Annotated in this window: 57 protein-coding genes, 1 tRNA gene and 3 pseudogenes (1 of these 61 only partly in view); 33 read left to right on the top strand and 28 right to left on the bottom strand. The window is 67.9% G+C overall.

The genetic code is table 11. From position 1 onward, the window contains the following. Nucleotides 1–198, top strand: the 3' end of a protein-coding gene (locus MKL09_RS09665) for an ATP-binding protein (protein ID WP_244019792.1). 1,140 nt of this gene lie to the left of the window's left edge; only the last 198 of its 1,338 coding nucleotides appear in the window; its start codon lies off the left edge, out of view; it ends in the stop codon at nt 196–198. Between the two features lie 349 nt (nt 199–547). Here the strand turns inward: MKL09_RS09665 and MKL09_RS09660 are convergent, their stop codons facing one another. From MKL09_RS09660 to MKL09_RS09655, 3 genes are all read right to left on the bottom strand, one after another. Next, nucleotides 548–1,135 (bottom strand): hypothetical protein, encoded by a 588-nt coding sequence (locus tag MKL09_RS09660; protein ID WP_244019791.1) that lies wholly within the window; start codon nt 1,133–1,135, stop codon nt 548–550. Nucleotides 1,136–1,147: 12 nt separating this feature from the next. Next, nucleotides 1,148–1,273 (bottom strand): hypothetical protein, encoded by a 126-nt coding sequence (locus tag MKL09_RS31960; RefSeq protein ID WP_279605772.1) that lies wholly within the window; start codon nt 1,271–1,273, stop codon nt 1,148–1,150. A 242-nt stretch (nt 1,274–1,515) separates the two neighbouring features. Continuing rightward, nucleotides 1,516–1,737: a transcriptional regulator gene (locus MKL09_RS09655; protein ID WP_279605771.1), complete on the bottom strand. Its 222-nt coding sequence runs from the start codon at nt 1,735–1,737 to the stop codon at nt 1,516–1,518. A gap of 373 nt (nt 1,738–2,110) precedes the next feature. Here MKL09_RS09655 and MKL09_RS09650 point away from each other — a divergent pair, with 373 nt between their 5' ends. From MKL09_RS09650 to MKL09_RS09640, 3 genes are read left to right on the top strand one after another with little or no spacing between them, the layout of a single operon-like run. After that, nucleotides 2,111–2,446: a hypothetical protein gene (locus tag MKL09_RS09650; protein ID WP_244019790.1), complete on the top strand. Its 336-nt coding sequence runs from the start codon at nt 2,111–2,113 to the stop codon at nt 2,444–2,446. Beyond that, on the top strand, nt 2,433–2,585 hold the full coding sequence (locus MKL09_RS09645) for a hypothetical protein (protein WP_244019789.1): 153 nt from the start codon (nt 2,433–2,435) through the stop codon (nt 2,583–2,585). Before MKL09_RS09650 ends, MKL09_RS09645 begins: the two co-directional genes overlap by 14 nt. Nucleotides 2,586–2,635: 50 nt before the next feature. Then, nucleotides 2,636–2,893: a hypothetical protein gene (locus MKL09_RS09640; RefSeq protein WP_244019788.1), complete on the top strand. Its 258-nt coding sequence runs from the start codon at nt 2,636–2,638 to the stop codon at nt 2,891–2,893. 768 nt (nt 2,894–3,661) lie between these two features. On the opposite strand, the gene MKL09_RS09635 is transcribed toward MKL09_RS09640, so the two are convergent. The 5 genes and pseudogenes from MKL09_RS09635 to MKL09_RS09615 form a co-directional block, all read right to left on the bottom strand. Next, the gene (locus MKL09_RS09635; RefSeq protein ID WP_244019786.1) at nt 3,662–3,964 is read right to left on the bottom strand and encodes a hypothetical protein; all 303 of its coding nucleotides are present in this window, start codon (nt 3,962–3,964) and stop codon (nt 3,662–3,664) included. 93 nt (nt 3,965–4,057) lie between these two features. Beyond that, nucleotides 4,058–4,333 carry a YARHG domain-containing protein gene (locus tag MKL09_RS09630; RefSeq protein WP_244019909.1) on the bottom strand — a complete coding sequence of 92 codons (276 nt, stop codon included), beginning with the start codon at nt 4,331–4,333 and terminating at the stop codon, nt 4,058–4,060. Beyond that, nucleotides 4,328–4,657 (bottom strand): annotated as a pseudogene (locus MKL09_RS09625) (SH3 domain-containing protein); the annotation flags it as partial. The pseudogene MKL09_RS09625 and the gene MKL09_RS09630, both read right to left, overlap by 6 nt. Nucleotides 4,658–4,690: 33 nt before the next feature. Further along, nucleotides 4,691–4,767 (bottom strand) — tRNA-Arg (locus MKL09_RS09620). Next, the gene (locus MKL09_RS09615) at nt 4,767–5,186 is read right to left on the bottom strand and encodes a hypothetical protein (protein ID WP_244019784.1); all 420 of its coding nucleotides are present in this window, start codon (nt 5,184–5,186) and stop codon (nt 4,767–4,769) included. The genes MKL09_RS09620 and MKL09_RS09615 overlap by 1 nt, the downstream gene beginning before the upstream one ends. 519 nt (nt 5,187–5,705) lie before the next feature. Here MKL09_RS09615 and MKL09_RS09610 point away from each other — a divergent pair. Then, nucleotides 5,706–5,882 carry a hypothetical protein gene (locus MKL09_RS09610; protein ID WP_244019782.1) on the top strand — a complete coding sequence of 59 codons (177 nt, stop codon included), beginning with the start codon at nt 5,706–5,708 and terminating at the stop codon, nt 5,880–5,882. Here the strand turns inward: MKL09_RS09610 and wrbA are convergent. The 3 genes from wrbA to MKL09_RS09595 form a co-directional block, all read right to left on the bottom strand. Continuing rightward, a complete protein-coding gene (gene wrbA, locus MKL09_RS09605; RefSeq protein WP_244019781.1) occupies nt 5,879–6,532 on the bottom strand; it encodes an NAD(P)H:quinone oxidoreductase in 654 nt (217 codons plus the stop codon). The genes MKL09_RS09610 and wrbA overlap by 4 nt on opposite strands. A 9-nt stretch (nt 6,533–6,541) precedes the next feature. Next, nucleotides 6,542–6,739, bottom strand: a complete 198-nt coding sequence (locus MKL09_RS09600) for a hypothetical protein (RefSeq protein WP_244019780.1) — start codon at nt 6,737–6,739, stop codon at nt 6,542–6,544. 277 nt (nt 6,740–7,016) lie between these two features. Beyond that, nucleotides 7,017–7,427, bottom strand: coding sequence for a DUF1236 domain-containing protein (locus MKL09_RS09595; protein ID WP_244019907.1), 411 nt, complete (start codon nt 7,425–7,427; stop codon nt 7,017–7,019). A gap of 804 nt (nt 7,428–8,231) precedes the next feature. Here MKL09_RS09595 and MKL09_RS09590 point away from each other — a divergent pair. Next, a pseudogene (locus MKL09_RS09590) lies at nt 8,232–8,714 on the top strand (sigma-70 family RNA polymerase sigma factor); the annotation flags it as partial. 24 nt (nt 8,715–8,738) lie between these two features. On the opposite strand, the gene MKL09_RS09585 reads toward MKL09_RS09590, so the two are convergent. From MKL09_RS09585 to MKL09_RS09575, 3 genes are read right to left on the bottom strand one after another with little or no spacing between them, the layout of a single operon-like run. Beyond that, nucleotides 8,739–10,178: an MATE family efflux transporter gene (locus tag MKL09_RS09585; RefSeq protein WP_244019779.1), complete on the bottom strand. Its 1,440-nt coding sequence runs from the start codon at nt 10,176–10,178 to the stop codon at nt 8,739–8,741. Further along, the gene (locus MKL09_RS09580; protein WP_244019778.1) at nt 10,175–11,506 is read right to left on the bottom strand and encodes a lysine N(6)-hydroxylase/L-ornithine N(5)-oxygenase family protein; all 1,332 of its coding nucleotides are present in this window, start codon (nt 11,504–11,506) and stop codon (nt 10,175–10,177) included. Before MKL09_RS09580 ends, MKL09_RS09585 begins: the two co-directional genes overlap by 4 nt. Nucleotides 11,507–11,540: 34 nt before the next feature. Then, nucleotides 11,541–12,533 (bottom strand): GNAT family N-acetyltransferase, encoded by a 993-nt coding sequence (locus MKL09_RS09575; RefSeq protein ID WP_244019777.1) that lies wholly within the window; start codon nt 12,531–12,533, stop codon nt 11,541–11,543. 150 nt (nt 12,534–12,683) lie between these two features. On the opposite strand from MKL09_RS09575, the gene MKL09_RS09570 reads away from it, so the two are divergent. The 9 genes from MKL09_RS09570 to MKL09_RS09530 all read left to right on the top strand — a co-directional run bounded on the left by MKL09_RS09570 (nt 12,684) and on the right by MKL09_RS09530 (nt 23,337). Next, nucleotides 12,684–15,533: an amino acid adenylation domain-containing protein gene (locus tag MKL09_RS09570; protein ID WP_244019776.1), complete on the top strand. Its 2,850-nt coding sequence runs from the start codon at nt 12,684–12,686 to the stop codon at nt 15,531–15,533. A 2-nt stretch (nt 15,534–15,535) separates the two neighbouring features. Beyond that, nucleotides 15,536–16,303, top strand: coding sequence for a GNAT family N-acetyltransferase (locus MKL09_RS09565; RefSeq protein WP_244019775.1), 768 nt, complete (start codon nt 15,536–15,538; stop codon nt 16,301–16,303). Between the two features lie 499 nt (nt 16,304–16,802). Continuing rightward, nucleotides 16,803–17,495, top strand: coding sequence for a GntR family transcriptional regulator (locus MKL09_RS09560; RefSeq protein ID WP_244019773.1), 693 nt, complete (start codon nt 16,803–16,805; stop codon nt 17,493–17,495). 88 nt (nt 17,496–17,583) lie between these two features. Beyond that, nucleotides 17,584–18,336 carry an ABC transporter ATP-binding protein gene (locus MKL09_RS09555; protein ID WP_244019771.1) on the top strand — a complete coding sequence of 251 codons (753 nt, stop codon included), beginning with the start codon at nt 17,584–17,586 and terminating at the stop codon, nt 18,334–18,336. After that, a complete protein-coding gene (locus tag MKL09_RS09550; RefSeq protein WP_244019769.1) occupies nt 18,329–19,054 on the top strand; it encodes an ABC transporter ATP-binding protein in 726 nt (241 codons plus the stop codon). Before MKL09_RS09555 ends, MKL09_RS09550 begins: the two co-directional genes overlap by 8 nt. 44 nt (nt 19,055–19,098) lie before the next feature. Next, complete coding sequence (locus MKL09_RS09545) at nt 19,099–20,331, top strand: ABC transporter substrate-binding protein (RefSeq protein WP_244019767.1); 1,233 nt, start codon at nt 19,099–19,101, stop codon at nt 20,329–20,331. 68 nt (nt 20,332–20,399) lie between these two features. Next, nucleotides 20,400–21,302, top strand: a complete 903-nt coding sequence (locus tag MKL09_RS09540; protein ID WP_244019765.1) for a branched-chain amino acid ABC transporter permease — start codon at nt 20,400–20,402, stop codon at nt 21,300–21,302. Between the two features lie 9 nt (nt 21,303–21,311). Next, nucleotides 21,312–22,313, top strand: coding sequence for a branched-chain amino acid ABC transporter permease (locus MKL09_RS09535; RefSeq protein ID WP_244019763.1), 1,002 nt, complete (start codon nt 21,312–21,314; stop codon nt 22,311–22,313). Nucleotides 22,314–22,440: 127 nt separating this feature from the next. Further along, nucleotides 22,441–23,337: a dihydrodipicolinate synthase family protein gene (locus MKL09_RS09530; RefSeq protein ID WP_244019761.1), complete on the top strand. Its 897-nt coding sequence runs from the start codon at nt 22,441–22,443 to the stop codon at nt 23,335–23,337. Nucleotides 23,338–23,449: 112 nt separating this feature from the next. On the opposite strand, the gene MKL09_RS09525 is transcribed toward MKL09_RS09530, so the two are convergent. The 3 genes from MKL09_RS09525 to MKL09_RS09515 form a co-directional block, all read right to left on the bottom strand. After that, the gene (locus tag MKL09_RS09525) at nt 23,450–23,719 is read right to left on the bottom strand and encodes a hypothetical protein (RefSeq protein ID WP_244019759.1); all 270 of its coding nucleotides are present in this window, start codon (nt 23,717–23,719) and stop codon (nt 23,450–23,452) included. A gap of 162 nt (nt 23,720–23,881) precedes the next feature. Further along, the gene (locus MKL09_RS09520) at nt 23,882–24,151 is read right to left on the bottom strand and encodes a hypothetical protein (protein WP_244019757.1); all 270 of its coding nucleotides are present in this window, start codon (nt 24,149–24,151) and stop codon (nt 23,882–23,884) included. A 119-nt stretch (nt 24,152–24,270) separates the two neighbouring features. Then, complete coding sequence (locus MKL09_RS09515) at nt 24,271–24,852, bottom strand: hypothetical protein (RefSeq protein ID WP_244019755.1); 582 nt, start codon at nt 24,850–24,852, stop codon at nt 24,271–24,273. Between the two features lie 317 nt (nt 24,853–25,169). Here MKL09_RS09515 and MKL09_RS09510 point away from each other — a divergent pair, with 317 nt between their 5' ends. The 10 genes from MKL09_RS09510 (at nt 25,170) to tkt (ending at nt 36,032) form a co-directional block, all read left to right on the top strand. Continuing rightward, nucleotides 25,170–25,616 (top strand): hypothetical protein, encoded by a 447-nt coding sequence (locus tag MKL09_RS09510; RefSeq protein ID WP_244019753.1) that lies wholly within the window; start codon nt 25,170–25,172, stop codon nt 25,614–25,616. A 115-nt stretch (nt 25,617–25,731) separates the two neighbouring features. Then, nucleotides 25,732–26,022 carry a hypothetical protein gene (locus MKL09_RS09505; RefSeq protein WP_244019752.1) on the top strand — a complete coding sequence of 97 codons (291 nt, stop codon included), beginning with the start codon at nt 25,732–25,734 and terminating at the stop codon, nt 26,020–26,022. 80 nt (nt 26,023–26,102) lie between these two features. Next, complete coding sequence (locus MKL09_RS09500) at nt 26,103–26,999, top strand: LysR substrate-binding domain-containing protein (RefSeq protein WP_244019751.1); 897 nt, start codon at nt 26,103–26,105, stop codon at nt 26,997–26,999. Nucleotides 27,000–27,216: 217 nt separating this feature from the next. Continuing rightward, nucleotides 27,217–27,966 carry an SDR family NAD(P)-dependent oxidoreductase gene (locus tag MKL09_RS09495; RefSeq protein ID WP_244019749.1) on the top strand — a complete coding sequence of 250 codons (750 nt, stop codon included), beginning with the start codon at nt 27,217–27,219 and terminating at the stop codon, nt 27,964–27,966. Nucleotides 27,967–27,976: 10 nt separating this feature from the next. Further along, the gene (locus MKL09_RS09490) at nt 27,977–28,840 is read left to right on the top strand and encodes a transketolase (RefSeq protein WP_244019747.1); all 864 of its coding nucleotides are present in this window, start codon (nt 27,977–27,979) and stop codon (nt 28,838–28,840) included. After that, nucleotides 28,837–29,859, top strand: a complete 1,023-nt coding sequence (locus MKL09_RS09485) for a transketolase family protein (RefSeq protein ID WP_244019745.1) — start codon at nt 28,837–28,839, stop codon at nt 29,857–29,859. Before MKL09_RS09490 ends, MKL09_RS09485 begins: the two co-directional genes overlap by 4 nt. Then, complete coding sequence (locus MKL09_RS09480) at nt 29,850–30,731, top strand: NAD(P)-dependent oxidoreductase (protein WP_244019743.1); 882 nt, start codon at nt 29,850–29,852, stop codon at nt 30,729–30,731. Before MKL09_RS09485 ends, MKL09_RS09480 begins: the two co-directional genes overlap by 10 nt. A 216-nt stretch (nt 30,732–30,947) precedes the next feature. Next, nucleotides 30,948–31,964 (top strand): TRAP transporter substrate-binding protein, encoded by a 1,017-nt coding sequence (locus tag MKL09_RS09475; RefSeq protein ID WP_244019742.1) that lies wholly within the window; start codon nt 30,948–30,950, stop codon nt 31,962–31,964. A 27-nt stretch (nt 31,965–31,991) separates the two neighbouring features. Next, entirely contained in the window at nt 31,992–33,884 is a 1,893-nt protein-coding gene (locus MKL09_RS09470) for a TRAP transporter large permease subunit (protein WP_244019741.1), read from the top strand. Nucleotides 33,885–34,040: 156 nt separating this feature from the next. Further along, entirely contained in the window at nt 34,041–36,032 is a 1,992-nt protein-coding gene (tkt, locus tag MKL09_RS09465) for a transketolase (RefSeq protein ID WP_244019740.1), read from the top strand. Nucleotides 36,033–36,046: 14 nt separating this feature from the next. On the opposite strand, the gene MKL09_RS09460 is transcribed toward tkt, so the two are convergent. The 7 genes from MKL09_RS09460 to MKL09_RS09430 form a co-directional block, all read right to left on the bottom strand. Continuing rightward, complete coding sequence (locus tag MKL09_RS09460; RefSeq protein WP_244019739.1) at nt 36,047–36,205, bottom strand: hypothetical protein; 159 nt, start codon at nt 36,203–36,205, stop codon at nt 36,047–36,049. A 202-nt stretch (nt 36,206–36,407) separates the two neighbouring features. Continuing rightward, nucleotides 36,408–38,048 carry an acyl-CoA synthetase gene (locus tag MKL09_RS09455; RefSeq protein WP_244019738.1) on the bottom strand — a complete coding sequence of 547 codons (1,641 nt, stop codon included), beginning with the start codon at nt 38,046–38,048 and terminating at the stop codon, nt 36,408–36,410. Further along, a complete protein-coding gene (locus MKL09_RS09450; protein WP_244019737.1) occupies nt 38,045–39,076 on the bottom strand; it encodes a TRAP transporter substrate-binding protein in 1,032 nt (343 codons plus the stop codon). Before MKL09_RS09450 ends, MKL09_RS09455 begins: the two co-directional genes overlap by 4 nt. 188 nt (nt 39,077–39,264) lie before the next feature. Continuing rightward, nucleotides 39,265–39,585 (bottom strand): hypothetical protein, encoded by a 321-nt coding sequence (locus MKL09_RS09445; RefSeq protein ID WP_244019736.1) that lies wholly within the window; start codon nt 39,583–39,585, stop codon nt 39,265–39,267. Between the two features lie 14 nt (nt 39,586–39,599). Beyond that, nucleotides 39,600–40,352 carry an FkbM family methyltransferase gene (locus MKL09_RS09440; protein WP_244019735.1) on the bottom strand — a complete coding sequence of 251 codons (753 nt, stop codon included), beginning with the start codon at nt 40,350–40,352 and terminating at the stop codon, nt 39,600–39,602. 64 nt (nt 40,353–40,416) lie between these two features. Then, nucleotides 40,417–40,752: a hypothetical protein gene (locus MKL09_RS09435; RefSeq protein ID WP_244019734.1), complete on the bottom strand. Its 336-nt coding sequence runs from the start codon at nt 40,750–40,752 to the stop codon at nt 40,417–40,419. Between the two features lie 80 nt (nt 40,753–40,832). After that, entirely contained in the window at nt 40,833–42,260 is a 1,428-nt protein-coding gene (locus MKL09_RS09430) for a phosphomannomutase (protein ID WP_244019732.1), read from the bottom strand. A gap of 493 nt (nt 42,261–42,753) precedes the next feature. On the opposite strand from MKL09_RS09430, the gene MKL09_RS09425 reads away from it, so the two are divergent. The 3 genes from MKL09_RS09425 to terL all read left to right on the top strand — a co-directional run bounded on the left by MKL09_RS09425 (nt 42,754) and on the right by terL (nt 46,569). After that, nucleotides 42,754–44,286, top strand: a complete 1,533-nt coding sequence (locus MKL09_RS09425; protein WP_244019730.1) for a DNA modification methylase — start codon at nt 42,754–42,756, stop codon at nt 44,284–44,286. 386 nt (nt 44,287–44,672) lie between these two features. After that, complete coding sequence (locus MKL09_RS09420; RefSeq protein WP_244019728.1) at nt 44,673–45,128, top strand: DUF5681 domain-containing protein; 456 nt, start codon at nt 44,673–44,675, stop codon at nt 45,126–45,128. Next, nucleotides 45,109–46,569 carry a phage terminase large subunit gene (gene terL, locus MKL09_RS09415; protein WP_244019726.1) on the top strand — a complete coding sequence of 487 codons (1,461 nt, stop codon included), beginning with the start codon at nt 45,109–45,111 and terminating at the stop codon, nt 46,567–46,569. Before MKL09_RS09420 ends, terL begins: the two co-directional genes overlap by 20 nt. Before the next feature lie 154 nt (nt 46,570–46,723). Here the strand turns inward: terL and MKL09_RS09410 are convergent, their stop codons facing one another. Continuing rightward, on the bottom strand, nt 46,724–46,936 hold the full coding sequence (locus MKL09_RS09410) for a hypothetical protein (protein ID WP_244019724.1): 213 nt from the start codon (nt 46,934–46,936) through the stop codon (nt 46,724–46,726). Nucleotides 46,937–47,217: 281 nt separating this feature from the next. On the opposite strand from MKL09_RS09410, the gene MKL09_RS09405 reads away from it, so the two are divergent. The 3 genes from MKL09_RS09405 (at nt 47,218) to MKL09_RS09395 (ending at nt 50,365) form a co-directional block, all read left to right on the top strand. Then, the gene (locus MKL09_RS09405) at nt 47,218–47,535 is read left to right on the top strand and encodes a hypothetical protein (RefSeq protein ID WP_244019723.1); all 318 of its coding nucleotides are present in this window, start codon (nt 47,218–47,220) and stop codon (nt 47,533–47,535) included. A gap of 11 nt (nt 47,536–47,546) precedes the next feature. Beyond that, a complete protein-coding gene (locus MKL09_RS09400) occupies nt 47,547–47,807 on the top strand; it encodes a hypothetical protein (protein WP_244019722.1) in 261 nt (86 codons plus the stop codon). A 1,313-nt stretch (nt 47,808–49,120) separates the two neighbouring features. After that, complete coding sequence (locus MKL09_RS09395; protein ID WP_244019721.1) at nt 49,121–50,365, top strand: capsule biosynthesis protein; 1,245 nt, start codon at nt 49,121–49,123, stop codon at nt 50,363–50,365. Nucleotides 50,366–50,388: 23 nt separating this feature from the next. Here MKL09_RS09395 and MKL09_RS09390 read toward each other — a convergent pair whose 3' ends face one another. Continuing rightward, entirely contained in the window at nt 50,389–50,712 is a 324-nt protein-coding gene (locus MKL09_RS09390) for a polyhydroxyalkanoic acid system family protein (RefSeq protein WP_244019720.1), read from the bottom strand. 1,192 nt (nt 50,713–51,904) lie between these two features. Here MKL09_RS09390 and MKL09_RS09385 point away from each other — a divergent pair. Then, on the top strand, nt 51,905–52,348 hold the full coding sequence (locus MKL09_RS09385; RefSeq protein WP_244019719.1) for a hypothetical protein: 444 nt from the start codon (nt 51,905–51,907) through the stop codon (nt 52,346–52,348). After that, nucleotides 52,348–52,740, top strand: a complete 393-nt coding sequence (locus MKL09_RS09380) for an HNH endonuclease (RefSeq protein WP_244019718.1) — start codon at nt 52,348–52,350, stop codon at nt 52,738–52,740. The genes MKL09_RS09385 and MKL09_RS09380 overlap by 1 nt, the downstream gene beginning before the upstream one ends. Before the next feature lie 328 nt (nt 52,741–53,068). Here MKL09_RS09380 and MKL09_RS09375 read toward each other — a convergent pair whose 3' ends face one another. Together MKL09_RS09375 and MKL09_RS09370 are read right to left on the bottom strand one after the other, a co-directional pair. Continuing rightward, entirely contained in the window at nt 53,069–53,863 is a 795-nt protein-coding gene (locus tag MKL09_RS09375; RefSeq protein ID WP_244019716.1) for an ABC transporter permease, read from the bottom strand. Nucleotides 53,864–53,909: 46 nt separating this feature from the next. Next, nucleotides 53,910–55,104, bottom strand: a pseudogene (locus MKL09_RS09370) (glycosyl transferase); the annotation flags it as partial.

Raw genomic sequence — 55,104 nt, 5'->3', positions numbered from 1 at the left:
GTCGAAGATGACGGCCCCGGCATGAGCGAGGCCGCGATCGCCGGCATCGGCCGCGGCCAGCGCTGGGACGAGAGCCGCCCGGGCACAGGCTTCGGCATCGCCATAGCCCGGGATATCGCCGAGGCCGCTGGCGTGCGGATGCGCTTCGAGCGATCGGAGATGGGTGGCCTGCTGGTTGAGCTGAGATGGCCCGGTTGAGTCAGGACTTGGAGCCCAACCTCGTCAGACGTCGGTGCGAACGCGCGTTAGGAGGCCGTCCCTTGCTGCAAAGAGTAGCTCTATGAAGGCCCGGTCCTTCAATCGAGCGAGCGATACCGTCGGCTCGCCGTTGAAGGCACGCTCCGACGCAACCATCCCGGGAATGCCTCGAAGGGTCGCGACACCCTCGCGGCGGGCGCTCTCCTGATCGAACGCGAGTCGGTCCTTACCCCAGGCTTCCGAGCTCGGCGCCGGCCGATCATCCCGACAAGCGTGTCATCCATGGGGCTTCCTTCTTACGCGAGAGCGAGTGAGAGACCCGGCAAACCGTTGTGCTATGGCCGCTGGGCTAAGGGCGACGCCTTTTGAACGTTGCCGCAAAATACGCCCCAGCAGCCACGGCCTTCTGAGCGCCGAGATCCGCCTGCCGCATGATCGGCGTGCCGTAGATCTCTAACCACCCGTATTGCCGCATGTACGGGTGGGAGAGCTCCATCAGTTCGGCCTGTGTATGATAGGTCAGGCTCACAGCATCGCTGTGTGCCTTGGAGTGAGCCAAGACTGCCGCGGCATCGCCCCGTGGCGGTGTCGTGACGTTGGAAAGCGCATAGGCTTGGAGTGCAGCCTCGACGCGACCGCAGCAGGCATCAATCTCCGGCGGGAATAGGAGCGCCATCTGCCTGCGCAGGCGCCAGAACAAGCGCAGGGCTTCGCCGCCATCTCTGTCCTCTGGCATCTTGGGACGCATCTTCTGGCAGACATGTCGCCGTGCTTCGATCGCGTCATTGAGAGCCTCCCAGGTCTCGAACCGCTTGGCAAACAGATCCAATCGAAGCTTGCGTAATGCCACTACGGCCTGAAGAGCGGCGAAAACCACGGCGGCCACCGCGATGATGGCGGCCGCCCAAGCGGCCGAGAAACCGCCAGGATCCGACACGGAGGGAAGGATCTACCGTCCGCGCCGCATGGTCTCAGCACGGTCCTGCCGAGCTGTGAACCAGTAGACGAAACCGCCGGCCGCGAGCACCGCCAGGGGGGCCGCAAGCTGGAGCCAGAAAAAGCCGTCGCCGTTCATGGCGTGTCCCTCAGTCGGCCGAGGATGGCGCGCGCAAATAGATGTAGGCCCAGCCCGGCAAGGATCCAAGCCGGGACGAGAACCGCGGCCAACCCGAATCCCATGACGCCCGAGGCTGCGGCGATGGTTGGGCTGATACCTCCGACCGCCACGGCTGCCGCGGCGATGCTGTTGAGCCACGTCGCCGTCAGTTATCGTCCGCTCGTTATGGACCAGCCTGCGCAGCGCCTCCCCGCCGTCGCTCACGGCTGGTCATTGCGGCGCAGTTTTACGCCTGGCTCGCCGCTGTGGGTGAATTCAACGCCAGCTGCCTCAAGGGCGCGCTTGATCGCTTCGGCATTGGCCGCTGTGATCCCTAATGGGCCATCCTGCAGTTCGGCTCGGCGCACCGTCGCAACACCGATGCAGGCAGCGTCTGCGACCTTTTGAGCCGTCCAGCGTAGGAAGGCGCGGGCCGCTCGCAACTGGCCTCCTGTGATTGTCAAAATATCACCTGATTGCTATTTGACCACACATTGATCGAATGATATCCAAACTATCACACGGTCACTGAGCGATCAAAGCGATGCCTTACCGCACCGTCTCTTGGAGCACCCTCTCCCTCAGCCTGCACGACAGTTAGCTGCAGATCCCGGACCGGCCTGCTCAGCACCCGCGCCCTCTGCCAGGGCTTCGCCCGCTTCCAGTGCCGCCCCTCCGTCGTCGCCGGCAAGTTCGACCGCTCCGCGATCATGGGCGCCGGGAAGATCGGCGCAGATCGCGACATGTCGGCAGGCGACAAGAAGGCGATGCGATACGGCCGACAACGCGGCGCTCTCTGCTCAGGCGTCGATCGGCATGCTGGAACAGGCCAAGGATCTGTCGGCCAAAGCCTACGCCAGCCCTCTGGCGAGCGAACGCGGCAAGGCGATGAGCCTGATCCCCGGCAACGAGGCTGGGCAGGCCACGCTCGATCTCGACAACCTCGTCACGACGAACCTCAAGAGCATCTTTGGCGGCAATCCAACTGAGGGTGAGCGCAAGATCTTGCTCGACGTGGCAGGCTGCTCGAACCCGCCGCACGCCCTGCCGGTGAAGATCCACCAGCGGGCGATCGACGCGGTGCAGCTTCGGCAGCAGCAGAACGAAGCCAAGCGCTTCCAGAACGGAGGCGCGCACCATGACTCACGCTGACACCCCGATGCCGGGCGAGGATCCAGGCGCGTTAATCGAAGATCCGTCCCGGCTCGATGCGATCGAACCGCTGCCCAAGCCCACCGTGCCGGCAGAGGACGATCCCGAAGTGGAAGACACCGAGGTGCAGCCGGCCTGATCCAGGCCGCCCATCCGTTGTCCGAGGCCGATACAGAGAGCACTGCGATCATGATCGACCCGAAGCGCCCCGAGACCAATCCAGCCCAGACACCGCCGGGAGAGCGTGGCTACGAGGACCTGCCGGTCCGCGGGACATCACAGGGCCCACGCTCGCTCGGAGCGTCAGAGCCCGGTGACATCGAGGCGCAGCGAAACGATGAGGTCAAGCCGACGGCTGAGCACGGCGGCACAGACAGGCCGGTTGAAGGCGATACTGGGCACGAGGCCTTCGACAAAGCGCGAACGGAAACGCAGCAGCGAAAGTGACCGGTTGAGGTGCCAAATGCTCGGTGGCCAGGTTGCGATCACTGGCGACCGTGGAGCCGATCAGGTCGTCAGTACCGGACGTTGGAGAAGCCGCTTCCGCTTCGACCCACGACGCTCCGGATGACCTCCTTGGTCGAGGGGCTGATTCCGCCATCGCTGCGTAGGCGCCGCCCGTCCGCCCGCTCAACGCGATCGAACTCTGGACCGCACCGCTCCAGGGCGAAGCGGACTTTGGATGCCGGCGTCGCTCCTGGTTGCGGACCGGCCCCGTTCATCTCGAACCGTAGGCAGGAAGCCAGGTATCCCTTCACGTCGTCGAACGCTGCGGCTTGAACCCCCGAGGTCAGGGCTACGAGAAGCAAGGCGGATCGGATGAGCATCGGGCGCTCCGGTCAAAGCTGTACGATGCCGGCAACGCGCGAGCTGCGCTATGGTCACCCGTATGCGGGGAGAACGGCCGCGATCATCGCGGCTGCATCATCGTTCGAATTCGGCTGCGTGGGTCGCCGCGAGGTTGCGGAGCCGGGACAGATTGTTGGGCGCGAGCTTGTGCATCGCCCGTCAGTGTGCCGGCAGGCGGCTGCTGCGTCAGTTTTGGCCGTCGAAATCTGCCAGCCGTTCGGCCGCATGCGGTTCCCAAGCCCCTCGGCGGCATCGGGACCGAAGTCGACTTGGGCGGCTACGGTTCGCCCTTCCTCGACCGCCCCCGGACCCTCGCCGTTCGCCTCGATGACGATGACGCCTGCGGCTTCGAGGGCTGCAGCGCGCTCAGTTGCCAAGCTCCTCGCGTCGCTTAACAGCGCCGAGGAACTGCGTCAGGTGCGCTACGGCGTCGTCGCCCGTCGACGCGACCGAGGCAACGTCAGGAGCCGTCCCGGCCTGCTCGATGTGCCGGGCGACCTCCATCAGCACCTGCTCAACGGAAGGCGGCCAGGGTGCCCCATTGTCCAGAAGCATCCGGGCGGCCCGAACGAGCATGGTGAACTGCTCCGGCGGGATCGTTATACCGGCGGCGTTCTGCTCGAGGATGCGGTCTGCGATCGCTGTCGCGAGCCGGGCGACCTCGGCCACCTTGTCGGGCTCTGCGTGGGAGCCAGTCACTTCAGATCGCCCTTTCAGATCCCAGGTGGGGCCGAACGTAGCCTTGGCCAGCGGGCCAAGCTATCAGCGCGCGCAGCCCAGTTGGCGTTCCGTCGTCCGGATCTGGGCCACCTGCTCCCGCTGGCGCGCCGACAGCGGCACGTCCGCTTCGTCGTCGAACTGGCACCCGGTATTGCCGAACGCCTGAATGGCCTGCGGGGTGCGGAAGCAGTAGCCCGCGGCCTTGAAGATCGCGTTCCGCTCGGACCACAGCTCCTCGCACGATGACGCGACGGATCCGCCCGGCGCGCTGCGGCCGCTCGCGGCCGTGCGGCAGCAGCCGACGTAACGGGCGCTCACCCATCCGGTCTGGCCGGACGGCAGCTGGATGTTGACCCAGCCGCCCTGGCGGCCGAGCTCGGTGAACAAGGTGTCGGGCCCAAGTCGCGCGAGACGAACGCCTTGGGTGCCGCCCGGCAGACTGCGCAGCGCCAGGAAGTTGTCGCCGTAGGGATCGAGGCCGACCGGGTAGCTGAAGGCTTCCTGCTGGACCTGGGCAAGGGCCGGCGAACTCGCGACGGCGGCGAGGATCGCAGATGCGGACAGAAGCAGGCGAAGAGACGGGAAACAACTAGGCGGAAACCCAATGCGGTGACACTCTGGTGACACCGCCAGTCTCTGCATCAGGGTTGGTCCCTGCTCAGTCATTGAAAATATTGGCGCACCCGACACGATTCGAACGTGTGACCTTTGCCTTCGGAGGGCAACGCTCTATCCAGCTGAGCTACGGGTGCTAGCCGCGCCGATTTCCTAACCCAACCGCGCGGCCAGCGCAACGGCCTGGGTGTGCCTCTCTCAGGCGCGACATGGAAGTCGCGAGAGCTCCTGCAGGGCAATCGCTTGAAAGGGATTGAGCGGTCTGTGTGACGATGGCCCTGAGGTCGTCGTGTTTCCAGGCGGCAGCTTTTCTGCGGATCTTGAGGCTGTCCTCGTCGGACGCCCGGCGGATGAGGTTCATGACCATGGGCTTGATGGTGGCCATGTTTTGAGGCCCGTTATCCGTGCGCAAGCGCGTGAGATCCTCATGGAAGACGACATCGAGCGCCCATTGGAACCGATCAGGCGACCGGGATCCGAGGCTGGTGGTCGGCGACATCCGGCGGACGAAGACCTTTAGGGACATCGCGGCGGTCCTGCCGACAAGGCCGGTCAAGTCAGGTTCGAGCGCTGGGGCTCGGCGGGATACGATCCGGGTGATCGAGGCGGGTACGGCGCGAACCGTGTGGGATACCGTGGAGTTCGTGAGGCGGCCTTCCTCCCGGAATGCGATTGCCGGGTGAGCCGCGCGAATCGGCTGAGGCCGGCCAGAGTCGACGCGGGCGGCGGTCGGTCGAGGTGGACCCTCGGCATGATCGGCGCGTTGGGGGATATGCATACCCTGTCGTCAGCCCCGCCTGATCCCGCCCGTCTCGCTCTGACGGAGTCTGCCCTGGCCGCTGCGGACAGCCTGTGGCGCGCTGAGATGCGCCGGACCTATGGGCCCGACGGGGTACTGACCTATGCCTTCTCCCCGGAGGCACAGGGCGGCCTCGGGACACCGCTCCGCCGAACCTACGAGGCTCGGCGTGTCGCGGTCGCGCTGTGGCGCCGTGAGCGGCAGCAGGCAACGCGGCCACGCTGATCCCGCGGGCGGATCGCAGGGCCGCAGCTGGTGGAAACCCGAGAGGATGGAATGACCGAGACCGACACGCCGCGGGGCGAAAGCGCCGTGCCACCGACGGCTCCGATCCGGAACATCAAGGTCCCCGCCACGCCGGAGGGCCGCGAGCCGGAAGGCCAGGACCTGGTGAAGACGGCCGAACGCGCACCCGACGATCCGGACAAGGCTGCCGAGGACGGCTTGGCTTAGGTGCTCGTCTGCCGGTTCGGCATCTCTCCGGCCGCAATCAATGCGTTCGTGATCGCCACCATCCGCCGACCCTGATGGCGGGCGGCATCGAGATCCTCCGTCCGGGGCGGCCGGTTCTCCGAACCTACGATGGCGGACGCACCATAAGGCGAACCGGCCTCCAGCATGGCCCTGTCGGTGTAGCCGGTCGGCAGGATCACCATGCCCAGATGCGCCATCGGGGCGTACAGCGACAGCGTGACGACCTCGGATCCGCCATGCGGCCACGAGGCCGCCGCGAAGGCACCTCCGACCTTGCCGGCGAGCAGCCCGCGTTTCCACTGCGGACCGAGCAGGTCGAGATAGTTCTTCAGCTCGGTCGCCATGGCTCCGAAATAGCAGGGTGTGCCGAACAGGATCGCGTCGGCCCACTCGGCATCCGCGTGCGTGGGAGCTTCGTAGAGGGCATTCTGCCGGGCGGCGCTCTCGGTCCACCCGTCGACCTTCGCCATGATCGTCGCGTCGACGACTTCGCGCGGCCTCCGCAGGCGTATCTCGGCCCCTGCCTCACGCGCGGCCTGGGCCGCCGCGGTCGCAAGGGCTTCCACGCTGCCACTGCGCGAATAGTAGACGATCAGCAAACGAGTCGGGTCAGGGAGGCGATCCGTCACAGCACTCTCCTACGGGTTGGCGCCCAGGGCTGGCGGTTGCGGGTCGGATGAGGCGTCGTGCGCCCCCATGGGGCTGTCGGAGAGCGATGCCGGAGTGGCCGGACGGCCGATCGTGCGATGGGAACTGGCCATCTGGCCGGCCATCAGCACGGTCAGCGCTGCCAGCATGAGCCCGGTGCCCCCGATCACGCCGCAAAACATCGGCATGCCGGGACCGCCGTGCTGGCCGTTTTGACTGGAATGCCGTTCTGCCACTGGGAAACCTCGCTGATCCACAGGTGCGGATCCGAGGGAGCAACAGGTGCTCTGTCCAATAGGTCCGCCCCTGTGGCGCCATGGCTCGCCGATCGATTCAGGGGCGGGGAACCGGCCCGTTGACGCAGAAGCCGCCGGGCCGTCGCGGGCAGCCGCGTCCAGTGACGGCGGAACGCCCCTGCTGCGGATCGCCTCCAAGCGCGCAGAGGTCAAAGCGTCCGGAACCGGCCTACTCGATCACCTCGACGATCCGGCGCGTTCGCGGTTCGACGAGCACGGGGCGGTCGTTGACGATGGTGTAGTTGTAATTCGGCAATGCGAATTCGGGTGGCACGTCGTAGTACACGACGCCGTCCTCCGGGAGCACCGTTCCGACGCGCACCGGTCCCGCGTAGGCGAAGGAGGGCCGCCGCTCGCCGAGCGTGTAGATGCGGAAGCGCTCGCGCCGGTCGATGCCGAGCATGCTGTTGGCGGTCCCTACGGCTGCTCCGATGGCCCCGCCGACCACGGCGCCGAGCGGTCCCGCTATGGCCTCGCCACGCTCCCGACCATCCTGCGCGCCGCGCGCCAAGCCTTGTGCATGAGCGGGCATCACGGCACCGAGCATCAGCACGACCGGTAAAGCAATCCAGAGTCGCATGGCATCCTCATCAGGCAGCATGAAGGGTCTCGAAGGTCCGCGGCACCTCAGCGGCACCATGGGGCGGCGCCACACCATCGTATCGGCGCATGAGCAAGGGACCCGGTCGTCGCCGGATCGGTCGTTGTCCGATGCGCCAGCGTGTCCGCCTCCGGACGATTGGCCTTCGCCAGCATCACGGCCGAGAAGCAGCAGAGCGCGAGGGCGGCGACCCAGAGGACGCCTCTCGCGGTTCGGATCGTTCGCTTGGACATATCCACGACGTTGCCGGCCGTCGGTTAGCGAACCCTTGCACCGCGCGTCATGCGCCCGGCGGGGCCTCGTGGAGGGCACGCGCCTCGGCGGTCATCGAAGGCCGTGGGCCGGCACCAGCGGCATTCCGTATGTCCGTCGGACCGACCCTCGCGTGGCTTCACGCTGTGCGTCGGCATGCCTGTTCCGGCCTGCCTCATGGCCTGGAGCGGCATGGCCCCGGCCGGCCGCCGGCTAAGCCGCATACGACGCGTCGCCTATTCAGGGCTATGCATACAAACATTCCTATCCGGATGCTGCTGCAAGCTCGGCCGAGAATGCTGCGGCGTCAATGCAAATCAGTGTTCGATGCATTTCGTTGCGCGGCATCGTCGCAATGACTTGCAAAACAGAAAAATACCATTCGCGACCCGCGCGAGTGGCGCAATGATCGAGAGAAATAAAATAAAGACACGTAAATTTATTATATTATTCGAATTAAAACAATTATAAAGTTTCAAGAAAGCGTTATCAGCGATGCGATGACGTGTATATTGCCGCCCTCGGACCAGCATGAGTGCGGCTTCATTGAACCGACACGAGCATCAGGACAGGGCGGCGTTCGCGCCGCGCCGGAGCGACACGGCGGCTGAGACAGCGCCGGGGGCTTTGGCGGCATCCGAGCGGTATCGCGCGGCCTATGTCGCGATCGCCAATCGCATCCTCGCTTGCCGCGAGCAGGCGGAAGACGTGGTGCAGGACGTGATGCTGCGCCTCGCCGCAGCACCGCGTTCGAGCGAGCTTTATTCGGCCGCCTATGTCGGGCGCATGGTCCGCAACCTTGCCATCGATCAGGTGCGGCGGCGCAATCTCGAACGGCGGCTGTTCGCCCCTCTCGACGAGACAATCGACCCCGCTGACCCGACGACCGGGACGCCGGAGGACGCTGCGACCTGGCGCGAGGCCCTGCAGCGGGTCACCGTGGCCATGGCGCAGCTGCCGAAGCCGGTCAGCATCGCCTTCCGCCTGCATCGGATCGACGGCGTGCCGCAGAACGTGATCGCGGCGCGGATGGGCGTCTCACGCGCGCTGGTGTGCGGCCTCGTGCGCCGGGGGCATCTCCACTGCCTCGCCGCGCTGGACCGGCGCTGCGTCGCCTGCCCGGCCGGCCCGCGCGCCGGACAGCCACATCAGCATCAGCGCCAGGCCGAGGCCGTCGGCGAGGAACTCGGCCGCGATCCGGCTCGCCAGCACGCCGTCATACCCGAACAGCCGCGGCAGGATCAGGAGCGGCGGGATCAGCGCCAGACCCTGCGCCGCCAGTGAGACGGCCGCGGCCCGGCGCGGGGCGCCGATCGCCTGGAACAGGGTCGCGGCGGTGAGCTGTAGCCCCACGGGGGCGAACGCCGCCGCGAAGGCGGCCGTGGCGCGCGCGCCCTCCCGGACGGTCTCGGCATCCTGCGCGAACAGCGCCGCCAGCGGCCGGGCGAGGGCGAACATCAGCCCGCCCACCACCAATCCGTAGGCCAGCGAGGCGCCGGTCACGAAGCGGAAGGTCCGGTCCAGGCGGTCCGGGCGGCCGGCGCCCGCGGCATGGCCCAGGACGGCCTGGGCGCCCGCCATCATGCCGAGGAGCGGCAGGGCCGCCACCAGGACGAGGCGCAGGGCCAGCCCCTGGGCCGCCACCGCGGCGTCGCCGTAGGGGGCGGCCGCCTCGACGAACAGGGCCATCGCGAACGCCGCGAGCAGGCTGGATCCGGTGGCCGGCACCGCGAGCCGCAGCGCCTCGGGCAGCAGGCCCGGCCGGATCCGCCCGCCGCCGGGCCGGCGGAACCGGATCCGGTCCGGGCCCCGGGCGAAGTGCAGGCCGTAGGCGGCGGCCCCGGCGGCCTGCGCGCCGATTGCCGCCCAGCCGGCGCCGGCGGTACCGAGGCCGCAGAGCCGGATCAGGACCCAGTCGAGCAGGATGTTGAGGCCGAAGCTGCCGACCATGATCGCGCCGCTGAGGCGGGCATGCCCCTGGGCGCGGACCACGAAGCCGCCGACGATCATCACCAGCATCAGCGCGGTGCCGATGGTCGCCAGCGCCGTGTAGGGGGCTGCCGCCGCGGCGAGCGCGGCATCCGCGCCGAGCAGCCCGAGCCAGGCCGGCGTGTCGGCCAGGATCGCGGCCGTGACCGCCCCTCCCGCCGGCAGGCAGAGCCAGAAGCCCAGGGAGGCGGCCTCGTCGGCCCGGTCGCGGTCGCCGGCGCCGAGGGCCCGGGCGACCTGCGAGGCCGCCGCGATCCCGGCCCCGTAGCCCAGCGCCGCCACCAGGAGCGTCACCGGATACGTGATGGCGATGGTGGCGATCGCCGCCGCGCCGAGATCGGCCACGAACCAGGCGTTGACCAGCATCTGCAGCGCATGGGCCGAGATGCCGAGGATCGCCGGCCCCGACAGGCGCAGGACCAGGGTGACGACCCGGTCGCCGTCGAGATCCACCGGCCCGCGGCGGGATCGCGCCCGCGGGCGCCTCACGGCTTGGCCGCGGCGGTCCGGATCGCCGCCCGGGCCGCGCGCTCCTCCGCGAGGATCGTCTGCGCGATGGCGCCCGCCCGCACCGGCAGGATCGACAGCAGGGTCTCGGTCAGCCCGTGGGTCGGCTCGCTGAAGCCCTGGAGGTGCAGGCTCACCCGCGGCTCGGCGGGATCCAGCGGCAGGCGGTAGTGCCGGTCGACGGTCTCGCCGGCCAGGAACGGGCGCAGCGGGTCGAGGAGCGCCGGCACCGCGGCCCGCTCATAGCCGGTGGCGCAGATCACGGCCGCGTAGGTCTGGCGCTCCTCGGTCCCGGCGACGTCGTCGCGCATCAACGCGGACAGGCCCTCGGGACCGGCCTCCAGGGTCAGAACCTGGGTGCTGCGGCGCAGCCGGTGGCGGGTCACGCCGCTGACCTCCTGCTCGTACAGCAGGGCGTAGAAGGCCTGGATCAGGTCCGCGTCGACCACCGCGTAGTTGGTGGCGCGGTGGGCCGCGATCAGGTCCGCCCGCACCGGCGCCGGGGCGTCGTGGATGCGGTCGACCGCGGCCGGATCGAAGATCTCGTTGACGAACGGGCTGTCGTCGGCGGGCTTCAGGGCGGGCCCGCGGATGGCGAGGTCGATCAAGGCCCGGGGATAGCGCTCGCCCAGGTCGGTGGCGATCTCCACGGCGCTCTGGCCGCCGCCCACCACCAGGATGCGGGGTTGGGGCCCGTCGAGCTTGGGCTGCCCGAGGGCGCCCGCGATCCCCGGAAGGTACCAGGACGAATGGATCAGCCGCGCGTCGTTCGCCAGCGCCGAGAACGGCGGCGGGATCGCCGGGTCGCCGCCCGCCGCCACGACCAGATGGCGGCAGCGGCGCAGGCGGCGTCCGCCCGCCCGGTCGCGACCCTCGACCACGAAGGCGGCGAGCCGCCCCTCCCGGGTCTCCGGCCGGACGGCGTCCACCGTCTCGCCATATGCCACGACCTCGGCGAAGTGCTCGGCGGCCCAGGCGAGGTAGTCGTTGTACTCGACCCGCGACGGGTTGAACGTCTTGAGGTTGAGGAAGGTGTTCAGCCGGCCCTTCACGTGCAGGTAGTTGATGAAGCTGAACGGGCTCGTCGGGTCGCGCAGGGACACGAGGTCCTTGACGAAGCTGATCTGCATGTCGGCCCCGGGCAGCATCATGGCCCGGTGCCAGCCGAAGCGGTCCTGCCGCTCGAGGAAGCGGAAGCTCGGGCGCAGCGGGCTGCCCACCATCGCGTCCCGGAGCGCTATGGCGAGGGACAGGTTGGCCGGGCCGAAGCCGATGCCGATGATGTCGTCGGTCGCGGGGTGATCCGTCATCGCGCGCGTCTCTCGTGAGGTCGTTGGAGGGCGATCAGGCGGCCGGCACCGCCGGGGGGCGCGGCGCCGCGTCGGCGAAAGCGGCGCCCGGCACCCAGAGGCGGTCGCGGACGAAGTGCTCGCGCGACAGGCTGACCAGGGCGGCGCGCTTGTGCGGGAAGTCGATGGTGGCGATCGTGGCGAAGCCCGAGCCGTGCAGGTTGCGGATCTGCTGGGCGTGGTCGGCCCGGGGCTCGCCGACGATGCGCTGCGTGCGCGGCTCGTCGAGGAACAGGTAGTGCATCAGCGAGGGCAGCCAGGCCGAGAGGTACGGGCGCCCGCGGATCGCGGCATCGCCGATCGCCACGTGCCAGCCGCGGTCGTAGGGGCCGGCTTCGTAGAGGGCCCCGACGCGGCTCTCGCGGGCCCAGTACACTTCGAAATAGCCGAACGGCGCGCCGTCGAAGCAGCCGAGCAGCGGCAGGCTCGCCGGATCGGCCTGCAGCCGCGCGATGTAGGCCTGGTGCTCCGCCAGCGTGCCGCGCTCCTGCCAGACCTCGGCGACCCGGGGATCGTTCATCCAGGCCGAGAACAGCGCGGCATCCCCGGGCTCCGTCATCGTGCGGAAGCTCAGGCGGCGGCCGAGCCACGGGATGTCGCGGGCATAGACCGCTCCGGCCGGAATCCCCGGCCGCAGCGGATGCCGGCGCCCGTCCGTGACCGTGAACAGCTCGGGAAACGGCGGCCGGGGATCGGGCAGCCAGCGGGCGGCGCATTGCCAGAGCAGACCGGGCAGGATCTCGACCGCGGCTCCGATGCGCCGGGCGGCCCCGAGGGCGAGAAGCCGCGCGGCGGTGCCGGGATCGGCCTCGATGCCGATGCGCAGGACCTGGGTAGTCTCGGCGGTCAGCGCCTCGGCCCGGGCCAGGATCGCCTCCGCGGCGGTCTCCGGCGGGGCCGGGTCGATGAGCCGGATGATCGGCGCCTCCGGGCTCCCGTCCAGGCCGAGCCGCACCGCCCCCGCCTCATCCCTCACACGATCGCTCATCCGCCCTCCGCGTGTCGCCAGCACCTCCCTGACGGTTGGCCCCGGCCGCGGTTCAGACTTTTTTCGAGGTCGCGCCGTCGCTCCGTCGTGAACCGCGGACGGCGTCAACCGTCAGATGTGTCGAGGCCCGAGGGGCGCTGGAGCGAGCGGATGGACAAGCAGGCCGGCCAGGATGTGACCCGGGATCCGAGCACGGATTGGACCCACGACGCGGTCGTGGTCGCGTTCGACGCGGCCGGGCATGCCGCCTTCTGGCCGGGTGGACGCGCGCTGCCCGCGGGCTGGACCCGGACGCACGGTCCCTGCGGGATCGAGGCGGCGCGGCGCTGGATCGAGGATCCGGCCAACCTCCCCGAATCGGTATCGGCCCCCGCGCCCGACGCGGATCGCGAGAGCGTTCCGGCGCGCCTCGCCCGCCTGGCCCTGGAGGCCCCCGACAGGCCGGCCGTGCTGTTCGGCGGGGAGACGCTCACCCGCGGGGACCTCGATGCCCGTGCCGCCGCCATCGCGGCCGGGCTCGCCGCAGGCGGGATCGGCCGGGGGCAGCGCGTGGCGGTGGCGCTGGAGCGCGCCCCGGAGATCGTCGTCGTGCTGCTCGGGATCCTCCGGGCCGGCGCCGCCTTCCTGCCCCTCGATCCCGAATACCCGGCCGCCCGCATCCACATGATGCTGGAGGATGCCGGCATCACGCGGTGCATCACGACGCCGGAGATCGCTGCGCGGCTCGACCTGCCCCCGGGAATCGCGCGGCTCGATCCCGCCGCCCTGGCGGTGGCCGCACCGGGCGCGACCGCACCCCCGATGCCGGAGCCCGGCGATCCGGCCTACCTGATCTACACCTCGGGCTCGACCGGGCAGCCGAAGGGCGTCCTGGTCGAGCACGGCCCGCTCGCCATGCATTGCCGCACCACCGCGGACGCCTACGAGATGGACGCGGAGTCCCGCGAGCTGCACTTCCTGTCCTTCGCGTTCGACGGGGCGCACGAGCGTTGGATGACCCCGCTGGTCGCGGGCGGCTGCATCGTGCTGCGCGGCCCCGAGCTGTGGACCGCCGCCGAGACCCTGGCGCAGATCCGCCGCCACCGGGTCACGCATGCCGGCTTCCCGACGAGCTATGTCGGCCAGCTCGCCGACTGGGCCGAGCGCCTTGGCGAGGCGCCGGAGGTGCAGGTCTATTCCTTCGGCGGCGAGGCGATGGCCCGCGAGACCTTCGCGCGGCTCGGCCGCATCCTGAAGCCGCGGCTGCTGATCAACGGCTACGGGCCGACCGAATGCGTGATCTCGCCGCTGATCTGGAAGGTGGCGCCGGAAACGACCTTCGCGGAACCCTACGCGCCGATCGGCGGCCCGGTCGGGGCGCGGGCGGTCTACGTGCTGGGACCCGACCTGGAGCCGGTTGTCCCGGGCGAGACCGGCGAGCTCTATATCGGCGGCGGCCTCGCCCGGGGCTATTGGCGCCGGCCCGCCCTCACGGCGGAGCGCTTCCTGCCCGATCCGTTCGCCCCGCAGGGCGGCCGGATGTACCGCACCGGCGACCGGGTCCGGCATCGGCCCGACGGCAGCTTGGCCTTCGCCGGGCGGGCGGACGATCAGGTCAAGATCCGCGGCCACCGGGTCGAGATCGGCGAGGTCGAGGCCGCCCTGCGGGCGCTGCCCGACGTCGCCGACGCCGTGGTCTTGCGCCGGGAAGCCCCGGCAGGTGCGTATCTGGCGGGCTACGTCGTCCCCGCGGGCGTCCGCCGTCCGGAGGCGGGGCGCCTGCGCGCCGCCCTGGCCCGCCGGCTGCCGGAGCCGATGGTCCCGGCGAGCCTGACGCTGCTCGACCGGCTGCCGGTGCAGGCCAACGGCAAGATCGACCGCAACGCCCTGCCGGACCCGGCCGCCGACGACCGGCGTGGGCGCCCGCCCGGCAACGCCACGGAGCGGCGGCTCGCCGGGATCTGGTCCGAGGTGCTCGGCTTCCCGGTCCGGGTCGCGGACCGGCGCTTCTTCGCGCTCGGGGGCGATTCCCTGTCGGCCCTGCGGCTGGTGGCGCGCCTGCGCCTCATCGCCCCCCGGGGCGGGATCGGGGTGGCGGATCTCCTGCGCGACCCGACCATCGCGGATCTGGCGGCCCGGATCGACGCGGACGCGGAGGCCGCCGACGAGGGCCTGGCGCCGACGGTCCGGCTCTCGGCCGGCGGTGCCGGGTCCGGGCGGCCGCTCCTGGTGCTGTTCCCGGGCCTCCTGGTCAGCACCCGGGAATACGAGCCGCTGGTCGCCCATCTCGGGGCCGGGCAGGAGGCGCACGGCTTCCTGTGCGCGTCCCTGGTCGAGGCCGTGCGCCCGCTGCCGGAAGTCGCCGAGCTCGCCGCCGCCTATGCCGAGCGGGTGCGCGGCCTGATGCGCGGCCGGGCGGGGGGCTGCGCGTTCCTGGGCTGGTCCTGGGGCGGGGTGCTCGCCTACGAGACCGCCCGGCTGCTCGGGCCGGGCTTCCCCCTGGACTTCGTCGGCATGCTCGACGCCTGCGGGCTGGAGCCGAACTTCGCCCGCGGCGCCGGCCGGCCGATCGCGGCCGAGGAGTTGGCCGCGCACGAGGCGATGGTGGCCGGCTGGCTGGAGCGCTCGCCGATGCGCGCCGATTGGGACGGCCTGCGCGCCCGCATGGACCCGGAGGCGGCGGTGCAGTTCCTGCGCTTCCTGGCCGCCGAGCCGCAGCCGCTGCCCACCGACGGTCCCGAGGTCGGCAGCCGGGAGCGGATCCTGTGGACCCTGGTCGATCACGCGATCCAGTTCCGGGGGCTGCGTCTCGCCCCCGGCGCGGTGCCGATCCGCAGCTTCGTGGCCGCAGAGTCCCGCGCCCGCGGCCTGCCGGTGATCGACTGGCAGCCGCTCACGACCCGGCTCCTGTCCGTGGAGACCGTGCCGGAGACCGACCATCTCGACATCGTGCTGTCGCCGCACCTGCATGCGCGGATCGCCGCGCTGACGGCGCCGCGCCCGGCCTGGAGCGCGGCTTGAGCATGGGTGCGCCCACCTTCGAGGAGTTGCGGGATGCGCATCTGGCCGCGCTCACCGGTTCCCTGATCGACGGCGTCGAGCACGGTCCGGGCGGGGCCGGCTATGCCTGGGCGCGCGCGATCCCGGACCCGACCCTGAACTTCGCCTACGGGGTCCGCGGGCCCGACCCGTTCGCCTGGGCCGGGGCGGCGGCGCTCGGCCGCGCCAGGGCCCCCGCCTTTCTCGCCCGGGACGCGGCCGAGGCCGCCGCCCTGCGGACGCTGTTCGAGCCGGCCGCCGCCTATCCGGCGAGCTGGATGGTGGCGCGGCTGCCCCAGTCGCAGTCCGCATCGGACCGGGTCGTCCAGGTGCATGCCGCGCCCGCGCCGCCGCCGGATTTCGAGCAGGTCTTCGCCCATCTGTCGGATGACGCGGCCGTGAAGGCGCATCTGCGCCGGTTCTACCTGCCTGCTCTGCGGGCGGCGCGGGCTCGGCCGGGGCTGGTGCCGGTCCACCTCGTCCTGCACGACGCGAGCGGTCCGGCGGCCTGCGCCAGTCTCTACCTGCGCGGCGGCCTGGCGGGGCTGTACAATGTCAGCACCCGGGCCGACCGGCAGCGCCGCGGCCTGGGCCGTGCCGTGACGGCCGCCGCCCTGCGCGAGGCCCATGTGCGCGGGGCGCGCTGGGCTTTCCTGCAATGCCCGGCCGGTGGCGGCATCGAGGCGCTCTACGCCCAGGTCGGGTTCAGGGCGGCCTACGCACCGGAACTGCTCTGCATGACCGAGCGGTAATCTGTGCTGGCGTATATTCAGGATCCGCCAGAGATGCAGGCGGCAGGGTGGGCGGGCTACCAGCCGGGCGAAGGATCCTTGCCCTCCCCGCTCAGTCGGCAGGATTAGGCCAAGCAGGGAAGTGCTTGAGGCTGTCGAGGAACAGCAACACGCCCCAGCCGATCGGCCGGACCGGGGCGCCCGTCTTCGTGTCCTTGAGCCGTCGGCATGGCCCGGTCGATCTCGCGCGGTGGCGACTGGCGAGCGTCAGGAGCCGGCCGCCGGATCCCGTCGCCCCGCCCTGCCCGTCTTCCTGACCTCGACGGGCGCGCGGCCGAGCGTGTCTCAGGTTCCCGGCGTCAGGTGGTGCTTCCGTATCAGACGGTGCCTGGACGATCGCCACGCGGTCGTTGCGCCGTGCCGCTCTGCCTTTGGTGAGGACGCATCGGCCGCCCCCCGAGCCCCCGTTTGTCGCGGCGCGGCATTTCTGGATACAATCTACCCTCGCTTCGAGGTGTCCATGTCCGCTCCGGCCTCCCCGCCGCCCGCCACCGATCGCCTGCGCCACAAGACGGTCTCGGCGGCCGTCACCGAATCGCTCCGTCAGCGCATCCTGAACGGCGAGTTCGCGCCCGGGATCCAGCTGCGCCAGGACGCGCTGGCGGAGGAGTTCGGCATCAGCCGCATCCCGGTCCGGGAGGCTTTGCTGCAGCTGGAGGCCCAGGGGCTGGTCAGGATCGTGCCGCATCGCGGGGCCGTGGTCACCGGCCTGTCCGTCGAGGAGGTCGAGGACATCTTTCGCCTGCGCGAGCAGCTCGAGCCGCCGCTGCTGGCGCTCTCCGCCCGCCGCTTCTCCGAGGCGGATTACCGGCGGCTGCGCAGCCTGACCGACGGGTACGGCGCAGCGCTCGAGGCCGGTCAGGTCGATCGCTGGGGCGAGCTGAACCGCAGCTTCCACCTCGATCTCCTGCGCCACGCCGATCGCCCCCGCTCGCTCAGCATCGTCTCCGGCCTGCTCCAGGATTGCGACCGCCCGACCCGGCTTCAGCTGTCCGCCTCCGGGGACACGGAGCGCGCCGACCACGAGCATACGCAGATCGTGGCGCTCTGCGAGGCCGGCCGGATCAACGACGCGGCCGACCTCCTGCAGGCCCATATCGCGCATGCCGCCGTCTCGCTCGTGGCGATCTATCGGCAGGCCCATACCGGGTGAGGGGCTCCCCGCAGACTCCACGGAACGGGCGCCTTGACGTGCTTGCAGATTTTATACAATCTACAAAGACCGAATCGGCGAGGGCGTCGTGGCTGAGCACGCGTTGGTGACAGAGGGGCTGACCAAGGCGTTCGGGGGCTTCACGGCCGTGCGCGGGGTCGACTTCGCGGTCCGCCGCCATGCAATTCACGCGCTCATCGGCCCCAACGGGGCTGGCAAGACCACGTTCTTCAACCTGCTGACGAAGGTCCACACGCCGACCGGCGGGCGCATCCTCTACGAGGGCACCGACATCACGCATGAGAGCGCGGCGGCGATCGCCCGGCGGGGGATCGTGCGCTCGTTCCAGATCTCGGCGACCTTCCCGCACATGAGCGTGCGCGACAACGTCCGCGTCGCGCTGCAGCGGCGCCTCGGGACGCAGTATGCCTTCTGGCGCTCGATCCGGTCGCTGTCCGTGCTGGACGACGAGGCCATGGCGCTCCTGTCCGATGTAGGGCTGGCCGACTCCGCAGAGGCGAATGCCGCCGACCTGTCCTACGGGCGCAAGCGCACCCTGGAGATCGCCACGACGCTGGCGCTGGATCCGCCCCTGCTCCTGCTCGACGAGCCGACCCAGGGCATGGCCATCGACGATGTCGACCGGATCAAGCGCCTGATCCGGCGGATCGCCGTGGGCCGCACCATCCTGATGGTCGAGCACAACATGTCGGTGGTGGCCGACCTCTGCGATACCATCACCGTGCTTCAGCGCGGCGAGATCCTCGCCCAGGGCAGCTACGATGCGGTCTCCGCCGATCCCGGGGTGAAGGCGGCCTATCTCGGGGGCGGGCATGCCTGAGATGGAATTGCCTGAGGCCGCCCCCGCCCTGGAGATCCGCGGGCTCGAAGCCTGGTACGGCGAGAGCCACGTCCTGCACAAGATCGACCTCACGGTGCGCGAGGGCGAGTGCGTGACCCTGCTCGGCCGCAACGGCGCCGGGCGCAGCACGACGCTCAAGGCGATCCTCGGCCTGACCGACCGCCGCGCCGGCTCGGTGCGGGTACGCGGGCAGGAGACGATCCGCCTCAGCACGCACAGGATCGCCCGGCTCGGCCTGGGCTACTGCCCGGAGGAGCGCGGCATCTATCGCTCGCTCACCACGCAGGAGAACCTCACCCTCCTGCCCCGCCTCGGGCCCGACGGCATGTCGGTGGCCGAGGTGCTGGCGCTATTTCCGAACCTCGCCGAGCGCGCCGACAGCGGCGGCGGCCGCCTCTCCGGCGGCGAACAGCAGATGCTGGCGCTCGGCCGGATCCTGACCACCGGCGCCCGCATCCTGCTGCTCGACGAGATCACCGAGGGGCTCGCCCCGGTCATCGTCGAGGCGCTGGGCCGGGCGGTCGCCCTGCTCAAGAGCCGGGGCTTCACCATCGTACTGGTCGAGCAGAACTTCCACTTCGCCCGCCACCTCGCCGACCGCCACTACGTGATCGAGAACGGCCGCGTCGCCGCCGAGATCCCGGCGAACGAAGTGGCGGCCAGGGAGGCCGAGGTCGGGCGCCTGCTCGGCGTGTGAAGCCTGCAAGATTGAACAGTCGGGGCGAACAGGAGGCCAGGAACATGCGGTCACGGTTCATCGGTTACGTGCTCGGCGCGTCGCTCGCGTCGGCCCCCTTCCTGGGCCCCTTCCCGGCCCTCGCCGCCGAGCCGGTCAGCGACGGCGTCGTCAAGATCGGCATCCTCAACGACCTGTCGGGGATCTATTCCGACTTCACCGGGCGCGGCTCGGCCGTGGCGGCGCAGATCGCCATCGACGAGATGGGCGGCAAGGTGCTGGGTGCCCCCGTCGAGCTCATCGCCGCCGACCACCAGAACAAGCCGGACATCGCCGCCAACCTCGCCCGGGAATGGTTCGACCAGGGCAAGGTCGACATGATCGCCGACTTCCCGACCTCCTCGACGGCGCTCGCCGTGATGGAGATCGCCAAGCAGAAGAACCGGGTGACGATGCTCTCGGCCGGGGTCGCCATGGCGGCGATCAACGAGAAATGCTCGCCGCTCAACGCGCAGTGGATGGTCAACACCTACGCGCTCGCGGCCGGCACCGCCAAGGCGCTGCTGAAGACCGGCCGCAAGACCTGGTACTTCGTCACCGCCGACTACACCTTCGGCCATTCCCTGGAGAAGGACGCCTCCGCCATGGTGGAGGCCGAGGGCGGCAAGGTGCTCGGCGTCTCGCGCCACCCGTTCCCGGGCGGCGACTTCTCCTCCTTCATGCTGAAGGCGCAGGGGAGCGGCGCGCAGGTGATCGCGCTGGCCAATGCCGGCAGCGACACGATCAACGCCGTCAAGCAGGCCGCCGAGTACGGCATCGGCCGCAGCGACAAGCAGGTGATCGCCCCGCTGCTCACCTACATCACCGATGTGAAGAGCCTCGGGCTGGCCAAGGCCCAGGACATGTACCTCACGGAAGCGTTCTACTGGGATTACGACGACCGCTCGCGCGCCTTCGCGGAAAAATACTTCGCCAAGATGAAGCGCATGCCGAGCGCCTCGCAGGCGGCGGTCTACTCCGCGGCGCTCAGCTACCTCAAGGCGATCGAGGCGGCCGGCACCGACGAGGCCGGTGCCGTGATGGCCAAGCTGCGCGGCATGACCATCGACGACGCGGTGATCCGCAACGGCAGGCTGCGCGCCGACGGCGCCCTCGTCCACGACATGCTGCTCCTGCAGGTGAAGAAGCCGGCGGAATCGAAGCGCGACTGGGACTTCTACAACGTCCGGGCGGTCCTGAAGGGCGACGACGTGTTCCCGAAGCCGTCCGACAGCTGTCCGCTCAACGCCAAGGGCTAGGCGAGAACCCCTCCCCCGCAAAGGGGGGAGGGAGATCCAGATCCCTCCAATCCGCCGGTGACCCCGCGATGGACATCACCCTCCAGGCCTTCATGGCCCAGCTCACCATCGGCCTCATCGGCGGCTGCTTCTACGCCCTGCTGAGCATGGGTTTGGCGATCATCTTCGGGCTGCTCAACATCATCAACTTCACCCACGGGGCGCAGTTCATGATGGCCGCGTTCCTGGCCTGGATCGGGCTGACCCAGATCGGGCCCTGGCTCGGCTATCCCGACTTCCAGATCAACTTCTGGGTCGCGCTGGTGCTGGCGCCGCTCTGCGTCGCCCTGTTCGGCATGGTCATCGAGCGTACGCTGCTGCGCCGGCTCTACCATCTCGACCATCTCTACGGCCTGCTCTTGACCTTCGGGGTGGCGCTGGTGATGGAGGGGGCGTTCCGCTACGCGTTCGGCGTCTCCGGCCAGGGCTACGAGCCGCCGGAGATCCTGCAGGGGCCGGTCGATGTCGGCTTCATGCTGCTGCCAAAATACCGCGTCTTCGTGGTCGCGGCCTCGCTGCTGATCTGCTTCTTCACCTGGTACCTGTTCGAGCGGACCAAGCTCGGCGCCTACCTCCGGGCCGGCACCGAGAACCCGCGCCTGCTCCAGGCCTTCGGCATCAACGTGCCGGTGATGATCACCCTCACCTACGGCTTCGGCGTGGCCCTCGCCGGCATCGCCGGGGTGCTGGCCGCGCCAATCATGCAGGTGACGCCGCTGATGGGCGGCAACCTGCTCAACATCGTCTTCGCCGTGGTGGTGATCGGCGGCCTCGGCTCGATCCTCGGCGCGATGATGACCGGCCTCGCCCTCGGGCTGATCGAGGGGCTGACCAAGGTGGTCTACCCCGAGGCCTCCACCGTGGTGGTGTTCGTCATCATGGCGCTGGCCCTGCTGGTGCGCCCGGCCGGCCTGTTCGGCCGCGAAGCCTGAGGGGAGCCGATGTCGAACACCTTCAAGATCGTCCTCGTCCTGGTCGGACTGGCGCTGGTCGTGCCGTTCGTGCCGGGGCTGATCTACCCGGTCTTCGTGATGAAGGTGATGTGCTACGGGCTGTTCGCCTGCGCCTTCAACCTGCTCCTGGGCTTCACCGGGCTCGTCTCCTTCGCGCACGCCGCCTTCCTGGGCAGCGCCGGCTACGTCACCGGCGCCCTGATGATCCGCTTCGGCAACCACCCGCTCGGGATGCCGGCGGCGTTCGCGGCGGGCGTCGCCGCGGCGGCTTTGGTCGGCTTGGCCATCGGCGGCCTCGCGATCCGGCGGCGGGGCATCTACTTCGCGATGATCACTCTGGCGCTGTCGCAGATCGTCTACTTCCTGGCGGTGCAGTTCCGCTGGACCGGCGGCGAGGACGGCCTCCAGGGCATCCCGCGCGGCAGCCTGTTCGGGCTCGACCTCTCCTCCGACACGGTGATGTACTACGTGACGCTGGCGCTGTTTGCCGCCGGCTTCCTGTTCGTCGACCGCGTCGTCCACTCGCCCTTCGGCCAGATCCTGCAGGCGGTGCGGGACAACGAGGCCCGGGCGACCTCGCTCGGCTACGACACCGACCGGTTCAAGCGCCTCGCCTTCGTGATCTCGGCGGCGGTCGCCGGCTATGCCGGGGCGATGAAGGCGCTGGTGTTCCAGCTGGTCTCCCTCAACGACGTCTCGCTGCACACCTCGACCGAGGTGGTGCTGATGACCCTGCTCGGGGGCGTCGGCACGATCTTCGGTCCGCTGCTCGGGGCCGGGCTGGTGGTCGGGCTGCAGAACTACCTCGCGACCATCGGCGACCTCGTGACCGTGGTGATCGGCCTGATCTTCATCGTCTGCGTCTCGTTCTTCCGGCGCGGCATCGTGGGCGAGTTTCTGCACCTGCGCCGTCGCCGGGCCGAGCGTCACAAAAGACGCCCGGTCCGGAACGCCACCCGCGATCCCGCGCCGGCCGCCGAGGCGGCCTGAGCCACGCCCCCTGCCCCGGCGGGCAGACAGAGTTCGCCGCCGCGCCGCGTGAGGCGTGGGCGAAGCCATGGCCGCGCGGCACAGGCGCGGTGCCGTTCAACCCGTTGACCCAAAAGGACCATCGACCATGTGGACAGGTGTCATTCCCGCCGTCACGACCAAGTTCAAGCCCGACGGCAGCCTCGACCATGCCGAGATGGAGCGCTGCTTCGCCTTCCAGATGGAGGCGGGGTGCGACGGCATCATCGTGTGCGGCTCCCTCGGCGAGGGGCCGATGCTGTCCCATGACGAGCGCATCGCGGTGCTCCAGCGGGCCCAGTCGGTCACCAAGGGCAAACCGACCCTGCTGACCGTGGCCGAGGCGGGCACCCGCGAGGCCTGCGAGCTCGCCGCCAAGGCGGCCAAGGCCGGGGCCAGCGGCCTCATGGTGGTGCCGAGCCCGATCTACCACACCAACCCGGCCGAGACGGTCGAGACACTGCGGGCCGTCGCGGCCGCCGGCGACCTGCCGGTGATGATCTATTCCAACCGCGTCGCCTACCGGGTCGACGTCACGCCCGAGATCATGGCGGAGCTGGCCGCGGATCGGCGCTTCGTCGCCATCAAGGAATCCTCCGACGACATCCGCCGCACCACCGAGATCATCAACCGGCTCGGCGACCGCTATGCCGTCCTGACCGGCGTCGACAACCTCGCCCTGGAGGCCCTCGCGGTCGGCGCCTGCGGCTGGGTCGCCGGCCTCGTCTGCGCGTTCCCGGCCGAGACGGTCGCGATCTACCGGCTGATGCAGGCGGGCCGCCTCAAGGAGGCGCTGGCGATCTACCGCTGGTTCCGGCCGCTCCTCGACCTCGATGTCTCGACGTATCTCGTCCAGAACATCAAGCTCGCCGAAGCCCTGGCGATCAACTCGACCGAGCACGTGCGCGGCCCGCGCAAGCCCCTGTCCGGCGCCCGGCGCGCCGAGGTCGAGGCGATCGTGCGCAAGGCGATCGAGAGCCGCCCTGCCCTGCCCGCGGCGGCCTGAGGGCTATCGGCGGCCGGGACGCCGCCGACGCGATCCGCGACAGGTTCGCCGCGTCGACCTGCCTGGCCGGTGACCCTGGATCGCTTCGGGCCGTTCGGGACTGGCCGCCGGCTCAGCGGCCGACGCCGACGCCAGTGCCGCCGCCGATCGGGCCGATCGCGTTCGGCCCGGTATTGGGGGTGGGCGTCGCGGCCTGGTTCCGCTCCATGTTCATCTGGAGCGTGTTGCCCTGCGTCGTCTGCTCCTGCCGCAGCGAGCGCATCTGGCTGTTGTATTCCATGGATTGGTTCGCGGCGTTGGGATTGTCCTGCTGAACCTGCGCCAGGACGGAGGTCGCGGCGATCGGTGAGAGGCAGAGGCCGGCGAGAAGGATGGCGCGCATGGTCGGGCTCCAAACGATTGTGGGGGCACCGAGGCGACGCGTTCGGACTTGGCCCGGTTCCGCCCGGTGGCAGCGACCTGATGCATCAGGTCGGCGCCACCGAAATGTTGCGCGCACCTCCGGGTCTTGCGGCGAACCGGTACCGGCCTCGGCGGGGAGCGCTCAGCAGCCGATGCAGACCCGCGGATCCCATTTCGGCAGGGGCTTCAGCGGCGGTAGGATCTTCTGCACCGGGGCGGACGTCGTCACGCTCTGCTCGGGCAGCGTGACCGCGACGGTCCGCTCGTTGGCGGCGAGGGCCGTGGCATCCTGAACCGGCTCGGCTGCGGCGGGCCGGTCGATGCTGCCGGTCAGATCGCGATCGACCGCCCGCGCGTCGCCGAGGCTGAGCGAGACGGCGAGGCCGGCGACGATGAGGCGGATGACGGTCATGGGAAGCTCCGCCGGCACAACGTGATGCCGGAGGCGGGGTTCAATCGCCCTCCTCCGTCTGCCGCGCGGTGTAGCGGGTTCGGATCCCGGCGTCCGCTGTGACGCCGCTCCGCGACGTGTCAGGATCGTCGCGGGCGCATCGAGGCGGGCGGCAGGATCGTCGCATGCCAGCGGTTGTCGTTCCGGGGCACCCGCGGCTGCTCGACCGGGCGTTCGGGCAGCCGGTACGCGACCCGGATCGACCCGGCCGGCCACGCGACCGCCACCGTGTCGTGCCGCGCGAATTTGCGCGGATGCAGGCGTTTCGCCAGTCGGACGGGATGCGCCCGCAGCGCGAGCCTGCGGCGGTCGCGCCGCTGGAGCCGGGCGTAGCGCTTCCGGATGTGTGCAAGCCGCACCGTCGCCCGGGGTCGCCGCGACACCGTCCTCACGGGTTGGGACGGCTGCGCCAGCGCGACCAAGCTCGGCTTGTCGTAGCTGACTGGCGCGACGCGGTTGGCCGCGGTGATGCAGCCATTGCAGATCGAGCCCGAAAGTTGCTGCCACGTGCGTTGCTGCCGCTCCGCGATGAGCGCGCTGCGATCGCCGGCCGGTTCGGGGTGTTCCGGGTGCCGGCTCGCAGGAACGGCCGCGCTTAGGGTCGGCAACGCGATGGCGAATGCAGCAAGCGCCGCCATCAAGGAGTGTGCAACGCGCGTCATGACCCATCTCGGCGATCGTCCGGAACCGCCAAGCTTCTTGTTGCCGTGTGAGGGCGGTCGAGCAAACCGTTTTCTGAGCAGGTCGGTATTCAATACGGACGCCGAGGGCGCGGTTTCGGACGGGCCGTGCTGGAGATGCTTCGCACGCGCGGCACTGATCTTTCCGAAATCATCATGTCATTGGATGGGGCGCAGAAGTGTTTCGAAGTTGTTTCTTGTGCGTTTGGACCGGTGTTGATTGGACATATCGCTTAATTAGTGATTAATATGTGGGTTCGCGGCCGGCGATCAGGGCCGGGTATCGCATCAGGGCGATCATGAATTCTGTGAAGCGGATTGCGGCTCTAGGTCTGGTGCTGCTGGCGGGGGCCTGCTCGCGCCTGCCGAATGTCCCGACAGCCTATAGCGCGTTGCCGCGCACGTCGGCATCGGGCGTCGCAGCGGCGGTGGCGCCGGTGACGGCAGCCCCGGAGGCTCCGGCGGAAATGGCCGTCGACCTGCCGCGCATCGTCATCCCCGGGACCATGACGGTGCCGGTCGCGGCCGTCGAGCCGCGCGGCCTGAACCCGAGCGCGGCCCTGGACACGTCGCGGCGCAGCCGCATGACCTGGGAGGCGCTGCACCCCGGGGACCTCCTGAACCCGTCGGCGGGCCGGTCGGCCTCCTCGGGCGTCGCGCCCCGGACCTACGACCGCGAGGCGATGATGGATCGCCTGCTGAAGGGCGGTCGGAATGCCGCGAGCGGCATCTGCACAGGCTGCTGATCCCGGCCCCCCCGATGCGGCAGGGTCAGCCGACGGCTTGGCGATGTGCGCACGGTTTACGCGCCGTTAACGTGTCCGTCCCAGATTGCGGCGAGCGACCCGAGGGAGGCGTGGCATGGGTGCCTTGAAGGCGGAAGACGAGCAGGCTGCCGAGCGCCTGACGCTGCGGCTCCTCCAGGACGCCTATTGCGACCTCGCGGCCGTGCTCCGCGGTGCCCAGCCCGCGGCCGCCGCGGCCATCCTCACCGTCATGGAGCAGCGCGTCACGGACGTCCTCACCCGGATCTGCCAGCAGGGCTCCGAGGGCGCCGCCTCGGCGCGGATCGCGATCGCCGTCGGCGAACGGATCGGCGAGATCATGGATCAGGCGCACGGCCGGGACGCAAGCACGGCCCTCGCGGCCTGAGGCCGATCGGCCGCCTGGGGCGGCCGGATCTGCCCCGCAGGCATTGCCAGCACCGATGGCCCCGGCCCATCCTGCCGCGGATGCGTTCGCCCGTCCCCCTCTCCGCCGTCCGGATCTTCGAAGCCGCCGCGCGGCGCCGCTCGTTCAAGGCGGCAGCCGGCGAGTTGAACCTGTCGCCGAGCGCGGTCAGCCACGCCGTGCGCAAGATGGAGCAGGCGCTGGGCGTCGCCCTGTTCGAGCGGAACGGGCAAGGCATCACCCCGACTCCGGCCGGCGAGGCTCTGTGTGACCATGTCGGCCGGGCCTTCGCCGAATTGAACCGCGGCCTCGACCTCGTGGCGAACCGCGGGCCGCAATTGCTGCGGCTGCATTGCGCGCCGAGCTTCGCCGCCCAGTGGCTCGCGCCACGGCTGGCGCGCTTCCTGAGTGAGCATCCGGGCTTCGAGGTGCGGCTCGCCGCCGGCATGGACTACGCCCGCTTCATCACCGACGAGTTCGACGCCGACATCGTCTACGGGCCGCCCCGGGGCGAAGGCCTCGTGCGCATGCCGCTGGGGCTCGAGACGGTGACCCCGCTCTGCGACCCCGAGCGCGCCGCCCGGATCGCCAGCCCCGCCGACCTGTTCGCGCAGACGCTGATCCAGAGCGACAACAAGCAGGTGCGCTGGAGCCATTGGTTCGAGCGCAACCGCCTCGCCGCGCCGCCAACCGCCGCGATCCGGTTCGACCGGAGTTTTCTCGCCCTAGCGGCCGCGGCGGACGGGCTCGGCGTCGCCCTCGAATCGACCCGGCTCGCCGAGCGGGAGATCACCGCCGGCCGCCTGGTGGCGCCGCTCGCCGGGCGGGCGGAGGATATCAGCTACACCGGGCACCATTTCGTCTGCCCGGCCGATGCCCGCCGCCGGGCGCCGCTGCGGATCTTCGCCCGCTGGCTCGCCGGGGAACTCGCGATCGAGCTGGACGCCGAACTCGCCTGAAACGTGAGGGCAGGTGAATCCTATTCACCTGCAGGTGCAGTTTTCGCGTTTGTCGTGCCGGTCGCACCGGGCCAATGTCGCGCCAACGAACAAGACGCGAGGAAACGTCACCGCGAGGCCGCCGATCCCCGGATCGCGGTCGCCGGCCGGCCATAGCCTCCGTCGCGACGACAGGCTTCGATTCCGCACGAGCGCGGAACGCCGGGAGGGTTTTTCCATGCTTCTGAACGATCGGGTCTGCGTGATCACCGGGGCGGCCTCCGCCCGCGGCATCGGCAAGGCCACCGCGCGCCTGTTCGCGCAATACGGTGCCCGCATCGCCGTGCTCGACCTCGATGCCGGCCAGGCCGAGGAAGCCGCCCGCGACATCGGTGCCGGCCATATCGGCCTCGCCTGCAACGTCACCGACCGAGCCGCCTGCTCCCGCGCCGCCGAGGAGATCGTGGCGCGCCTCGGCCGCATCGACGTGCTGGTCAACAATGCCGGCATCACCCAGCCGCTCAAGATCATGGACATCGCGCCGGAGAACTACGACGCGGTCACCGACGTGAACCTGCGCGGCACCCTCTACATGAGCCAGGCCGTGATCCCGGGGATGCGCGGCCAGGGCTCGGGGGCGATCGTGTGCATGTCCTCGGTCTCCGCCCAGCGCGGCGGCGGCATCTTCGGCGGCCCGCATTACAGCGCGGCCAAGGGCGGTGTGCTCGGCCTCGCCAAGGCCATGGCCCGGGAACTCGGCCCCGACGGGATCCGGGTGAACTCGGTGACGCCCGGCCTGATCCAGACCGACATCACCGGCGGCAAGCTCACCCCCGAGCTCAAGGTCGAGATCGCCAAGGGCATCCCGCTCGGGCGCCTCGGGGTCGCCGACGACGTCGCCAACGCCTGCCTGTTCCTGGCTTCCGACCTGTCCACGTACATCACCGGCGCGGTGATCGACGTGAACGGCGGCATGCTGATCCATTGAGGGCAGCGCCATGACCGCGTCGTCACCGACCGAACGGCCCCGCGCGGGCTCCAACGTCTCGCTCAGCGAGCGCGCCTACCACATCCGCCGCCACGCCCTGCGCATGGGCGAGGTCCAGGGCCAGGGCTACATCGCCCAGGCGCTGGGCATCAGCGACGTGCTGGCGGTGAGCTACTTCCACGCCATGACCTACCGGCCCGAGGATCCCGAATGGGAGGGCCGCGACCGGTTCCTGCTGTCGATCGGCCACTACGCCATCGCCCTCTACGCCGCACTGATCGAGGCGGAGATCATCCCGGAGGACGAGCTGACCAGCTATGGCGGCGACGACAGCCGCCTGCCGATGTCGGGCATGGCGGCCTACACGCCCGGCATGGAGATCACCGGCGGCTCGCTCGGCCACGGTCTGGGGATCGCGGTCGGCATGTGCCTCGGGCTGAAGCGGAAACGTTCGAAAAACTTCGTCTACAACCTGTTCTCCGACGGCGAGCTCGACGAGGGCTCGACCTGGGAAGCCGCGATGTCGGCGGGCTCGTTCAAGCTCGACAACCTGATCGGCCTCGTCGACGTGAACGGCATGCAGGCCGACGGCGCGTCCACGGGGGTGCTCAACTTCGAGCCGCTGGCCCCGAAGTTCGAGGCGTTCAACTGGTTCGTGCAGCGGGTCGACGGCAACGACATCGACGCGCTGGTGGCGGCCTTCGACGCCGCCCGGAACCACCCGGGGCCGCAGCCCCGGATCATCATCTGCGACACGCGCATGGCCAAGGGCGTGCCGTTCCTGGAAGCGCGCGAGCGCAACCACTTCCTGCGCGTCGAGCCGGACGAGTGGCAGCGCGCGCTGGCGATCCTGGACGAAGGGAGGGTGCGGTGAGACGCTCGAAATACGAGAAGCCCGCTCCGCGGGAGGGCGGCAGCCTCAAGACCTCGGCGATGATCGCCTCGCTGGCCGCCCCCGGGCAGCGGACCAAGGCCGCGCCGTTCGGCCATGCCCTGGTCGAGCTCGCCAAGACGCGGCCCGACATCGTCGGCCTGTCGGCGGACCTGTCGAAATACACCGACCTGCACATCTTCGCGCAGGCCCACCCTGAGCGGTTCTACCAGATGGGGATGGCCGAGCAGCTGCTCATGAGCGCGGCGGCCGGTCTGGCCCGCGAAGGCTTCACGCCGTTCGCCACCACCTACGCGGTGTTCGCCGCCCGCCGGGCCTACGACTTCATCTGCCTGGCGATCGCGGAGGAGAATCTCGACGTCAAGATCGCCTGCGCCCTGCCCGGCCTGACCACCGGCTACGGCCCGAGCCACCAGGCGACGGAAGACCTCGCGATCTTCCGCGGCATGCCCAACCTCACGATCATCGACCCGTGCGACGCGCACGAGATCGAGCAGGTCGTGCCCGCCATGGCCGCCCATAAGGGGCCGGTCTACCTGCGGCTCCTGCGCGGCAACGTCCCGCTGGTGCTCGACGAATACGGCTACACGTTCGAGCTCGGCAAGGCCAAGACGATCCGCGACGGACGCGACGTTCTGATCGTCTCCTCCGGCCTGATGACCATGCGGGCGCTCGAAGTGGCCGACGCGCTGCGCGACGACCGGATCGACGTGGCGGTGCTGCACGTACCGACGATCAAGCCGCTGGACGAGGCGACGGTCCTGCAGGAGGCCCGGCGCGGCGGCCGCCTCGTGGTGGTGGCCGAGAACCACACGGTGATCGGCGGCCTCGGCGAGGCGGTGGCGGGCCTCTTGATGCGCAACGGCACGATGCCGGAGCGCGGCTTCCGCCAGATCGGCCTGCCGGACGAGTTCCTCGACGCCGGCGCCCTGCCGACGCTCCACGACCGCTACGGGATCTCGGCCGCCGCGATGGCGCGGAGCATCCGCGGATGGCTGTGAGCCGCCTCGCCTTCGTCGGCCTCGGCGCCATGGGCTTGCCGATGGCGGGCCACCTCGTCGCCGCGGGTTTTTCCGTGCACGGCTACGACATCCGGCCGGAGAGCCGCGCGGCTCTCGTGGCCCTGGGCGGTGCGCCGGCCGAGACCCTGGCGCAGGCGACGGACGGCGCCGACGCGCTCCTGCTGATGGTGGTGAACGCCGCCCAGGCCGAAGACGTGCTGTTCGCGCAAGGCGCCCTCGACGCCCTCTCCCCGGACGGGATCGTGGTGCTGATGGCGACCTGTCCGCCGGGCGCGGTGGAGGCCATCGCCGGGCGCGTTGCGGCCACCGGCCGTGCGTTCGTGGACGCCCCGGTCTCGGGGGGCGTCGTCGGGGCGAAGGCGGCCAAGCTGACGATCATGGCCGCGGCGCCGGCCGCGACGCTGGCGGCGATCCGCCCGATCCTCGACGCGCTGGGCGACCGGATCTTTTATGTCGGCGAGCGGCCGGGCCAGGGCGCCACCGTCAAGGCCGTGAACCAGCTCCTGTGCGGCGTCCACATCGCGGCCGCCGCCGAGGCGATGGCCCTGGCCGGGCGGGTCGGGGTCGATCTCGCGGTGGTGCTGGAGATCCTCTCGGGTTCCTCGGCGTCGAGCTGGATGCTGCGCGATCGCGGGCCCCGGATGCTGGATGCGGAGCCGGAGGTGACCAGCGCGGTCGACATCTTCGTCAAGGATCTCGGCATCGTGCTGGAGGCCGGCCGCAGCGCCGGCGCGGCCCTGCCGCTCGCGGCGCTGGCCCATCAGCTCTTCGTCTCGACCTCGGGTCGGGGCGACGGCGCCGCCGACGACAGCCAGGTGGTGCGCGCCTATCGCGCGCTCAACGGCAAGTAAATGTAGGGGCTTGAATGTAGGGGCTTGCGGGCCGGCGTGGCTTGTCCGCGCGCCGCGGAGCCCGGATGATCCGCGCCGGAGAAGAAGCGGCGCGTGAGACCCACGAAGAACGGTGCCGGGACCCGTATCCGGGGCCGGAGATCAAAAGACGCACGATCCACATGACCGGATAACGGCGGGGATCGGGCGGCTCGGAACGACCCAGGGAGTGAAACCATGCGCGACACGCGTTTCAGCCGCCGCAGCCTGCTCGCGGGCGCGACCGCCGTGCCGGTCTTCGGCATCCTGACCCGGCGCGGGCAGGCCGCGGAGTTCTCCTACAAGCTCGCCACCGGCCAGGACCCGACCCATCCGGTCAACGTCCGGGCGCAGGAGGCCCTCGACCGGATCCGCGAGGCGACCGGCGGCCGCCTGGAGATCAAGCTGTTCCCGGCCAACCAGCTCGGCTCCGACACCGACCTGCTGGCGCAGGTGCGCAACGGCAGCGTCGAGTTCTTCAACCTCGCGACCTCGATCCTCGCCACCTTCGTGCCGGCCGCGAGCCTGCCCAACACCGGCTTCGCGTTCAAGGATTACGACGCGGTCTGGTCGGCGATGGACGGCGGGCTCGGCACCTACGTCCGGGCCGAGATCGCCAAGACGCCGATCCTCACCGTCTCGAAGGTCTGGGACAACGGCTTCCGGCAGATCACCTCCTCGACCCGCGAGATCAGGACGCCGGAGGACCTGAAGGGCTTCAAGATCCGCGTGCCGCCGGCGCCGATGCTGACCTCGCTGTTCAAGGCGCTCGATGCCGGCGCGGCGCCGATCAATTTCAACGAGCTGTATTCCTCGCTCCAGACCAAGGTGGTCGAGGGCCAGGAGAACCCGCTCGCCATCACCGCCACGGCCCGGCTCTACGAGGTGCAGAAATCCTGCAGCCTGACCGGGCATGTCTGGGACGGCTACTGGATCTTGGGCAACAAACGCGCGTGGCAGCGCCTGCCGGAGGATCTGCGCCAGACCGTTTCGCGCGAATTCGACCGGTCTGGCACCGACCAACGCGCGGATGTCGCCAAGCTCAGCCTGTCCTTACGCGAGAGCCTGACCGCCAAGGGCATCACCTTCGTCGACGTCGACCGCGCGCGCTTCCGCGAGGCGCTCGGCCGGACGAGCTTCTACCGGGACTGGAAGGCCAAGTACGGCGATACGGCCTGGGCGCATCTCGAAGACGTTTCCGGCAAGCTGACCTGAGGCCCCGCGCACTGGAAGGATTCCGCCATGCAGATCGACATCGCGGCCGTCGAGAGCGCGGCCGGGCTTGAGCTGGCGGGGCCGCCGCTCCGTGCCCGGACTTGGCTGCGCAAGCTGGACGTGGCCCTGGGCTACCTCGTGGAGATCCCGGCGGCGCTGCTGGTGCTGGCCGAGATCGGCGTGCTGTTCGGCGGCGTGGTTAGCCGCTACGTCTTCCGCGAGCCGCTGGTCTGGTCGGACGAGCTAGCTGCGATCCTGTTCCTGTGGCTCGCCATGCTGGGCGCCGTGGTCGCGTTCCGCCGCGCCGAGCACATGCGCATGACCGCCATCGTGGCGATGTGCGGTCCGCGCCTGCGCGCCTTCCTGGAGACGGTCGCGCTGGTGGCCGGCCTGATCTTCGTGGCGCTGGTGCTGGAGCCGGCCTTCGAGTTCGCCAGCGAGGAGAGCTTCGTCCAGACCCCCGCGCTGGAGCTCAACAACGCCTGGCGCGCCGCCGCCCTGCCGATCGGCTTCGGCCTGATGCTCCTGGTCGCAGTGATCCGCCTGCTGGAGACCGCCGACTGGCGCCTCACCGTCGGGGCGCTCGCCCTGGGCGGCGGCATCGCGGCCGGGCTCGTCGCCCTCCAGCCCGTGTTCGCGGGCCTGGGCAACCTCAACCTGCTGCTGTTCTTCGTCCTCGGCGTCGGCGCCCTGGTCTTCTCCGGCGTGCCGATCGCCTTCGCGTTCGGGCTGTCGACCTACGCCTACATCACGCTGACCACCGGCGCGCCGTCGATGGTGGTGGTCGGGCGCATGGACGAGGGCATGAGCCACCTGATCCTGCTCGCCGTGCCGCTGTTCGTGTTCCTCGGCCTGCTGATCGAGATGACCGGCATGGCCCGCGCCATGGTCGGGTTCCTGGCCTCGCTCTTGGGCCACGTCCGCGGCGGCCTGCACTACGTTCTGGTCGGGGCGATGTACCTCGTCTCGGGCATCTCCGGCTCGAAGGCCGCCGACATGGCCGCGGTCGCGCCCGTACTGTTTCCCGAGATGAAGGCGCGGGGCGCCAAGGAGGGCGACCTCGTGGCCCTGCTGGCCACCACCGGCGCCCAGACCGAGACGATCCCGCCCTCGATCGTGCTGATCACCATCGGCTCGGTCACCGGCGTGTCGATCACGGCCCTGTTCACCGGCGGCCTGCTGCCGGGCCTGGTCCTGGCCGTGACCCTCTGCGCCCTGGTCTGGTGGCGCTACCGCCGGGAGGACCTGAGCCACGTCGCCCGGCCGTCGCGGAGCGTGATCGGCCGCGCCCTCGTGGTGGCGGTGCCGGCCCTGGCGCTGCCGTTCGTGATCCGCTTCGCGGTGGTCGAGGGTATCGCCACCGCCACCGAGGTCTCGACCATCGGCATCGTCTACGCGGTGCTGGCGGGGCTGCTGATCTACCGCCAGTTCGACTGGCGGCGGCTCTACCCGATGCTGGTGATGACTGCGACCCTGTCGGGGGCGATCCTGCTGATCATCGGCGCGGCCACCGGCATGGCCTGGGCGCTGACCCAGTCGGGCTTCTCGCAGACGCTCGCGGTGGCGATGAAGAGCCTGCCCGGCGGTGCCGTGGGCTTCCTGTTCGTGTCGGCGGGCGCGTTCATCGTCCTCGGCTCGGTGCTGGAAGGCATCCCGGCGATCGTGCTGTTCGGCCCGCTGCTGTTCCCGATCGCCCGGCAGGTCGGCGTGCACGAGGTCCACTACGCCATGGTGGTGATCCTGGCGATGGGCATCGGGCTGTTCGCCCCGCCCTTCGGAGTCGGCTACTACGCCGCCTGCGCGATCAGCCGGATCCATCCGGACGCGGGCATGCGCCCGATCGTCGGCTACATCCTGGCCCTGCTCATCGGCCTCGTCGTCATCATCCTGGTCCCCTGGTTCTCGATCGGGTTCCTCTGACATCGCGGACCCGAAAGGTCCGAGACCTTTCGTGGGTGCAGGGCAAAGCCCTGCTGCACGGCGACGACCGCTCCATCAGGGCTCCGCCCCGATACCCCGCCAAAGGGCTGCGCCCTTTGGAAACCCCGACGCACGCCTGAACCCCGAGCCACCGCCATGCCAGAGACCCAAGACGCCCTCACCGCCCGGATGGCCGACGCGATCCGCTTCCTGTCCCTCGACGCCATCGAGCGGGCGGGCGACGGGCATCCCGGCGCGCCCCTCGGCTGCGCCGAGATCGCGGTGGCCCTGTTCACCCGCCACCTGACGTGCAACCCGGCCGATCCGGAATGGCCGGACCGCGACCGCTTCGTGCTCTCGAACGGGCACGGCTCGATGCTGCTCTATTCGGTGCTCCATCTCGCGGGCTATGCCGGCCTGCCGATGGAGCAGATCCGGCGCTTCCGCGAGCTCGGCTCGCACACCCACGGCCACCCGGAGTTCGCCCCCGAACTCGGCATCGAGGCGACCACCGGGCCCCTCGGGCAGGGCATCGCCAACGCGGTCGGCATGGCGGTGGCCGAGGCCAAGCTCGCCGCGGAGTTCGGTCCCGGCCTGGTGGATCACCGCACCTACGCGCTAGTCGGCGACGGCTGCCTGCAGGAGGGCCTCGCCCACGAGGTGATCTCGCTCGCCGGCCACCTGCGCCTGGCGAAGCTGACCTTCCTGTGGGACGACAACCGCATCACCGACGACGGCGCCACCGACCTGTCGATCTCGGAGGACGTGCGCGCCCGCTTCCGCGCCGCCGACTGGCAGGTGATCGACGCGGACGGCCACGACGTCGAGGCGGTCTCGGCCGCGATCCGGCTCGCCCAGGGCGATCCGCGTCCGAGCCTGATCGCCTGCCGCACCGTGATCGGCCGCGGCCTGCCCCGGCTGGAGGGCCAGCGCGGCGCCCATGGCGGGCGGGTGTTCGAGACCGACCTCGCCGAGGCCCGGGCTGCGAAGGGCTGGGACCATCCGGCCTTCACGGTGCCGGACGACGTGGCCGCGGCGTGGCGCAGGGGCGTCGCCGAGCGCAACCGTGCGGCCTATGCGGCTTGGCAGGCCCGGCGTGAGGCCCTGCCCGCCCCGATCCGGACGGAGTTCGACCGCGTGAGCGCCGGCCGCCTGCCGGAGACCTGGCGCGACGCGCTCCGGACCCAGCGCGACCGCTTCGCCGCCGCCGGCGCGGCGCGCCCGAGCATCGAGGTCTCCGCCGAGATCGTCGGCGCCCTGTCGGAGGCGATCCCGGAGCTGTTCTCCGGCGCGCCGGATCTCGAAGGCCCGACCCGGCACAAGGGTGAGCTCCACGCCTTCACGGCGCAGGACCGCTCCGGGCGCTACCTGCATTACGGCATCCGCGAGCACGCCATGGGCTCGATGATGAACGGCATCGCGGCCCATCGCGGGCTGGTGCCGGTGGGCGCCACCTACCTGGTCTTCTCGGATTACATGCGCCCGTCGCTGCGGATGGCGGCGCTGATGAACCTGCCGGTCATCACGGTCTACAGCCACGATTCGATCGCCATCGGCCGCAACGGCCCGACCCACCAGCCGGTGGAGTACCTCGCCTCCCTGCGGGCGATCCCGAACATGCTGGTCTTACGCCCCGCGGACGCGGTCGAGACGGCGGAATGCTGGGAGATGGCGCTGGCCAACCGGCACGGGCCGAGTTCGCTGATCTGCTCGCGGCAGCCGCTCCCCGCCTTACGCCGGCCGGGCGGGCCTGAGAATCGCTGCGCCCGGGGCGCCTATGTGCTGGCGGAGGCCGAGGGGACGCGGCGGGTCACGCTGATCGGTACCGGCTCGGAGGTGGCGCTGGCGCTCGCGGCCCGCGACCTGCTCCAGGCGGAGGGCGTGCCGACCGCGGTGGTCTCGATGCCGTCCTGGGAGGCGTTCGCGGCGCAGGACGAGGCCTATCGCCGGCAGGTCATCCCGCGGGATACGGTCCGGGTCGCCGTGGAAGCCGCCCTGCGCTTCGGCTGGGACCGCTGGATCGGCGAGGACGGTGGTTTCGTCGGCATGACCGGCTTCGGCGCGTCCGGCGCGCCCGAGGCGCTGTTCCGCCACTTCGGCATCACGGCCGAAGCGGTGGTGGAGGCCGCGCGGGCGCGTCTGACTTAGGGCGTCTCTGCCCGTCAGATCATCCCGGCGCCGCCGGTGCGCGCGATGCGCTCGCGCTGCTCGGCATAGCGACCGTTGGCGACGCGCTTCAGCGCACCTTCGAGGCGGTCCGCGACCTGGCCGAGGAGCGAACGCTCGGCGCGAAAGCCAACGAGATACGCGAGGGTCGCCATCGTGCCTGATCCCGAACGAGGACCGGGCCCACGCGCCCGGTTGCTGCAGTGCAATATGGCCCTGCTTGGGATCACGTGTCAGGGGGGGGCTCAAGCAGCCTGCCATGCAGGGGAAGCATGCAGCGGAGACGGAATCTTCACCGGCTTGGTCTGGGAGCTGTATCCGGCCTGTGCGGTGCAGCGAATGCTGCCGTCCGGACTGTCACCGCTTGGCGGAAGGGCCTGCGTCGAGGGGCAGGCAGCCGCGATCCTCGAGTTCCTGGCGGATCGCCCGCTTGGTGATCTTGCCGTAGCCGGATTTCGGCAATGCGTCCCAGAAGAACACCCGCTTCGGCAGCTTGTAGCGGGCGACCTCGCCGGCGAGCCACGCGATCAGCGCGGCCTCGCCGATCTCGGCCCCGGGACGGGCGACGCAGACCGCCACGCCGACCTCGCCCCAGGCCGGGTCGGGCACCCCCAGGATCGCGGCCTCGGCGATGGCCGGGTGCCGCAAAAGCTTCTCCTCGGTCTCGCGCGGGTACACGTTCGACCCGCCCGAGATGTACATGTCGGAGGCGCGGCCGGTGATGAACAAAAACCCTTCCGGGTCGAGATGGCCGAGATCGCCGGTCCGGAACCAGCCGTCGCGGAAGGCGGCCGCGTTCGCGTCCGGGTTGTCGTAGTAGCCCGCGAACACCGCCGGGCCGCAGACGCAGATCTCGCCGGTCTCGCCCGCCGGCAATTCCCACCCTGCCCCGTCCTGGATCTGCACCTGCATGCCGGTGCGCTCGAACCCGCAGGTGCCGACCTTCACGCCCGGCCCGTCCTCGGCGGCATGCAGGCGGGGCGGCAGCACGGTGATGTTGCCGGTCACCTCGCCGAGGCCGAAATACTGGACCAGCACCGGCCCAAGCGCTTGCAGCGCCCGCTTCTGGTCCTCCCGGTACATCGGCGCGCCGGCATAGATCACGTGGCGCAGGCTGGTGTGGTCGTGGGCGTCGACCGCCGGGTGCTCGGTGATGAGCTTCACGATGGTCGGCACCGTGAACAGGTTGGTGATGCGCCACCGCTCCACCAGGGCCCAGACCTCCGCGGGGTCCAGGCGCGCGCCGCCGGTGAGCACCGTCTTGGCGCCGGCCGCGACCTGGGCGAGCTGGTGGATGCCGGCCCCGTGCGAGAGCGGCGCGACCACCAGGGAGGCGTCGGCCTCCGTGGTGCCCGGCATCAGGTCGCAGAGGTGGTTGTTGATCACGAAGGCCATCTGGCCGTGAGTGAGCACCGCCGCCTTCGGCCGGCCGGTGGTGCCCGAGGTGAAGAAGAACCAGCACGGATCGTCGTGCTCGACATCGGCGGTCGGGGCCGCCTCCCCGGCATGCGCGGCGACCATGGCGTCGTAATCCAGCCCGAAGGCGGAGCCGCCGATCTCGACCACCAGGCCCAGCTCGGGCGCGGCCGCGCGGATCGCGGCGGCGTGGTCGGGGAACTCGGTGCCGCAGATCAGCGCCGAGGCGCCGCTGGCGCGGGCGAGATAGGCGACCTCCGCGGGCGTCTGCCGGAAATTCGTCGGCACCCAGACGGCGCCGAGCCGGAAGCAGACGAACATCGATTCGAACAACTGGTTGCCGTTGCGGGCCTGGACCAGCACCCGGTCGCCCTTGGCGACGCCCCGGGCCACCAGCGCCGCCGTCATGGCGTCGACCCGGGCGTTGAGGGCGCCCCAATTCCAGGTCCGCTCGCCCCAGGCGAGGCCGATCGCGGCGGGCCAGCGGCGGGCCGCCCGGCGCAGAAAATGGGCGAGGTTCATCACCCGCCGCGAACAGGGCGCGACGCCGCCGCGCGGCGCCGGCCCCGCCGGGCCGCTCATGCGAGCTTCCCGCAGGCCTTCTCCAGGAGGGACCAGCCCTCCTCGCCGTAGCGGCCCTTCCATTCGGCGTAGAAGCCGGCCTTGCGCAGCTTGTCGCGAAACGGCTCCGGATCGGGCTTGTTGAACACCAGGCCGCTCTTGGTCAGGTCGTCCTGCAGGCTGGCATTGAGCTTGGCGACGTCGGCCCGCTCCTTCATTCCGGCAGCGTTGATGTGCCGGGCGACCATCGTGCGCAGGTCCTCGGGGATGCGCTCCCAGGCGCGGCGGTTCGCCAGGAACCAGTAGCCGTCCCACATGTGGTTGGTGAGCGAGCAGTATTTCTGCACCTCGTAGAACTTCGTCGTGGCGATCACCGCGAGCGGGTTCTCCTGGCCCTCGACGATCTTGGTCTGGAGGGCCGAGTAGGTCTCGTTCAGGTTGATCGAGGCGGGCGAAGCGTCGAACGCCCGGAACATCGAGGTCCAGAGCGGCGAGACCGGCACCCGGATCCGGAAGCCCTTGAAATCGTCCGGGCTGGCGATCGGCCGGGTCGAGGAGGTGGTCTGGCGGTAGCCGTTGTCCCAGATCTTCTCCATGGCGACGAGGTTGGCCTTGGCGATCTGCTGCCGGACCCAGGCGCCGAGCTCCCCGTCCATCGCCGGCCAGACCGCGCCGTAATCCGGGAAGGCGTAGCCGATGCCGTTGATCGAGGCGTTGGGCACCAGGGTCGAGAGGATCAGCGGCGACATCGTGAAGAACTCGACGCTGCCGGAGCGCAGCTGGCTCAGCGTGTCGGTGTCCGAGCCGAGCTGGCTCGTGGGGAAGATCTTCAGGTCGAACCGGCCGCCGCTCTCGACGCGCAGAGCCTCCGCCATCTCGCGGGCGCGGATGTTCATCGGGTGCGTGTCGGGCAGGTTGTTGGCGTATTTGTAGGTGAAGTCCGCGCGCTGCGCCCGGGCCACGTGCGGCATCGCCACGGTTCCGGCGAGGACCGCCGTCGAACTGGCGGACAGGAACCGGCGACGAGACAGGTGGAATGGCGACGACATGGGCGGCCCTCCTGGTGTGGGCACGCAGGCCCGGCGTTTCCTCAGGGTCCACGTTCCTGCGCGGACTCTCTGTGTCTTGAGGCTTCGATAGCGGCTGGCCGGACCCAGTCAACGGGGTGGTTTCGGGTCGGTTGTCGGAGTAGGCGAGTTGTCAGGGCGGCAGCGCGGCGGCTGGCCCGATCCGAGGCTTACGAGGCCGGCACCTGCTGTTCGAGATGGGCGCGGAGGATCGAATATTGCTCCACGACCTTATCGAGCGTGTCGGCGTTCGCCTTCCGGATCCGTTCCGACCCCTCGTGCGGCCGGTAGGTGGTCGCGTAGTGGGCGGCATGCGCCTTCAGCTTCGTCGCCACGAAAGCCATATCGGCCGACCAGGCGACCTCCCGGCGAACCAGCTGGAGACGCCGCGCGATCTCGAACCATTGCAGATCGAGCGCGATGCCGCTGCCCATCTGCTTGAACAGGTCGAACATCGAATCGAGGATTTCGATCGCAGTCTGCGCGGACACGACAGGGGACTCCGTCAGGCGTGCGCGGCGACGAGATCGGGACGCACGTACCAATCGTCGAACAGAGAGAGTTGCCGGAACCGGCGGCGGTAGCCGAGGCCGGTCAGCAGCGTGTGGATCTTCTCGCGGCTGTCCGAAAAATTGTGCTCGACGCTGATGAGCGCGATGTCGTGGCGCGTAAAATCGAAGCTTTGCAGCACGTCGAACTCGCCGCCTTCCACGTCGATGCTCATATAGTCGATCCGCTTGGGGGCGCGGGCCTCCGCGAGGAAGTGCTCCAGCGAGATCGTCTGCACCGGGTATTGCCGGCCCTCCTGGCGGAACCGGGCGTGGAAATCGCCTTCCACCAAGTCGTTCATGCCCGACAGTTCGCCGATATCGACCTCGTTGAACAGCACCTCGACCCCGTCGGTCTTGTAGACGCATTTGTCGGTGATGTAGCAGTTCCGGTTGCCGTAGAGCGCCGCGTGCCAGGCCCGGGCCGGCTCCGCCAGGGCGCCCTGCCAGCCGAAGGTCTTCTCGAGCAGGAGCGTGTTGCTGAGGCTGACGCCGTCGCAGGCGCCGAACTCGACGAAATAGCCGTTCCGCTTCTCCTTCAGCTCGTACAGGACCCAGAGATCCTGCAGCAGCTGGGCGTTGGAATATGGGGCCATCTTCGTGGCGAAGGCCAGGAATTCGATCTCGGAGCTGAGGAGATGGGGCTCCGTGTCCAGGTTATTCCTGAGTTCGATCAAGGCGTTGAACACCGTCAGGAGCTCGACATCCATGGACCTGTCTTCCACCTTTTGACTCGGATCGATCGATACGGCGACGTGTTCGGACGGTGCGCGCTCAGCGCCGGAGGCCGCCGGAAGGCTGGCCCCCCAGAACCCGGTTCGACCCGTCGAACAGGACGGCATGCTGGAGCGAATCGGGCTCGCGATCCGGAATGGCGCGCGCCGCCTTGCGAATGGCAAACACGAAGCGCTTGCGGCTGAACCCGTAGGGCCGGAGGCTCGCCAGCAAGGCGTCGACAAGTTTGGTCATGGCCTCGGAATGGGCCCGTGCCAAATTGCGGTCCCGCACGGCCGTGTCGCGCTCAGCCTTGATGAGCGCCAGTTCGATCTGCTGCTGCTGAATCCGACGAATGTATTGGGTGTCAATGTCTTGGACGGGGGACTTTATCATACGGCAGCCTTTGAGGCCCGGAGCGGTATCGGGCCGGGATGCGGGAATCTATCGTGACGCAGCCTTGGCTATCATGGCCTTTACGATCGTCCGGCCTGGTCCGTCATGGCGGCCGCCGCAGCCGTCAGCCCCCAGCGGACGAGGTCTTGAGCGTCCCGCGCCGTCTTGGCCTCCGCATAGCATCGCAATTCCGGGGCATTGCCCGAAGCCCGGAAATGAATCGACCGTCCGCCGTCGAGCCCGATTCGGATTCCATCCTGCTCATCAACCGATTGCGGCGTACCGATCGGCTGGAGGAATTCGCCTCGGAAGGCCTCCTCGCGGAGGTGCTCGAGAAAGGCGCCGCTTCGCTCCGAGGGCGTGTTCGGAAGCCGGTCGCTCGCCATCTCCCCCGCATCGAGGGAAGTCACGAGATCGGCCAGCGACGTGCCGGCCGCGCGCGCTGCGGCGAGCGTGGCCAGGATAGGCAGCATCGCGTCCCGCGTCGGCAGAGCGGGCATAGTCTTATCCCCCAGGACGACATCCGATCCGAGCAGGAACCCGCCATTCGCCTCGAACCCCACGACGGCCCGCGCCCCGGCTCGCTGTGCCTGCTCCATGCCGGCGATGACGAATGGGGAGCCGACCTTGGTGCGCATGACTCGGCCGAAGCCACCGGACTGCTCGAGCGCCGAACCAGCCGTCACCGGGACGACAACTGTATCGGCGCCGAGGTAGCAGGCGGTGATCAGCCCGAGCACATCACCGCGCACGATCCGCCCGGCGCCATCGGCCACCAGGGGCCGGTCTGCGTCGCCATCCGTCGTCACGAGCGCGTCGAAGCCACCGGATGCCATGACCTCAGCGATGAACGCGATATCTTCGGGGCGATGCGCCTCGGTATCGATCGGCACGAACGTCTCCGACCGGCCGATCGGCGTAACGCTCGCCCCAAAGCTTGTGAGTAGCTCGGTCAGCAGGTCGCGTGCGACCGAGCTCTGCTGGTAGACCGCGATGCGCAGGCCTTTCAGGATCTCGGGCGCGAAGGCGTCGCTGTAGCGCCGATGGTAGCGCGCGATGGCTCTGGGTTCCGAAGTGGCTGGAACCGCTGTCGGCATCTGGCCGACGGCTGTGACATCCCCTAGGGCTGCCAGGATAGCAGCCTCGTCGTCCTTGGTGATCTCACCGTCGGGCCGATAGAATTTCAGGCCGTTGCGGTCCTCGGGGATGTGACTGCCCGTGACCATGACGGCGTAGGCGCCGCGCCGCATCGCCTCAAGCGCGAGGGCCGGGGTCGGCAGGGCCCCGCAATCGATCGCCTCGAAGCCGGCAGCCGTAGCAGCGCGCGCCACCATCGCGGCGATGCTCGGGCTGCTGTCGCGCAGGTCCCGTCCGATCACCACCGCACGTCGATCCCCGTCTTCTGAGACGGATCGAAAGAACGCGCTGGCGTATGCGTAGCTCGGCCAGCCTACGAGATCCGTCACAAGACCGCGCAAGCCACTCGTTCCGAATTTTAGACTGCCCACGGCGTTTCCATCGGCTCCGGCGCTGGGATGCGCTCTCAGCCCTCATGCCGTGAATCGCTTGCCTCCACAACGGTTGACACCCAAGGGCGATGTGCTCCCTGCACCAGGGAAAGAAACAGGGAGACATCGATCTCAAAACGCTATTCACATCGCCCGATAGATCACTTTCGAGGTCGGTTTCGCGTCCGCCGGACGGTATTGTCGTCACGTCCATATTTCCGGTATTTATGTTCTTGTTTTGTTCAATGTTGCTGAGCCTTGAAACCGCGCTGACGTCGATCTAAGTTGATTGGGCTTTGCTGATAAGCAAGCAGTCACAGGCGACCGATCTCGATTGGTAGCTGTGCTTCACCAAAAGTTCAGCGGCGGCAGCCTTCCACATGTCGCGGCGACTTCGACAGATTCCCCAGAGCCTAGCGCGGTGCGCAAGGGGGAATGTCGGCGGTCGTTGCGCGGTTGCCTCGCTATCGGTCTCCGATTTTGGAGACCTACGATGACGATACAAAGATCTCAGCTCGCGGCGCTGTCAAACCGGTCTAACGCGCTGCCCCTCGATGGCGCGCCTCGTATCGAGATCAGGCCCGGACTCCAGGCGCGATACGGCCTGTGCCCATGCGGTACGCTAAAACCCAATCCGGCCGCCGTACGCGCTCATCCCAGACAGCAGATCAACAAACTCGCCCGGGCCATCGAGTTCACGGGTCCGCTCGCGCCGGTGGTCGTCAGCGAGGACTACATGATCCTCTCCGGCCATGCTCGGGTCGAGGCCGTTCGCTCTCAATCCGAGATGATACCGATTGTGCAGGTCTTCGGATTGTCCGAGGCGCAAAAGCGCGCGTTCCTGCTCTCCGACAATCGCGTCGGCGAGGACGCACGCCTCAACCGGAAGCGGCTCGCTGAGCAGCTTCCGGAGCTGACGGTCCTATTCCAAGAGGCCGGCTTTGAGATCTCCGACACGGGGTTTGAGATCGCTGAACTCGACGGCTTGACCGTCGATTTTTCCGATTTGAACGGGGGTGGCGATGACGTCGATCCTGGGCTGCTGCAGGAGCCATTCGTCCTTCGCTCAGGCGACCTGCTTCACCTCGGAGATCATCGCCTCGCCGTCGGTGACGCGCGCGATCCAGATCTGTTGGACCGGCTGCGCGCGGGCGCGTCGATCGAGTGTGCCTTCCTCGACGTCCCGTACAATCTCGCTCAGGCCGAGCTCAGCACGCGTGGAAAGGCGAAGCACCCGGATTTCGCCTTCGCGGCCGGCGAGATGAGCCGGGACGAGTACGTGGCGTTCCTCGTCGCCGCTCTGGGAAACGCGGTCCGGGTCTCCATGTCGGGGGCGGTGCACTTCGTGTGTATCGACTGGCGCCACGTCCAGAATCTGATTGAAGCGGCTACGAGTGTCTACGGCGCCTACCTGAACCTAGTCGTCTGGAACAAGACCAACGCCGGACAGGGCGGGCTTTACCGAAATCAGCACGAGTTGATCGGGGTGTTCCGGGTCGGCGAGGCTCGTCACCGCGATAACGTCCAGATGGGGCGCCATGGCCGGAACCGGTCGAACGTCTGGACCTATGCCGGTGCCAATGGCTTTGGCGCGGAACGGCTCGCGGATCTCGCTGCCCATCCGACCGTCAAGCCTTTGCAGCTGGTTGCAGACGCTCTGAAGGACGTGACGCGACCGGGGGCAGTGGTGCTGGACACATTCGTCGGCTCCGGAACGACGATCCTGGCGGGCGAGCAAGTCGGCCGGCACGTGCGGGCAGTCGAGATCGAGCCGCGCTACGCCCAGGTCGCGGTCCGCCGGTGGGAGCGGATGACCGGGGGCACAGCCGTGTGCGCTGAGACCGGGCAGAGCCTCGGAGAGATGCAGCGGGTCCGCCTGGAGGCGCAAACTCTTGCTTCATCTGTGTCTGAACGGCCGGGAGCGTTCCCAAGGGCAGCTCAATCTAAGGCCGACGGACCTCGGCACGCTTCGATTGCATCACCTCCTCCGCGCATGCGGACGCGCACACGAACTCACGTGGCGTGACCCAGCAGGAAGGGCGGCGAACCATCGCCTCTTGCCGCCCACTCCGATCTTGGCGCCTTTCGCAATGGTGGGCGCCTAGGCAAGCCTTTTCAGATCAACCAGTTGCGCGCTCGATCAATTGGCAAAGAATCAGTACGGACGTATCTTAAGTTGTCACAAAATCGATATTTTATCGATGCTTGACGATGTCAGTCGTCGATATTACTTTGGTCGATGCCGCTCTCAGAGAGTGGCGCCAACGAACTTTGGTTCGTCCCCTGAGCCTGACGGAAATTCCGAGCGCAGCTCGCGCATAGGGCATTCCAAGGCGTCGAAAGCTCTCCGTGAGAGTTATGGCGTGCTGGTGTGTTACTTTGTAATATGCTGGATTTTCTTGAGGTTTAGCGATGGATGATGATGACATTGTTGGCCCCGGGCGTCCTCCTCGTAAGAATCGATTTCAAAAAGGGCAATCGGGCAATCCCGCCGGCCGCCCACGGGGGCGGCCAAACCGCAAGACTATCGATAAGCTCTATAATGAGCTGTTTTTTGACTGCGAAGTCACCGTCAATGGCCGTGAGGGCGCGCGCAAGACCAGCCTCTATGCCGCCGTTTTGATGCTTTGGGGGCAGAAAGCTTTAGCCGGAGATCTCGGCGCTATCGAGAAACTTTCCGCTCGGATTGAGAGCAGAGTGGATGATCAACCCGCCGTGAGAGCGGACGCAGATCGCATAGAAGATGATGAGGAGATCCTGCGTCAGTACGGGCAATCGGAGTTCATCCCAGCCTGTGAAGGCGATGAAGGTGGTCAGCATTCGTCCAATGATAGTTCGGAGGCGGCGGATGACGATGACGACGATTGATCGTGGACGCATAATGCGGGCCCTCTTGCGCAGCGAACTCGCTGCCTTCGTGCATCGAACGTTCCAGGCGCTCGAGCCTGGAACACCCTACCTCCATAGCTGGCATCACGATCACTTGGCTTGGCAGCTCAGACGTGTCGCCCGCGGCGAGTTTAAGCGGCTGATCATCAATGTGCCGCCGCGCTCAATGAAGTCGATCACGGTCTCGGTGGCGTTCTCCGCCTGGCTTCTCGGACACGATCCGACCCGACGGATCATTGCGGTCTCGTACGCTGCCGATCTCGCCCGGAAATTGTCCCTCGATACCCGCTCTGTCATGGAGAGCGGGTGGTTCCGAGAGCTATTTCCGGATTGCATCCTCGTCCCCCGGCGCCAGCGCGACCTAGAGCTGTCGACCACGCTGCGCGGCGGGCGGCTAGCGGTCGGGCTCGGCGGCGGATTGACCGGTCGCGGGGCCGACGTGATCCTGGTCGATGATCCGATGAAGGCAATCGACGCGTTCTCGGCGGCCGAGCGGCGTCGGGTGATCGAGTTCTACGAAGGTACGCTGGTCTCGCGCTTGAACGACAAAGCGAACGGCGCGATCGTCGTCGTGATGCAGCGCCTGCACGCGGACGATCTGTGCGGGTACCTTCGCGAGCGAGCACCAGAGGATTGGACGGTGGTGGAGTTGCCCGCCATGGCCGTCCAGGATGAAGAGTTCCGGCTGAGCGACCGGTTGGGGCACATCCACCGGCGCGCTCGCGGTGAGGTGTTGCAGCCCGAGCGCGAACCGCGCGATGTCCTGGAGGGGCTACGCCGTCAGCTCGGCACGCTGACCTACAGTGCACAGTACCAGCAGGCGCCGGTGCCGGCGGAAGGTAACGTGATCCGAAGGAGTTGGCTGCGCTACTGCGCGGAGGCTGACTGGCCTGAAGATTTTGAACGGGTGGTGGTCTCCTGGGATACCGCCTCGACGCTGGGGGAGACGAGCGACTGGTCGGTCGGCACGGTCTGGGGGGCTCTCGGTCTGGATTACTATCTGCTCGATGTGGTGCGCGAACGTCTCGAAGCGCCCGAGCTTCGACGGGAGATCGTGAGCCTAAGCCGGCATTGGCGTGCGGACGCCACTTTAATCGAAGATACCGAGCTCGGGCGTGCCCTCCGTCAGGATCTACGGCGTACCGGTCATCTCTCGGCGATTCTCCATCGCTCGCGCTTTGATAAAGAAGCGCGTCTCTTGGCGCAGGCGGCCCGTTTCGAAGCCGGGCAGGTGCATCTGCCCGCAGACGCGCCGTGGCTCGCCGATTACGTCGGCGAATTGCTGGCCTTCCCGAACGGACGGCACGACGACCAGGTCGACAGTACCTCGCAGGCGCTCGACCACCTCACCGCCCGCACGGTGCCCCCTCCCCCGCTGCGCCGCCGCAACCCCGTTCGACGGGAGATCGAGCGCCGCTGAGGCGCGGTATGGCGAAGGGGAGCTTGGTCCCCCTGCGCCGCCGGGCTGGCAATCGGCATGTGCTGGGTCCGTCTGGCGCTGCGACCGGGCCCGACCGGAATTTGTTGCCGGTGTCGTCCTGAACGTAGCTCTGGTCCGAGGGGCCTAATCGGCTTCAGACGCGAATATCGACGACCCGCTTTTGCGAAGGTGGGAGTAGCCGGCCGCCCGCTCGGTCCTGTGCTTCGCTCCCGTTCGCGCGAGCGATCTCGACCGAGACGATGTGCGGTCCTTCCCGATGGTCGAGCGCTGCATCCGTGCGCGCCGTCTGCAACATTTCGGTCGCGCGCACGACACCAACCGTGTTGATCGAGGCAGTGATCGTCATGGCTCTGGCCTCCTCGCATGAAAGTGGACAATGGCAGCCCTGAGGATCTGGTTTCGAAGATTGTATCATTTTGATAGATCTGACTTAACGGCGACAAGGGGCAGCCGGTGTGCGGAATTGGCGGGGTATTCTGACTGCGGCACGATGGATACGCCCCTCCTCCGTCCATGAGCTAGTACGGGTCGGCCCGATTGATTTGACGGCGGATACAGGGCGCAAACTCCCTGAAGGGGCGAGGCGGAGCTGCGCTCCTAGCCGATGGAAGCGAGGGACTACCTGAGATGGCAGACGTTGACGCCCAGCCCAGCAAACTCGTGGAGGTCGCCGGGCTGGCGACAGCACTGGCCGACCGGATCCTCGATCAGCACGTTGCCGGCACATCGATTCAGCCGAGCCGCTTCCATATGTTGGTCAGGGCCACCCAGATGCTTCAGGACAACGATGTGCCCTGGCCGCCCTCGGTCGAGATCGTGTTTATGGAAATCGCTCAGCGCGTTGAGCAGGCTGAGGCGCATCCAAAGAGCGCGGGGGTGAGGCCCAACAGCGATGATGTCGTGGTGCATATGAGTCGGTTCGTCGGCGACGTTAAACGGACCTGAGAAAGCCGGCCGTGGACGACGATCGCGAGTTCGAGCACTCGGGTTTGTCTGGCTCGTTCACCCGTGGCGGTGAGACCGTTGACGTGGAGATCTATCGGTTGGCTGGGACGCAGGATCCCTGGCAATTGGCGGTCGTCCACATGGCGAGCGGCAGCACGGAGTGGCAGGAGCGTTTCGCAACCGAGCGGGATGCCTACCGCGCCTTTATGGGGGTCGTGGAGAGGGACGGTCTGGTAGCGTTCGGCCCGGGTATCAGCAGGGTGGTGTACTGACCCTATCGGCCGCTTCAAGGTGGATTGCGCATTCGGTACGGGATCTCCACGGTCTCGTCATGACGATGGGCGCGATCCCTTTTGGCGATGTGGGCGAACTCGCCGGCACTGTAGCGCCGGACGACGGTCCAGATCTCGGAGATGCTTCGGTCCATCGCGACCGAAGTGTCGGCTGACTACCGGCGTGCGATCAGAAGATAGTCTCCTGACGCGACGCTCCGCATTTCGGGCAGCGATCGCGTTGTTCAACGATTCCCAAGCGTCTGCCAGGCCACACGATTAGATTGCGTCCGCGTCGCCAGTCGTGTCGGCACCCGCCCTGTCAAATGGTGCGCATGCGGGCGGCTATGGCTCGCCATAAATCAGCCGTCGCGCTCATGCCGCCCCCGCGATATCGAGCACCTCGGCCGTGACGAGCACAAAACACCCGTTTTGCGAAGCGTCTGCGCGGCGGTTGAGATGAGTGCTGATCCGCACGGCGTTGCGGCTTCCGTCATCCCAAATACTGAGGGCGACCCACTAGAAACTGAGGAGGTTCGCCATGACAGCTCCCCAAACCCTCGCAATGATATTTGCTTTGATCTCCGTCGGCTCGGCTCTGGCCCTGGTTTTGATGGCATTTTTGTCGGCAGCGCTCGATGCCTTAGCTGCGGCATGCGATCGATCGTTGTTGAGCGGCCGAGATGACCGACCCGGACCGCTCTCGACCGCAGTATGCCGGACGCACCAGATGGCCCTCGCACGCATCCATCTGCAGTAGCGGAGCGGAACCGAAGTCCCGATTGCACCCCCCAGCAAGGCGCCAACACGTCTTTGCTCGCACCCTCGCTGTCGGCCTTCGCACGGAGCTTCCGCAATCGCGTTCATGCGTGCGCCGTGGCGGTCGGCGAGCTGTTGGGTCATGCGTCCGGTCTCGACCCTTCGAGGATCAGCGCGTAGCCGCTGGCAGACCTCTCGCTCGGCGCAATCGGCCAGGTTGGCGTCGTTGAAGGTCTCAGCCGACCGCGACGGCCGCAGAGGCACTGATCGATCGGGTCCGTCCGAGTACGGCTTCGCAAGGATTGTCCCGGACCAGGATGCCTGGGAAACGGTGACGACGAGAATGTCGCTCTGCGTTTCACATCCATAAGCGAGCTCCTGACCATCCCGGAGATCCATCACGCCATCGAGATCGGCGCGGAACTGATCGCGCTAGGGCCGACATGCTTTTGCCGCGAGCTGATGGGACTGCCCATGCGCACAGCCGCACTGAGGCCGCCGGTATCCGGCCGAGTCTCGAAACCTCGCGGATCGCCAGCGCCAGGGACTGGTCCATGAATATGGAAGCTCGGAAGGCCGGCGGACAGCCCATCGCCGCCCCTCAGAATCAAAAAGCGATCGCCAAGGTCCTGCAGCGGTTACCAAACGTTCCCAGCTTCCGGGACCGCAAGAAGGGTGTGACGTCCTACCAGAGCCACGTCAAAAGCGATCCCTGGATCCTGATCCTGTTCGCTCTCTGCTTCGTGGTGCCGACGCTGGCGGGCGCTCTGTATTATGGGCTCATCGCCTCGGATCGGTACGTGACCGAGGTGAAGTTCGCCATCCGCCCCTCGATTGGTACGGCCGATAAGGCGGCCCCTGATGCAGTCGGTACGAATGCCGGCGTGGTGAATTCGACGGTCGCCCAGGACACGCTGATCACCCAGGAGTACATCCTGAGCCGGCCGATGCTTGAGCAGATCGAGGCCCAGCTGCCGATCCGCGAATGGTTCGGCCGCGACAGCGTCGATTTCGCGTCCCGGCTCAACCCTGAGAAGCCGATTGAGAAAGCTCTTCGCTACTGGAAACGGCGGGTGTCCATCGATGTCGAGTCCGCCTCGGGCATCATGGGACTGACGGTAGACGCGTTTGATCCAGACGAGTCCCTGGCGATCACACAAGCAATCCTGAATGATGCCGAGCAGATGCTGGGCAACCTCAGTTTGAGGGCACGTGAGGATGCCTTGGTTGAGAGCACGCGTGAACTGAAGATCGCTGAGGATCGCGTCTCTAAGCTTGACCTCGCTCAAACGGATCTGCGCAATCGCGAAGGCCTGCTCGATGCTCAAAAATCTAACGAGGCCAATCTCAAGCTCGTCTCAGAGCTGCGAGGCTCCCGCATCAACTTGGCCGTTCAGCTCTCGATCGGCCAGCGAGATCTCGGCCCAGAGTCTCGTCGGATCATCGATATCAAGCAGCAAATCAGAGATCTCGATGACAACATCGCTCGAATCGAACGGCAGGCTACAGGCCAGGATCCAAACCAGAAACGTCAGCTCGCAAGCGCGCTGACGCGGTTCGAGGCTCTCGATCATGAGCGGAAAAGCGCAGTCAAATACGCCGAAGAGGTTCGGAAGGCGTTTGACCGAGCACGCATCTTGGTCGCTCGGCAGCCGCAGTTCTTCAACATGATCACCGCACCGATAAAGGCAGATTCCGCCACGGAGCCTCGGCGCCTCTTGATGATAAGCCTGATCGCCGCAGGATCCGCTGTTTTGTTTGCGGCTGCGATGTTTGCCCGCAAAACAATGGTTAGCTGATTGAGGCAAGGCATTCGGAGGTTTTAGGCAGCCTCAGCTGTGGCGAGTAGCCGTGCCGCGTAATGCTTGGCTGCCGCCTCGATCGAAGGTGCAAACACGCCTATGGTCCAGGGCATCTTGGCTTCGAGCAACAAGATGTCGCCCGCCACGACGATGTTACCTCGGACGTCCTGTCCAAGAGCACGCGCCGTGAATGCCCTCCGGCCCTCGACCCACTCTGTCATCGTGACGGAGATGTTCTCGCGCTTCAACCGCCGCACCGCCCAATCGGTCCGTTGGTCCAGGCGACGGATCACTTCTGCGGCGCCGAGATCGTGTGGGATCGCGATGGTGATGTGCTTCGGCATATGCCTTCCCATGATGGTCGTTTGCAAAGTGGCGAGCGCGGGTTAAGCGCCGGTCACCATCGCAGGAGGCTTCCCTTCCAGACCACCCCGCGGAGGTGGTTCGAGATTTGCCGCGGACGCATGGGCCACAGAACCGAGACCGGGCTCCGTACCGATACACCCCTCAGCTTACGAGCTTAAAGCCCGCTCAGCGCATGCTGAGGCGGGCTTTTCATCACAGCACCTGTTCGCTCGCACCAGAGGCGGTCGGTCAAACTACCTGCCCGCCGTCGTCACATGCTGTGACCGACGCGGGCCCCCATCAATGCATGCCCTGCCCCGCACGACTTCGCGGCGGCATTCCGTGTGACGAGCCGAAAGTCGGTTGCTGCCTTTTGCGCCCCCCTCTCATGGACGCTGGCAGTGAGTAGGAAAACGGTCGTCATGCCCAGGCCTTGATTGTTGCCTGCGCGTCGCACCGCGACTGGACTGAGGCTGGGTGAAGTTGATCCGTGGCGGCAGGTCGGCTCGCCTCACGAATCGGCATTGGCGGGACGATGTATCAACTGAGTACTGATTATTTGGATCGATTGGGGAAGTAAGATTGCCATCGCTAACTTCCTGATAGCAGCGGGCATATTCCACTGGACTGCTCGGACGAATGGAGCGTTACTCAGTCTGCCACGAAGAAGCTTATACACGATTCGGGACAAGACATTTACGAGCAAGCCACCCTAGGCAAGCTTTATCTACCGCCACGCAGCGGAGTGCCTGAACAATCGTGCCGTCGTATCGAGCTAGTTTTGACCATTGATGTGATCATACTTAAGGCTCGGGATCGGGAATGCTATTCATTTATACCTTTTAACCATCCTGCACCGGGAGGTGTCTGGTTCGTATGACGCTCAATCATTCAAAGACCGACCGGCGGACGTGAGCGCCAAAGCTCCGGCCGACTGAGGGACGCCGCCCGCAAGCGGGGCGGGACATTTGAAGGATGACATCACCCTGCAGGCCTACTGGGCTGCGTGCGGGGTCGGGGCAGTGGCGGGGCCGATCCCGCCGCGAACTCGGTGCGTGTCATGTATCTCCCCGATTTTACCCTCCCCCTTCCCCCCTCCCCGCTCGATCGCCCAACGCTGAGACTGTGGAGCTGTCGGATATCGGACCGCCGCTTGGCACCGCCCTCCCCGATCTCGGCGTGAGGGCGGCCATGTCCAATCGCAGCATCTCTTGGGCGGCCGCACTGCGCGAGCTGAAGTCCGACCGAGTGGCACGCTCGGCGATTCGCGAGGAGCGTCTACGCACGAGCACGGGCTTACGGGGCGCGCCTGTCCTCGCTATGAGCGCTTGGCGGGGGCACTCGGGCCGACGCTACGTCGTCGTGGTGCAGCCGCTCGATACCGTCGATCTCGTCGCCGAAGATCCTGCGGTCGTCTTGGCCGTGGGCCGCGACGAGCAGGGACAGGCCTCGATTGCCGCTGTTCGCGTCTGCCCAGCCGGCGATCCGGGTTTTCTCGGGTGGCTCGCCGCCTGCGCGACACGCGGGGCGGGTGAACTGCATAGCTACCGACTGGCCGAGAGCGGACCTGAACGCGCGGCGATCGCCGCCGATCTGGGTGGTCCGATCCCGACTGCTGACGTGGGAGGGGTGTGATGCCCCGCCGGGAATTCAGAAAAGCTGTCCTGCGCGCCGCCCTCGACCGAGCGATGGGGCGATGCGAGGGTGTGCTGACCGATGGCAGCCGCTGCCCATGCGCCCTGCACGTTGGGCGGTTCCACTACGATCACATCGTGCCAGCAGCGTTGACCGAGGATGCGTCGCTCGAAAACTGTCAGGTGCTGTGCAGGCCCTGTCATGCGGCCAAGACGGTGGTCGATGTCGGAGTGATCGCGCGGGTACGCCGAGTGCGCGACCGGCATACAGGTATCACGGATGCGTATCGCCGCTCACTTCAGGGCGGCAAAGCCAGCCCGTTCAAACGGCTGATCGGTGGTGGGGTCGTCCGCCGGGGTACAGATGAAAGGCTGGATAAGCAAGACCGATAGTGCTCCCGCCCACTTCACGCCACAGATGGCCGCGTGACCATCGGTATGGTGAGGTCTTAATTGACCTGACCGATCCTTTGGACCGAGCCAGATCAGCGACTGTCCTGCCAGTCCAGCGATTTGCCATAGCGTTCCGTCCGTCAAGATGGATTTGAGGACGATGATCCGCGTCCTTTCAAAGGCACTTGCCCCCCGGATGTCCGAATCGTGCGGTCGGACTGATCCCCCATGCGAAATGCGTTTGACCACATGAGCACCTTAGATGTTTTGCCCACGAGCTTTCGAACTGAAGTATTTCGAACTTTGGACTGCGTGAAGTATATGGCACTCAAGAATTCAGCTTGCTAACTACATGTTTAATGAGCACCAGTCCAATGCTTGCTGAGGTCAATCCAAACATAAGCACGTATAAATAGTCCACTTGAATGCCGGCATATGGGTAATATGCTGATCGCACCCATTCCGCGCACTGCAAGGCCGGATTAAATTTCATCCAATAATAAACTTTGTCGGGCATGAAGCTTGGCAGAAACATGACTCCGCTCGATATGTACATGATAATACTAAAAAGCGCATAGCCGATCATCCATCCGGGGAAAAACCCTATGATCGCTACATTGATTGTGCCGACGCCAATCCCAAGAATAATCGCGGCCACGTAGCCGGAAACTGCAGCGATCGGATTTGCTGGGATAGGATTGGTACCCAGGACAACTAATACTGAGGTGACGACGAGTAAGGCCAGGAATCCTGTAACGATCTCGACAAGTATGCGGGAGAAAACTAAGTCAAAGAGTTTGACTTGAGGATAGTACGTCAACGGGCGATTCATGATGACGGATTTCATCACTTCGCGTGAGATATATTGAAAAACTAGGACGGGGACCGCGCCCGTAGCGAAAAATAGCGGCCTGCTATCGCCAAGGGGCGCAGCCAGCTTCTGGAATGTGTAGATCGAGATCAACATGAAGACGTGGACGCAGGGCCATAGAACCACCACGGCATAGCCCCAAATCGACGCTCCAAAGCGCGTGCGCATGTCGCGCAGAATCAGAGCGTGCAGGACGTGCAGGTAGGACTCGACCGGGCTCTTCTGTGTCTGAGCCGTGAGGAGAGCGGACATCGGGGTGGCCTCTGCGTTTCTCCGCCTGCTTCGGCGAAAAACTGGGCTAAAGTGCGTTGCCGGGATGTGCCAACGGGGCCTGCCTTACGTTGTCGAGGGCGTAGTAGTCGCCCATCAGGTCCTCATATTCGGCTGCCTGAGCCGGCACGGAGAGCGGCCCACCGACCGAGATGTCGATCGCCATCATTTGGTCGTTCAGTGTCCCTGGATGGCTGGCTAGAGCGTAAGGCAGGACGTGGCCTTTCGGATGGGCCCGCAGCCGGTCGCCCTGGGCGCCGAGGTCGAAGGCCACCACCGGCATGTCGGTTCGCAGAGCCAGGGTCAGGGTATACGAATAAGTCTCCGGCCAGATCGCCGGTAGCAGGATTAAGTCGGCGGAAGCCATCGTCAGGAGGTCGAGGATCTCATCGTCCGCCCAGTGTTGCCTGGTCTCGGCAATCTGCAGGGCCGCTCGGGCGACCCGATCGAGCGTCGGGTCGTCGGTAGAGTAGCGGCCCGTCTCGGTGACGCCGGCCCGCCTCAGGCCATCCGTGAGCGTCGGATCGGAGAAGCCTACGATCGCAAACCGCAGCGGTAGATTCCTTTTCTGCGCGTCTGCGGCCAGGGCCTGGAGCAGAAGGCCACCTTCGGGCATGCTGATTCCACCCAGCACAGCGACCCGGCGCACCCGGCCCGGCCGCCGCAGGGCGGTGGATCGCACGCTTCGGTCGTGCTCGACATGCGGCCGCACCGTGATCGCCAGCTCCGGATACACGCCCCCGATCCGCCCGGCCGTGTCGGCCGACGGCGCGAACACCCGTGCTGCCCCGGCCAGGAACCGCCCGAACGCGGCCCGCCGCTCCTCCGGATCCGGCTCCTCGTAGCCGTCCGCGTCCGCGGCCAGGCAGTCCCGGCACACGGGCACCGGCGCCAGGCCGCAATAGCGCCCGTCCGGCATCACCAGGTGGTCGCGGTGGCAGACCGGCGAGAAGTCGTGCAGCGTCCAGGCATAGGGCCGCCCCGACCCGGATACGAGGTCCATCAGCGCCCGGGCCGCGTCCCAGCGCAGCCCCGCCAGCGAGTGCACGTGGATCAGCAACGGCGCCAGCTGGTCGATAAACGCGGCCACCTCATTAGTGTCGCGGGGCAGGTACAGGCTGTCCAGGCTCGGCAGGTACACGAACTCCCGGCTGCGATACGAGACGTTGACCTGGATGTTCCGGGCCCGGTCGACCGAGAGCAGCACCACGGCCGTGCCCTCG

It is taken from the genome of Methylobacterium sp. J-048 (assembly GCF_022829515.1).
Taxonomy (GTDB): Bacteria; Pseudomonadota; Alphaproteobacteria; order Rhizobiales; family Beijerinckiaceae; genus Methylobacterium.
Note: the sequence above shows the minus strand (reverse complement) of the source record. Positions and strands in the feature narration are given on the sequence as shown.

Bases quoted from the DNA above. Each gene is read 5' to 3' on its own strand.
- MKL09_RS31960 (WP_279605772.1), bottom strand. From the start codon at position 1,273: ATGAACGGCGACGGCTTTTTCTGGCTCCAGCTTGCGGCCCCCCTGGCG.
- MKL09_RS09650 (WP_244019790.1), top strand. From the start codon at position 2,111: ATGCTGGAACAGGCCAAGGATCTGTCGGCCAAAGCCTACGCCAGCCCT.
- MKL09_RS09645 (WP_244019789.1), top strand. From the start codon at position 2,433: ATGACTCACGCTGACACCCCGATGCCGGGCGAGGATCCAGGCGCGTTA.
- MKL09_RS09640 (WP_244019788.1), top strand. From the start codon at position 2,636: ATGATCGACCCGAAGCGCCCCGAGACCAATCCAGCCCAGACACCGCCG.
- MKL09_RS09610 (WP_244019782.1), top strand. From the start codon at position 5,706: ATGACCGAGACCGACACGCCGCGGGGCGAAAGCGCCGTGCCACCGACG.
- MKL09_RS09600 (WP_244019780.1), bottom strand. From the start codon at position 6,739: ATGCCGATGTTTTGCGGCGTGATCGGGGGCACCGGGCTCATGCTGGCA.
- MKL09_RS09595 (WP_244019907.1), bottom strand. From the start codon at position 7,427: ATGCGACTCTGGATTGCTTTACCGGTCGTGCTGATGCTCGGTGCCGTG.
- MKL09_RS09580 (WP_244019778.1), bottom strand. From the start codon at position 11,506: ATGACGGATCACCCCGCGACCGACGACATCATCGGCATCGGCTTCGGC.
- MKL09_RS09575 (WP_244019777.1), bottom strand. From the start codon at position 12,533: ATGAGCGATCGTGTGAGGGATGAGGCGGGGGCGGTGCGGCTCGGCCTG.
- MKL09_RS09570 (WP_244019776.1), top strand. From the start codon at position 12,684: ATGGACAAGCAGGCCGGCCAGGATGTGACCCGGGATCCGAGCACGGAT.
- MKL09_RS09565 (WP_244019775.1), top strand. From the start codon at position 15,536: ATGGGTGCGCCCACCTTCGAGGAGTTGCGGGATGCGCATCTGGCCGCG.
- MKL09_RS09560 (WP_244019773.1), top strand. From the start codon at position 16,803: ATGTCCGCTCCGGCCTCCCCGCCGCCCGCCACCGATCGCCTGCGCCAC.
- MKL09_RS09550 (WP_244019769.1), top strand. From the start codon at position 18,329: ATGCCTGAGATGGAATTGCCTGAGGCCGCCCCCGCCCTGGAGATCCGC.
- MKL09_RS09545 (WP_244019767.1), top strand. From the start codon at position 19,099: ATGCGGTCACGGTTCATCGGTTACGTGCTCGGCGCGTCGCTCGCGTCG.
- MKL09_RS09540 (WP_244019765.1), top strand. From the start codon at position 20,400: ATGGACATCACCCTCCAGGCCTTCATGGCCCAGCTCACCATCGGCCTC.
- MKL09_RS09535 (WP_244019763.1), top strand. From the start codon at position 21,312: ATGTCGAACACCTTCAAGATCGTCCTCGTCCTGGTCGGACTGGCGCTG.
- MKL09_RS09530 (WP_244019761.1), top strand. From the start codon at position 22,441: ATGTGGACAGGTGTCATTCCCGCCGTCACGACCAAGTTCAAGCCCGAC.
- MKL09_RS09525 (WP_244019759.1), bottom strand. From the start codon at position 23,719: ATGCGCGCCATCCTTCTCGCCGGCCTCTGCCTCTCACCGATCGCCGCG.
- MKL09_RS09520 (WP_244019757.1), bottom strand. From the start codon at position 24,151: ATGACCGTCATCCGCCTCATCGTCGCCGGCCTCGCCGTCTCGCTCAGC.
- MKL09_RS09515 (WP_244019755.1), bottom strand. From the start codon at position 24,852: ATGACGCGCGTTGCACACTCCTTGATGGCGGCGCTTGCTGCATTCGCC.
- MKL09_RS09510 (WP_244019753.1), top strand. From the start codon at position 25,170: ATGAATTCTGTGAAGCGGATTGCGGCTCTAGGTCTGGTGCTGCTGGCG.
- MKL09_RS09505 (WP_244019752.1), top strand. From the start codon at position 25,732: ATGGGTGCCTTGAAGGCGGAAGACGAGCAGGCTGCCGAGCGCCTGACG.
- MKL09_RS09500 (WP_244019751.1), top strand. From the start codon at position 26,103: ATGCGTTCGCCCGTCCCCCTCTCCGCCGTCCGGATCTTCGAAGCCGCC.
- MKL09_RS09495 (WP_244019749.1), top strand. From the start codon at position 27,217: ATGCTTCTGAACGATCGGGTCTGCGTGATCACCGGGGCGGCCTCCGCC.
- MKL09_RS09490 (WP_244019747.1), top strand. From the start codon at position 27,977: ATGACCGCGTCGTCACCGACCGAACGGCCCCGCGCGGGCTCCAACGTC.
- MKL09_RS09480 (WP_244019743.1), top strand. From the start codon at position 29,850: ATGGCTGTGAGCCGCCTCGCCTTCGTCGGCCTCGGCGCCATGGGCTTG.
- MKL09_RS09475 (WP_244019742.1), top strand. From the start codon at position 30,948: ATGCGCGACACGCGTTTCAGCCGCCGCAGCCTGCTCGCGGGCGCGACC.
- MKL09_RS09470 (WP_244019741.1), top strand. From the start codon at position 31,992: ATGCAGATCGACATCGCGGCCGTCGAGAGCGCGGCCGGGCTTGAGCTG.
- tkt (WP_244019740.1), top strand. From the start codon at position 34,041: ATGCCAGAGACCCAAGACGCCCTCACCGCCCGGATGGCCGACGCGATC.
- MKL09_RS09460 (WP_244019739.1), bottom strand. From the start codon at position 36,205: ATGGCGACCCTCGCGTATCTCGTTGGCTTTCGCGCCGAGCGTTCGCTC.
- MKL09_RS09455 (WP_244019738.1), bottom strand. From the start codon at position 38,048: ATGAGCGGCCCGGCGGGGCCGGCGCCGCGCGGCGGCGTCGCGCCCTGT.
- MKL09_RS09450 (WP_244019737.1), bottom strand. From the start codon at position 39,076: ATGTCGTCGCCATTCCACCTGTCTCGTCGCCGGTTCCTGTCCGCCAGT.
- MKL09_RS09440 (WP_244019735.1), bottom strand. From the start codon at position 40,352: ATGGATGTCGAGCTCCTGACGGTGTTCAACGCCTTGATCGAACTCAGG.
- MKL09_RS09435 (WP_244019734.1), bottom strand. From the start codon at position 40,752: ATGATAAAGTCCCCCGTCCAAGACATTGACACCCAATACATTCGTCGG.
- MKL09_RS09425 (WP_244019730.1), top strand. From the start codon at position 42,754: ATGACGATACAAAGATCTCAGCTCGCGGCGCTGTCAAACCGGTCTAAC.
- MKL09_RS09420 (WP_244019728.1), top strand. From the start codon at position 44,673: ATGGATGATGATGACATTGTTGGCCCCGGGCGTCCTCCTCGTAAGAAT.
- terL (WP_244019726.1), top strand. From the start codon at position 45,109: ATGACGATGACGACGATTGATCGTGGACGCATAATGCGGGCCCTCTTG.
- MKL09_RS09410 (WP_244019724.1), bottom strand. From the start codon at position 46,936: ATGACGATCACTGCCTCGATCAACACGGTTGGTGTCGTGCGCGCGACC.
- MKL09_RS09405 (WP_244019723.1), top strand. From the start codon at position 47,218: ATGGCAGACGTTGACGCCCAGCCCAGCAAACTCGTGGAGGTCGCCGGG.
- MKL09_RS09395 (WP_244019721.1), top strand. From the start codon at position 49,121: ATGAATATGGAAGCTCGGAAGGCCGGCGGACAGCCCATCGCCGCCCCT.
- MKL09_RS09390 (WP_244019720.1), bottom strand. From the start codon at position 50,712: ATGCCGAAGCACATCACCATCGCGATCCCACACGATCTCGGCGCCGCA.
- MKL09_RS09385 (WP_244019719.1), top strand. From the start codon at position 51,905: ATGTCCAATCGCAGCATCTCTTGGGCGGCCGCACTGCGCGAGCTGAAG.
- MKL09_RS09380 (WP_244019718.1), top strand. From the start codon at position 52,348: ATGCCCCGCCGGGAATTCAGAAAAGCTGTCCTGCGCGCCGCCCTCGAC.
- MKL09_RS09375 (WP_244019716.1), bottom strand. From the start codon at position 53,863: ATGTCCGCTCTCCTCACGGCTCAGACACAGAAGAGCCCGGTCGAGTCC.